The sequence below is a fragment of the Maridesulfovibrio ferrireducens genome (genome assembly GCF_900101105.1).
GTDB lineage: Bacteria > Desulfobacterota > Desulfovibrionia > Desulfovibrionales > Desulfovibrionaceae > Maridesulfovibrio > Maridesulfovibrio ferrireducens.
This window is the reverse complement of sequence record NZ_FNGA01000002.1, coordinates 846,506-904,176: the sequence shown is the minus strand read 5'-3', so window position 1 is coordinate 904,176 and position 57,671 is coordinate 846,506. Positions and strand designations below refer to the sequence as shown.

Below are 57,671 nucleotides of genomic sequence, written 5' to 3'. Positions count from 1 at the left end.
ATGCAACTCTTGAAGTTGACGGAAAAGTTCTGCCTGTCGGGCAGGATCTCCGTAATCCGAACGGGCGGGCTTTGATTGATCGTGATGTTCTGGGTGAATACGTCAATCGTTGTAAATTCCCTGAAGTTTTGTGCTGGCTTATGAAGGACACATGTCTGCCTCCGGTTATTCGTTTCACAGATACATATCTCGCAGTTGCAATGGGCGCAGCCCTTATGACAAAGCGTAATCTTGCTGAAAACGTTTCCGAAGAAGAATTGAAAAAGCTGGTTTTTGTTCCTTATGCCAACCCGTTCAGGGTCTATGAGCTTTGGAAAGATGTTGAAGCTTTTGCAGGTGTTTTTGAATGCGGTGCAACTGGATACAGTTTCAACTCAATAGGGTTCTGGAACTCTTCCGATTCCGATCTTCATGCGATTCCATTACAGACATCACTTACTTTGCAGTCTTCAATCCTTCTGGATAAACTGGAATGGGAAGATTGGGATCTTCTGCCCGGTGCACAGCTGCCTAAGCGTAATTGTATGGAAAGAATTCTTCCCGGATTTTATGACACATATAATCCTAAGAATGCTGAAAATCATGATGATTATATTCAGACTCTCAAAGATAGATTTGCTCAGCGCAGACACTTCCTTGAGCAGACTGCTGATCTTAACTGTAAGCCTGAAATTCTTGCAAAACTTACCAAGGTTCTCAGAATCAAAGAGTAATCGTAAGTCTAGTTTTGAAGTGCTTGCCGGAATAGTTAATAGTAAAGCCCCGATGAAGAATTCTTCATCGGGGCTTTTTTTGTTTGGTCAGGTCGAAGATTTGAAGCTTGGTAAAAAGGTTAGAAGCGCTGGAAATCTGAATCCGAATTCTTTTCAGTTTTTAACTCGAGAGAAAGGGTTGGTGAAACCGATCCTGTGTTTCCTGACAGCCGAAAAAATCCGACTGCGTTTGTTAAACTTTCAGCCTGTATCAGTAGTTCTTCTGAGGATGCGCTTACTTCCTCTGATGTAGATGCGCTATTTTGGACAGCGACATCGAATTGCTGAAGGGCGCTATTGATTTGTTCAGCTCCTGAATTCTGTTCAGCGCTTGAAGCCGTAATTTCTTGAACCAGTTCTGCTGTTTTCTGAATGTCCGGTACAATTGCTTTAAGCATGTTACCCGCAGTTTCAGCTATTTCAACACTGGAAGTGGATAGCTCACTTATTTCTCCAGCAGCCTGACCGCTTCTTTCAGCTAATTTGCGAACTTCCGCAGCAACGACTGCAAACCCTTTGCCATGCTCTCCGGCTCGCGCTGCTTCAATAGCCGCATTCAAAGCTAACAGGTTCGTTTGTCGTGCAATTTCTTCTACAACGGAAATTCGTGTGGCTATTTTATGCATTGCCTCAACAGTCTGGATGACAGCCTCGCCACTTTTTTCCGCTTCCAATGCGGCTTTACGAGACATCTCGTCGGTCTTTTTTGCATTCTCTGCGTTATGAGCAATACCGGATACCATTTCTTCCATGGATGCAGATATTTCTTCCATAGAAGAAGCTTGTTCCGATGCATCTTGAGACATGATTTGTGAAGTAGAGCTTAATTCATTACTGCCGGATTCCACGTATGACGAGGCCATCTGAACTTCACGAACAACATCTGAAATTCGTTTAACCATGTCATTAGTAGCCGATGAAAGTTCAGCTATTTCATCCTGCCCTTTAACTTCAGCACTGATGGAAAGATCCCCTCCGGCAATTTTTTTGAAGAGTGCAAGCAAATTTGAAAGCGGGTATATAATGATTCTGTCAGTTACTAATATGATGATTATGGATAAGACTAATATCGAACCAAGTCCGAGCCATAATAGAGTCCATGCCATGGTTGTGCTGGCCTGAAAAATGTCATTATGAGTCACAGTTGCGATTATATACCAGCCGGTTTTAGAATCTTTCTGCCAACTCATACGTTTTTCAATTCCTTCATAAGAATAGTCAATTGAACCCGTTGTATTCGCTAGTATCTCTTTACCCCAGCTAAAATCTTTTATGCTGGATTTCATAAGTATTTTGTTATTTGGATGGCCTATTATAAGGCCGTCGGAGTTTGTTAAAAACAGGTAACCCTGTTCTCCTATTCTGGCCCCTTTCAGATATTGATTGTTGTAAACTGAAATTTTGAGAGTCATACCGATAATTCCGATCAATTTACCTGACTTCATAACGGGGAAGGTCAGCAGGCATATTGGGCTTTTGTTCTCGCCTTCATACGCATCTCCCATGAAAATTTGATTTTGTTCGGCCTTTTCAATGTTCACGCGACCATCATTGATTGATTTTATATTGGAGCCTACGGATGTACTTTGCCCTCCATCAGCTTTAATTGTTCCGTCAGGAGTCATAAGGAATACGTTTTCGTAGAAAGGGGACTCTTTTAAGTAATGATGTAGAGATGTGGTTACATCTTCGAAGTTTTCTGTAGTTAAAGCATCATCAATTTCAGGGAGTGTCTTTAAAATTTTACCATCTCTAATCCTGTCATTGTACCAGAAATCTAGAGTTGATGCCGCTTTATCGCGTGTGTTCATCATAGCTGCGGTGAGTTCTTTTTCAAGACTTCCTGCCCCGGAGGAGTAAGCCACCCACGATAATATCCCGATTGTCAGAGCTACCATCGGGATAATGGTAAAAATAAATTTTGCTTTTAAGTTAAGTCTCATACTCTTACTTCCTTATCAGTTGGGAGGGTTAGTGAAGGCTTATTAACTTGTATGATCACTGTTGAAACGAGTTTGTCCACTGTAAGGGATATTGCAAATTACACCAATCCTTTTAACTTGGGCACGCTCTACTGTTACTTAAATTCTATTGACCTGTAACATATATCTTATAATTGTCGCAGGTCAAAAATAATTCTTTAGTTATTTATATTATTGCTATTTCATAAATAGATTAGTGAGTGATTGCTGATTTAAGCACAGTCAAAATAAATAAATATTTGTAATATTTAAATTGTAATAAATTCAGGAGAGTGAAGTAAAGGAGGTGTTAGTTTTTAGCTGCTTGCAGGTATACTTGTTTAAGGAGTGGATCGGAAATGGCTTCAGCCCAGTGCAGGTAAATACTTTTCATGAAATTTTTTCTAATTATGGGATTTGCCGCTAATCGAGTGGACACTGCTTTATTTACATCCATGCCTGAGATTACAGCTTGAAGGGTTTCAGCTCTGTGAATAATGCGGTGGGAGGATTCAATAAGTTCATTTCCTTGTCTGGCTATTTTCTCACGCAATTCTTTATTTGCCAATAATTGCTCAAGTTTATTTACAAGATCTGCCGCATTGCCCGCTTCATATGTAGTAAGGTGAACCCCGTCGGTAAATATATCGTTTAGACCATGTTCAATATAAGGGGTAAGCAGGCAGGAGCCACACGCCAGTGCTTCAAATACTCTGAAATTGAGATCGCCACGCTCGGCAATATTCAGCACCACTCTGGCTTTGGGGAAAAGTTTGCGATATTCGCCCTGTGTAATGTGAAGTCCAGGAACAAGCTTTGCCACTTCATCCAGAAATTTCATGCGTTCAGGAGTCAAGTCCGGATCTACTTTACCCACAAAGAGCAAATCCCATTCTTTCTCCATTGTGAGCGGAACGTCATTATTCATCACAACCGGGGGAAACCATAAAAGACGGGAGTCGGGCAGGCGGGGTGTGAATCTATTCAGATGATCTTTCAAGCTGACAAGGCAGATATCAAACCCTTGTGCGTAAAGTGGGTACCAGCTGTGAATATGGGTATCGATGCAGTAGAATATTGTCAGGCATGGGAAAGATTCAACTCCGGCTAAAGGCGGAGCTATGCTTCGGTCTGCGTAAACCACCATGTCTGGGATGCATCCAGATTTTTCGACAATGTCTTTCCATGTAAAGACCTGCTGTCCGCGGATTGGGATGTGGATTGTTTTATAACCTAGCTGATCCATTCCCGTGCGGAAAAATGTGTTGCCGATCCACGCGATTATTTTGGTGTTTTCTTTGTTCACAAGTGGAAACGTATCAATTTATGGGAGTATGATAAAGCAGGTACTTTCGTTTTTTTTAATTTGATAATTGAGAGGACTGCAAAGGGACTAGTTGTTTTTCATCATTTTGCGAAGGGCCGGCTCGTCAAAATCTAACTCAGGCGTAAAACGCAGTCCTACAAGAGATTCTTCTTTCCAAACCGCGACAGCCTTTTGACTGCTCAGGAATCCTATGCGGTCATTAAATATGCACCCGCGGATAAAAACTTCAGCATTCAAGTCCAGCTTGGTGAGGTCTTCTTTTGAATTAAGTTTGAGCTTCATGCCGCATGGTGAAATGTTTAAAATGGTGATGTCCAGATCAGAGTTGCATGATGATGTTGCAATATCACATTGCCTGAAAAAACCATCAATATTATTAAGGTCTATTCGAGTTGAGTCGCGTCTTTCTTGAAAATTATTCATTTTGATTCTCCTCCCTGAGCCCAAATCTATTGTTATTAATCTTTGAAGTGTATTATTTTTTAATTTCACATGGTAAAGCTCTTTCAATCCTTGGCTAAAGAAGATAAAGCAGGTAAGTAGTCATAATAAAGTTAACATTGCGTGTGTTTATAATGCAGCTAAGCCGAGATTGCAAGGTTGCTTAATTTTTATTTTTCTCTAGGAGTCCGGGGTGCAGAAGTTATTGGCGGTTTTTATTTTGATTGGGTTGATGCTTTCAGGTTGTGTCTATGTCGACATGAATGTGGTGAATAAGCCTGAACCGGGCTTTGATATGAGTACAGTCCACACGTTTGCGTATAAAAAGTCCAATGATTCCAAGAGTGATCTTGAAGCTGTCTTGCTAAAAGCTGCACGAGTCGAGTTAGAAGCAAAGGGATTTGTTTATGACGTGAATTCTCCTGAATTTCTTGTGATTGTTAATTTTAGTTCCAAAGCTGTGATGGAGAGAGGAGTTACATATAAACGTGACTCATATAACTACGATTACCTAAGCAATTCATACACTGATATCGGTGTTGTTAAGGCAAGTGACGCCGATAGAAATGATAATATTGTGCGATTATATATGGTTACTCCTGAAAATGAAGGTCTGAAAACTTTTCTCTGGCGCGGTAGCGCATCCAGTCAGGGGCAGGAAGGTGTTGATGTCTTCGGTAAGTGTCTTGTTAAAGGGGCTTTGCTGAAGTTTCCTGCGGCAAACGGATCTTTTCGTGAGAAGCTTCGCTTCGGCACATGTGAATAGAATTTAAGTTTTCATTATTGGTTATATAGCCCTCGAAGCAATACTTTCGAGGGCTTTTTTATGCGCTGTTTTTGATATGTTGTTATGAATTTCATCAACAAATTTAAAATCAAGCTTGACTTAATCGAAAAGTATGGGCACTTTTTTGTTTCTATATAACAATATGTTTATATAGCGAATTAGGAATGTATGTTCTGAGGGGAACGGAAGGCGGTGAAATTTCGCCGCAGATGGGAAGAAGTTGAGCCTTCTCTTGTTAATATGGTTCAGGCTGCTAAAAGGGTGCGTCGGAAAATTTAGTAAAGCAATGTCTCCCCGGGTTGGATCTATATTTTTTGATCCGGAGAGGCTTTAATTATAGGAGATAATACAATGAATGTGGCAAGCAGCATAAAAGAGTCCAACCAGTTTTTTTCTTTTGAATTTTTTCCTCCCAAAGAAAAACAGGCATGGGGTAACTTTACTGAAAAAGCGGAAAGACTGGCTAATTTAAAACCTCTTTTTGCATCGGTCACTTATGGAGCAGGGGGATCAAGCCATGATAATTCCCTTGATGTTTGCGGAGTCATTAAAAAAGAAATGGGGGTCGATATTCTTGCTCATTTGACCTGTGTGGGAGCAAGCGAAACGTCAATTGATGACTTTGTAGGCAGACTAAATGATGCGGGAGTTTCAGATATTCTGGCACTAGGCGGTGATGGGCGAAAAGATGATGTGAATAATGAAAGCCGATTTTTTCATGCCGCAGATCTCGTTGAATATGTTGATGATAAATTTTCAGATGTGGGAATAGCTGTTGCCGGATATCCGGGCGGGCATCCTGATGCGTCAACTATTGCGCAGGATATAAGATATCATTGTGATAAACTTTCCAGAGGATCGGATTTTACTATTACTCAACTGTTTTTTGATAATCGCCAATACTTTGATTATGTCAGTAGACTTGAAATTTCGGGGTTTGAGCAACCGGTAATACCCGGAGTTTTACCTATTCAATCATTAGGGTCATTGCGGAGAATTATGGGGCTTTGCGGGGCATCTATTCCGGGAGATTTATATTGCGGGGTTGAAAAAGCTTTTGAGGCCGGCGGTGACAAGGCTGTAATGGAGTTCGGATTTAATTTTGCGCAGCAACAAATAGCAGGTCTTCTCGACGGCGGCGCTCCCGGTGTTCACATTTATACACTTAATCGAGCTTCGATGTGTGAGCGTTTGATCGGAAGTTTAAAATCTGATGGCTATTTTATTTAAATTATACATTATGTCCCCGCCTACCGAGTCTTACGGTAAACGGGGACGTTTTTTGTCTAGAGAAAACCTTTAAATACATTTGCAAGATTTGCGGCTGTTTTAACCTGTTCAGGGCCGTTTTCAATTATGAAAGGCAGAATTTTATCAGAATAGTCTCCAAGACTGGAAAGCATTGAGCTGCTTAAACTTTTTGAAGACGGAGCTGCCATGAACTGTTTGATCTCTGTATAAAGAGTTTTTGCTTCGGCTACAGATTGTTTGCCGGAACTGTAAGCTCCGGAAGCGTCTGTGTAGATAGACTTTGCTTTATCAAGACTTGCGGGGTTGTTAAGAAGCTGTTTCAGTCTGCCGGTCAGGTCCATACCGCCCATTTCTGATTTAAGACTTTGAGAATATGAGTTCATTTCCATCAGTTTCGTGAGTCCGGTTGCAGAGTCAAAGGAGCTTATCTGTTCAACAGCTCCTGCGTGCTGAGTTGGATTGATGAGACTCATGGTTGCGGTCTGCGCGCTTATGAGACTTTCAGTCGAGTCTGAAAATCCTGAATATACATTTTTAGCGCGATTTAGCAGGGTTGCACCATCGGTAGCGGTTTGGGCTGAATCAGTCGCCGTCTTAGCGGTTTCAGCTGTGGATGAAAGGTCATTCATACTGAAGGCCTTTGCTGTTGAGATCTGAACAAGTAAGAAAGATAAGGCTATGAAAGATATAAATAAAGTTTTTGATGCAGAAAAATAAGTTCTCATAATAAACGCTCCTTTTTTTTGTAGATTATTACCATACTTAAAAGAGAGAATTTTTGCCATGTTTTTTCATACCTGCACGATAGAAAACTTATCTTCATGATTTTATTTTCGTCTAAGCATATATACACCAGCAAAAATTAATGCCGTTGCGAAGTAATCCACTAATTCAATTGGTTCTCCGACGATAGCTGATCCAATCACAAGAGCGACAAGGGGAGGAATGTAGCTAACAGAAGATGCGGTGACAGCCCCCATCTTTGAAGCGATGTAATAGTAAATTATGTAAGCTAAGCCTGTGCCGAGAAGGCCCAGTCCTACTATTAATCCAATTGACGCATTGTAGCTGGTCCATATGGCTGACATTCCGTCATAGCTGGTTGTAAGTGACAGCAGGATCATAGCGAAGCCAAGTTGATAAGTTGTAATGGCTGATGCAGGAATGTTCAGAGGTGTTATGAATTTTCTTGCGTAAACGAATGAAGATCCGACACTTAATGAGCCTGCGACCATGTAGAATACTCCCTCAAAATTCGAAGAAAGCAAACTGTCGCCGGAAGGGCGGGCGATGATGACAACACCTATAAAACCTATGGCGATGCCGACAATTTTCATAAGAGAAGGCTTTTCTTCTGGAATGAAAAGAATAGCAAGTATGAATGTGAAAAGGGGAATAGAACCACTAAGTGCGCCAGCTACGCCGGTAAGTAATAATGATGTTCCTTTGACAAAACAATAATAGTTTAGGGAGGTTGCAAGTAAGGCCATCACCAAAAAATGGGCAGAGTGTTTTAGGTGATCTAAACATAGTGATTTTTTGACAAGAGCATAAATTAGAACTGGGAAAAAGCCGAAAATAGTCCTGAATAATACAATTTGAGCGGGACTGATTAGTTCGGAAGCAAGCTTCATGCATATGAAATTACTCCCCCATATTACGCCGAGCAGTACAAATGCTATAATGGGAAGATGCTTAGAATTGCTTGTCATTGACTACCTATATTAAAATTATGGCTGATGATCATGGTGGGTTTTGAAAATAAAAAAGGGTTGTAGCTAGCTGCTACAACCCTTAATTTTTTGAGTGGTGCCGAAGAGAAGACTCGAACTTCCACGGAGTAACCCCCACTAGACCCTGAACCTAGCGTGTCTACCAATTCCACCACTTCGGCACTCAGAAGCACTGTATATATTGATTAAAGAACTCTTTGGCAAGCGTTTTTTAGAGGTAATCATTTCGCACGAATAGAAAATATATTGCCCAGTGTAAAACTTGGAAAGTATGTGTCATTGTGAACTCAATTAAAATTCTAATTGTTTGTAGCTAATAGTCTTGTTATACCTTTATAAATCAGGAAAATATTCAGGGGGAATATACATGATCCCATCTTCACTTATTCCGGCGATAAATACTCTCGCAGTTGCGCCTATCTGGCTGGAAACTCTTTTGGTAACTACTTTTGCGATACACCTTTTACTCATGAATATTGCACTTGGCGGAACAGTTCTTGTTGCTTGCCATAGCTTGAGTGGTGGAAGCAAAATTTCGCGCGACCTTTCCGGTAAACTGCCGACTATACTTGCTTTAGTCATTAATGCCGGAGTGCCGCCGCTTCTGTTTGTAAAAGCGATTTACGCTCAGTTTAATTACACTTCATCGGTGTTGATGGCGGTATACTGGCTTGTGGCAGTTGTTGCTCTGCTTGTCGGTTATTATGGCCTCTATTGGCATTACTACCGCTACGAAAGTATGAAAGACGGCGGGCGCAAGGGGTTAATCTTCATGGTGCTGTGCATACTTTTATATGTAGGGTTCATGCTTTCTAATAATATGACGCTTATGCTCAGACCTGATCACTGGCTAGCGTACTTTGATAATCCTAACGGGTTGGTGCTCAATCTTAATGATACGGCATTGATGCCGCGTTATCTGCATTTTATGGTTTCCGCGCTGGCTATCGGCGGTTTGTTTGTGGCGATTCTGGGCAAAAGGAAATCTGATCAGGATTACGTTGCAACAGGTTTCAAGTGGTTCGTGTGGGCTACCGTTGTTAATATTGGTGTCGGATTATGGTTCCTGATGGTGCTTCCCAGAGAAATTATGCTGATTTTTATGGGAAAGGATATGCTTGCAACTTCGCTGCTTGGAATAGGACTGGTGGGAACTGTAGCCCTGATATATGCCGGAATGAAGCAAAAAGTGGTACTGTCATCTGTTCTTACCGTGATTATGGTCTATGTGATGGTAGTCATGAGGCATTTGCTGAGAGATGCGTACCTTGCTCCTTATTTTAAAGTCGAAGACATTCCAGTCACAGGTCAATATTCTCCTTTTTATTTATTTCTCATATCGCTGGTAATTGGAATCATCTCGATAATCTACATGCTTAAGCTTATGTGCAAGTCGGGGAGGAGTTAATTATGGAATATCCAATTTGGCACCTCACCACTTTCGGCGGCGGCTTCTGGATTGCTTTTATCGCAACCATCCATGTTTTTGTGGCTCAGTTTGCTGTAGGCGGAGGTTTGTTTCTGGTTTTAAGTGAGCAGATGGCTTATCGCACCGGTTCGGATGAACTGCTGGACTATGTAAAAAAACATTCAAAATTTTTCTTGCTCCTGACCATGGTATTCGGAGGAGTCAGCGGTGTTGCCCTCTGGTTCAGCATGGCTCTTTTAAGTCCGCAGGGGGCGCTTATTCTTGTCCGCGAATTTCTATTTGCGTGGGCAACTGAGTGGGTCTGGTTTGTGGGCGAAATTGTGGCCCTGCTGATTTATTTTTATTCATGGGACAAAATGAGCCGTTCTGATCATATAAAGATAGGCTGGTTCTATTTTATTTTTGCGTGGCTTTCACTTTTCACTATCAACGGTGTTGTCGGCTTTATGCTTACTCCCGGAGAATGGTTGCAAACCCACGATTTCTGGGATGGAATATTTAATCCTACTTTTTGGCCGCAATTGTTTTTCCGTTCTTTTCTATCGGTTATGCTGGCTGGTCTTTTTGGTTTTGTAACAGCGGCGTGGCTTAAAGATCCAGTTATCCGCTGTAAGATGGTTCGTCTTTGCAGCATCTGGACTTTGCTCGGGCTTATTCTGTTATTGCCGTGCGGATATTGGTATCTGATGGCTTTGCCTCCTGAACAGGCCGAGATGATTTTAAATAAATCACACCGGGTTGCATATTTCTTGAAGATGTATCAGATCACCGCTCCGATTATTCTTGTGGGTGGACTGATCATGGCAATCTGTATGCCTCGTAAAGTAAAGTTCCCGTCAGCTTTGATTTTACTTTTGATCGCATTGGTTTTTTACGGCTCATTTGAATTTATCCGCGAAGCCGGAAGAAAGCCTTATGTGTTGTGGGGAGTTGTATATTCCAACTCGGTCATGGTTGATAAAGCTGCCGAGATGGAAGGCAAATCTCTTTTGCAGGAAGCTAAATGGGTGCCGGATAATTTAAGAAAAATTACTGATGAGAATAAACTTAAGGCCGGAGCATGGCTGTATCAGATGGAATGTGTTTCGTGTCATGCCATTAACGGACCTATGAACGATATTGTGCCTAGGACTGCTAAGTACAGCGCTGCCGGACTGGATGCGTTTATTTCAGGAATGGGTAAGCTCAGTAAATATATGTCTCCTTTCTTAGGTGACGAAACTGAACGGATGGCTCTTGCCGAATACATCGACAGCCTCAGTCCGCAGGTTAAAACTGTGCTTGCAGACGTGAAAGAAGCAAAGGTTGAACCTGCTCCGTTCGTAGCGGATCAAGAGTATGTTTTAATGGCATGGCCTCTGGAAGGATTGCGCTTGATTGTAGAAAGTGAAGGGCGGGTTTCGGTTTCCGAAAGTGGAAGCAAGGTACGCGCACAATTGCTTCTGCGTGGCGATCCTCCTGAAGTTGTAACCGATGATGTGAAGATAATCTGTGAGCTTAAAAATGCTCATCAGCCTTATAAAATGAAGGTTAAAGACGGATTCTTTGAGTCTCCTTCTATAAATGCGCTTCCATATTCGGATGACGGATATCAGCCGTTGCCGCTGGTGGAAGTCAGCGCGGTTGATGGTGCCGGAGAGATACTTGCAACTACAACGATTGTTCTTCCGGTTTCAACGCGGGCTAGTTGCAATAATTGTCATGGCGGCGATTGGGCTGTTAAAGATCAGGGGGGACTTGCTGCGCAAACTGCGGACGATTTCCTGAAAATTCATGATCGTGATAACTATACGGATTTTGTAGCGCGAGTAGAGTCTGATGCCTGCGATACGATTGACTGCTTAAGCTGTCACGACGGCGACACTCAGCTTGATTTGTCGACGGCATTGCACGGTTTCCATGCAGTTTACCTTTCCGGTAAAGATAATGAAGCCTGCACCATGTGTCATCCGCAGGAGAGTTTGCGCGGATTGCATCGTACTGTGGGGATGGAGTGTGTGAATTGTCATGGCGTGATGGAAAATCATGCTCTGGCATTGCTCAAGGCGGAAGAAGATAAACCCGTTGCAAAAGATTTGATTGGTCTGCTGATGCCCGTTGACATGGAGATGGAAGAGATTAATCCGCGCACGCCTTGGACGCAGGAGCCTGACTGTCTCACCTGTCATGTGGACTTTGCCGGACCTGATACTGATTCTGCTTTTAATGTCTGGAACGAGGATAAGTCTGAACTGTTCCGTAATCGCAAGGATGAAATGGACGCGGTTATGTGCGCAGCATGTCACAATGCACCGCATGCCGTTTTCCCTGCCGAGGATGAACGCGATAATCTGCGCGCGCTTCAGTATATGGGGGAAGCAAAGCCGATAGGCTCAGGCGGAACCTGCACAGTCTGCCATGAAAATGATATGGACTATGCTGCACATCATCCCGGAATGGGGCTTGAATAGCAAAATCATATTCATAATAAATTAGGCAAAAAAAAGCCCGTCCAAGTAACCTTGGACGGGCTTTTTTAAATGTCTGAATATTTACTAAGCACGTCTCAAAAGAGGCTTGCCGTTGTTTGAAGATTTGTTAACTGAGCTCATTACGCGATCAGAGTCATCACCGGGAACGGAGAAAGTGGACTGCTGACCGTTAATCTTAACATGCTGAATGCGGACAGGATTGATTTTGGATCTGAGGCAGATCATATCAACCAGTTTGCGAGGAGTCATGCCGTGGGCGCGACCAACACAAGCTGTGAATCTAACTCTACCGCGAGCGCTGCCGCTAGCTCCATTACGTCCGCCTTCGTCGATTCTGCGGTAAGTTTTCTTATCCAGAACGTTACCCTGTGAATGTTTGAGAAGCGCTGCGATTATTTCGACAGCTTCGCTTGATTCGAGCAGTTCACTTGCAAGCGGCAGGTAGGACAAATGCTTGCCGTTGGTGACGATATCGGTAAGCTCAGCACCCATGTGTGCTTTTTTTGCTTCGATGACCTGGTCAATAGTAGGCAGAGCTTTCTTTTCTATTTTTGCGCCGGTTACTTTGGAGATATATCTGAGTTTACCGAATTCATGAGGGTTGATCAAAGTAACAGCGATACCGCTCTTACCTGCACGACCGGTGCGGCCGATGCGATGAACGTAACTCTGCGGGTCCTGTGGAAGAGCAAAGTTGACAACATGAGTCAGGTCAGGAACGTCAATGCCTCGTGCTGCAACGTCAGTGGCAACAAGAATTTTACATTTACGGTTTCTGAATTTACGGAGAATTTCTTCACGGCGAGACTGTGAAAGGTCACCATGAATTGGTTCAGCTGGATATTTTCTTTCATTGAGAGCAGCGGCTACGCGGTCAGCGTCTGCACGTGTTCTACAGAAAACCAGTCCGTAAAAGTCGTTCTGGGAATCGATAACACGGCAAAGAGCTTCCAGACGGTCGCGTTCAGGCATTTCGTGGTAAACCTGTTCGGTGAGAGGAATCTCATTCTTTTCAGGTTTAACAGAAACGACATCATAATCACCCATGAATTTACGGGCAATACGCATAACAGCCTGAGGCATGGTTGCGGAGAAAAGCAGTGTGCGGTGTTTGCCACTGGCGTTTTCCATGATTTCGCTTACGTCTTCAAGAAAGCCCATGTTACACATTTCATCTGCTTCATCCAAAACAAAGAAGGAAATGTCTGCAAGTTTTAAAGTTTTTCTTTTGATGTGATCGAGAACACGTCCGGGAGTACCGACAACTATGTCCGCGCCGCTCTTGAGAGCTCTAAGCTGAGGAAGCATAGCCTGTCCGCCGTAAACGGTAGCAATGCGAACTCTTCTATTTCCACGGAATGAGCTGATTTCGTCAGCAACCTGCATAGCAAGTTCACGTGTAGGAGTGAGGACGATTGCCTGAACATGTCCAGCGCCTTCACGAACGTTTTCAAGGATAGGCAGACCGAATGCAGCGGTTTTACCTGTTCCGGTCTGAGCCTGACCAACGATATCTTTTTCACCGGAAAGGAGCATAGGAATTGTCTGTGCTTGAATAGGAGTAGGTTCGGTGAAACCTTTTTTTGAAAGTGCGTCGATAATTGCATCTGAAAGGCCGAGATTTCTAAATTTTTCCATATTATTTATTTTCTTTTATGTGTGTTGAAGTGGTTGATTATATAAGTTGAGTAATGAAAACAGGGCAATAAACATCATAAAGGGGCCATTTAATAAATAGTCCCATGTTTAATTCCCGTTATTCAGCTAATCCGGATTTTTTATAAACCATCAGTCGGTTATCTAAAACTTTTGCATAAGCAAAAATAATAAAAACACGATCAACTCTTCGTGATCGAAGGTTCCGGGTCGGCGGAAATTGCGGGGTGCAAACAAAAGAAAAGCCCACCCCAAGAAAATATGGGGAAGTCTTTCTACCGTAATTAATGTCCGGTAATTGAGGGGACCGTCCGGTTATCGCGATCTACAAACAGCAAGCGGGTAGCAAGCCAGTCAAAGGCAGATCGTACTTATCCTTAGAACAGCCAAGCGGGGTGCTTAGCGTTATGGTCCCTGTAATTTAAAAGGAGTTCTAAGGTCTATCGTCTATTAGGTAGGACGGAGTACGAAACAGGTACACTGCCCTTGCATGATTCGATTCTGAAAAACACAGAATCAACACAACCGGATTTGGACGGACGATGACCCTTTAAGCATCAAATTGAAAGTGGGTCAAGTGTTTTCTTTGGGGGAGGGGGGGTGTTTATATTGTGGAATATCTTACTTGATATCGCATATTGCAGGTGACACTTGACAGTGTACTTAGAAATAACAATGATGTTGTTATTGTTAATATTTCATTCTCGTAAAGGGATAGTTTTAAAGCAAGGAGGAGTCTTTATGAATTTTTCAATACCTGTACTAAATCGGGTTTCTAAAGATGATTTTGTTGGTTTTTGGTCAAGTTTTTACGGGGATTCTGATGCTGATAGAGTCTATCTAGATAATATTGATCAACCATTGACTCAAGAGCGGATTTTGGAATTATTCAAATGGAAATATGGCGGCAGAAAAATGCCAGCAAAAATTGTAGAATCTGTTAAAAAAAAATATCAACCTGATTCTTTTGTGCCACACAGCCCTTCGGATTACGATAAAGTTATTGAGTTCCTTAAAAAACATACAACTGTTATTTGGCCTATTTTTTGGCTTCATTGTAATAACCGTGATAAATTTCCTATTTTTGATCGCCACGTATATTGTGCTATGAGGTATTTGCAAAATGGAAAGATTTGTAACATTGATGAACTGTCATATTCAGCCCAAAGAGAAGTTTACTTGAAGGAATATATTCCATTTTTTGATGAGTTCGAGAACGACAGGGATTTTCGCAAAGTAGATAGGGCTCTCGTTACATTTGGTGCTTGGCTGACAACCAATAAGGAAAAGCTAATTACAACGTTAAAGTGATTCGTGGGAAAGATAAAAAACGAAGATGAAATTCATTTAACTGATGAATTAGCTCTTTTGGTTAAATTTAATTGAACACATAAATAATATATTAAAATATTTCTCTACCAATATAGTTCCTCGCTGAAGTATGCAGAAAAGTATAACCATGAGTCATATAAATTAGGTCTTTTATAGTTGAAGGCATGCCCCTTTTTTTCAATCATTGCTAATAAATCATAATTAGGTATCGTATTGAAAAAATGGAGGAAATTGCTTTGAAAAAAAGACTTGTAAGTTTACTGTGTGCCTTGTTCATTCTTTCCATCTGTAGCATCTCTTATGCATCTGATGGTCACGAACTCTCTTGGGGAAAAGACTTTTCAACATTCAAGAATTTGACCTTCTCGCACGAAAGCAATGACATTAAATACTATGTAGTGAAAGGCGAAAAGGTTTGTGAAGTCACTAAGGTTGCTGCTGCTAAGGTTACTTATGCTTTCAAAGGTGGAAAGTTGTATGCCCGAATAGTAAATATCTTTGATTCTTCTGATCTTGATAAGCTTTACAAGCATTTCAGTGATAGTTTTGGCAAATCAAAAGTCTCCACTCAAGATGGCTGGACTGTCAACAAGTGGACTAAAGGTGATATTAAAATCAAACTGAAAGAAGATATTGAAGGAACAGTACATAAGCTCACAATGTACTATATGCCTCTTGCCAGCTAATTTAGTCTTTTAATAAAACCATAAAAAAGCCGCAACTTACGTTGCGGCTTTTTTTATGAAAGATGGTGCCGAAGAGAAGTGAGCGAGAGCCTACGTATGTAGTTCTTCCATTCTTGTTTGAACAGGAAAACGATGATCGTAAGCTAGGTTGAACATATAGCTGTAAATCAAAAAGAAAAGAGCTATACCTGCATCGAAGATCAAAGCCTGCAAGGCTCCCATTTGGAACCAGTACATAAAAAATGGGACCATAAGACCAATAAGTCCCACTTCAAAGAAAAGAGCATGACAGATACGCATATGGGCAGGACGAGGCATGAGAGGTTTCTTCATTTTGATTAATATTTTATCGAATCCTAAATTGTATATATAATTCCAACTCATGGCGATTATGCTTACGATAATCGACATGGCTCCTATTTCATGAGGGGGGCGGCCTGTGATAATTGAAGTGCCGGGGATGACAATAATTAGGGCTATTCCTTCAAATAATATGGTGTGGCGGATACGGTCAGAGATGGTTCGCATGTTAATTCCTTCTAATGTGTAAAAAATTTAAGCTATGCAGGTAAATTTGTTATTGGCTCACGCTTGGAGGCAATAATATATCTAGCAATTCGTGGGCATACTTCAGGGTGATAATCTTTTGGTCTTGAATATCTTGTTGATTAACCTGTTCCAAAATCCACGTAGTGTGAAATGGAATATGAAAGGCGTGTGATCCTATGTTTATCACGGGGAGAATGTCGGACTTGATTGAATTTCCGACCATGAGAAACTGATCGTGCGCTATGCCATGTTTTGTGAGCAGCTTTTCATAAAGAGTTTCATTTTTTTCACTTACTATTTCCACATAATTAAAATAGTTCAATAATCCTGACTGATGGAGCTTGCGTTCTTGTTCAATTAAGTCGCCTTTTGTTATAAGCATGAGTTTGAAATGGCTCTGTAGTTGCTGCAAGGTGTTTTCTATGCCGTGAAGCAGTTTGACGGGGTGGGTTTGCATTTCTTTGCCCATGCCTATGATCTTTTTAAGAATGTCTCCATCTATTTGACCTTGGGAAACTTCTAGGGCCGTTTCCATCATGGAAATAATAAATCCTTTGATTCCATATCCAAATATTTGCAAATTGCGGCTTTGAATTTCTTCAAGTTGCTTGCCAACGTTCTCGGGAGTCCTATAGTCTGACAGCATCGCGCACAGGTTGGTTGTTGCCTTTTGGAAAAAGGGTTCATTCACCCATAGAGTGTCGTCTGCATCGAATGCAATAACATTGATTTTTTTTTTATACATTGTTTCTCCAATTGTTTTGATTGAAGGAATACATAAAAGTATTTTGTGTTAAAAGGACATTTGTCCTGAGGGTGTTCATATGGAAGCATTGCACAATAAATTAGCTTTGGATTTGCTGAAAGCTTATGAGGTAAGGTCTCTATCCTTGGCACACCAAGGCCTTGAGGTTTTCTTGCGGGCAGGAGAAAATGTAATTTTACAAGGTTCTGCGCCGAAAAATGTTTTTATTATATTGGAAGGGGCTGTTAAAATTTTCCATAGTACGCTGAAAAGTAGCGATTATCTTATTGCCATAGAAGGCCCGGGCGAGATATTGGGAGAGGTCGAGATTTTAACTGGAGAATTATATAGTTGTTCTGTGGAAGCTATTGAAAATGTTCGGATGGCTGCACTTACGAAAGAGGATTATCTGCAGTGGTTGGAATCCGACCACGACTTTACTTTGTTGATAAACAAAATAATTTGTGATCGGCTGCAAAAAATCACTAAACGTGCGGCAACCCATTTATCATATCCTTTGGAGTATTCGGTGTTGAAGCTTTTAAAATTGTTGTCAAATGATAGCAATTCTAGAGTATTGTTTGTCTCCAAAGGAGAAATTGCCGATTACTTGGGAACAAGCTTCAGAAGCGTTAGCAGGGTCTTATCCATCCTGTATGAACGGGAAATTCTTAAAAGTGGAAACGGGACAATAGAGATAGTATCAATAGACACATTGAATAACGTTTTGTCAGCTTACGAAGAATAAAAGAGCGAGAATAAAGTATTTGCTGTTTGGTCTCTAACTGTTTGTGGCTATCTTGTCGGTTTTATATTGTTTCACGCCGAAAAGAAAAAAGGGTTACAGCTATTAAGCTGTAACCCTTTTTCTTTGAAAGATGGTGCCGAAGAGAAGACTCGAACTTCCACGGAGTAACTCCACTAGACCCTGAACCTAGCGTGTCTACCAATTCCACCACTTCGGCACGACGGTGGATATAAATTGAAGTTACGGTGAATGCAAGTGTTTTCTGCTCGGTGCATATTAATAAAAAAGTCCAAGACTACGCATTATTATATGATGTAATCTTGGACTTAGTTTTTAGCTTATTTTCTGAAATCGATAGGGATGTAATTTCTCTGAGTCTGCCCGGTGTAAATCTGTCTTGGGCGGTTGATCCTTGTGGTTGGATTTTCGAAATCCTCATACCAGTGAGCAATCCAGCCGGGAAGTCTGCCTATGGCGAACATTACAGTGAACATTGCAACCGGAATGCCCAGTGCCCGCAAAATTATTCCAGAGTAGAAGTCAACATTTGGATACAGTTTGCGTTCGGTGAAGTAATCATCTGCAATTGCTTTTTCTTCAAGTTCCAGCGCGATATCCAGAAGCTGGTCGTTGAAACCGTTCTGGAGCAGATTGTCCGCGGCCTTTTTAAGGATGCGCGCGCGGGGGTCAAAGCTCTTGTATATGCGATGACCGAATCCCATGAGTCGGCATTCTTTCTTTTTCACTTTTTCCAGATATTCATCAATGGTGATGTCACCGTCTTTGATCTGCTCGAGCATATCGATAACCGCAGCGTTTGCTCCGCCGTGTAGTTTGCCCCACAAAGCGCAGATTCCGGCTGATACGGATGCAAAAATATTTGCCTGAGTAGATCCGACCATACGCACTGTGGAAGTGGAACAGTTCTGCTCATGGTCGGCATGGAGCATGAACACTAATGAAAGAGCTTTTACTGCTTCAATCGGTGGATCATAATGTTTGTTCGGAATGGAAAACATCATGTGCAGAAAGTTATGGCAGTAGCTAAGATCCGGGTCTGGGTACATGAAAGGTCTGCCGATGGATTTTCTGTATGAAAATGCGGCAATGGTTCTGACCTTGGAGATCATTTTACCCACAGCAAGGAAAAATTCAGACTTATTGTGAATGTCGTAAAGGTCAGTATGATAACTGCCGAGCGCATTGATTACAGCTGAAAGAATAGCCATAGGCTGACTCTTGTGTGAAGGGAAGCCGTTGAAATGATGCAGCAGATCTTCGTGAATCAGTTCTTCGGCGCAAAGCAGCGCTCTGAATCTGGCAAGATCTTCTTTCAGAGGCAGTTCTCCGAAAATCAAAAGCCATGCTGTTTCAATGAAATTCCCGTGTTCTGCCAGTTCCTCGATGGGATAGCCTCTGTAATGCAGAATGCCGTTTTCGCCATCAACAAATGTGATGTCACTTTTGCAGGAACCGGTATTTCCGAAACCGGGGTCGAAGGTGATTAATCCGCTTTGTGATCGCAGATTTGAAATATCCAGACCAACTTCGCCTTCTGATCCTGTGATGATAGGTAAGTCATATTTTTTACCTTTGTAATTAAGAGTAGCTTTTTCTTCATTGCTCATTGGTGGGGTCTCCTGAAAAGAACTGAATTTTACTTGATGCCGGGGTATTGCGGTGTCCGGTTTCAGGGGGTTTTTGTGAACCTTGAAAAAATCCGGATGGCTGAGCGGGCAATCTTGTTGCTTTGTCACTGGGATCAAGTCAGCTGCGGCTTGATTAATGTCGCCAGTGTATAAGTTATACGGCTGAAAAAGCGGGGTTGAAGACTGGTGCTTCCTTCCCTGATGTTCTAAGACCACTACGTAATTTGTCAGAAAATGTCCAGTGTTAACAACTCTCGCCTTCTCTTCTTGAAAGGGTGAGCCCGGCTGAATAATTATTATAAATGAGGTGGATTAAACCTCAATTATTCGTAAATTCGGTACTCTATGCCATGTTTGCGAATCCGGTTATGAATGGTTCCCCGACTAACTTTCAGGATACGGGCCGCTTCGCTTTTGTTTCCTGCGGATTTTTTAAGTGCGTATATAAGTTGATCTTTTTCGTTTAACTCGCTTGGCAGTGTATCATCTGTGGCTATATGCTGAATTTCAGGGCAGGCACAATATTTTTCTGAAAATGCACCGATTTGCGGTGGTAGATGTTCGGGCTGCATGGGGCCTGCTTCTTTTACCACTGCGGCATATTCCAACGCACTTTTCAATTCACGCACATTTCCGGGCCAGTCGTATTCAATAAGTTTTCGCATTGTTTCAGGCGTGGGGCATTCCGTCTTATCCAGATTCGGATTAATATTGATGAAATGTTCAACCAGCAGGTGCAGGTCTTCCTTCCGATCTCGTAGGGGAGGCAGGTGTACAGGGATTACGTTGATGCGGAAAAAGAAATCTTCGCGGAATTTTTTGTTCAGCACCAGTTCCTGCAAATTTTGATTTGTTGCGGTGATGAGTCTGGCGTTCATGGAAAGTGACAGGCTGTCGCCCACCCTTTCGAAGGTGCGTGTTTCAAGCACTCGTAGTAGTTTGACCTGAATAGGGAGCGGCACATCTCCTATTTCATCCAGAAAAATATCCCCGTCTCCGGCTTCTTCAAATCTTCCGGCTCTGTGTCTGTAAGCTCCGGTGAAAGCTCCTTTTACATGTCCGAATAGTTCACTCTCAAGTAATGCGTCGTTCAGGGCCGCACAATTGAGTTGTACAAAGGGTTTTTCGCTTCTCGGACTGAGTTCATGGATGGCCTGTGCGGCAAGTTCTTTTCCCGTTCCTGATTCTCCGAAAATTATTACAGGGGCATCTGATTGTGCGGCCTTTTTGATGAGTGCATATACTTTCTGCATGGACGAAGATTTGCCGACAAGCCCGCAAAAGCGTTCATCCTCATGATGTAATTTTAGTGACAGTTCTTGTATTTTAAGTTCCTTGCGATCTAGTTCCGATATGTCAGTAAATGTTTCAACCGCGCCAATTATTTCTCCATTTTCATTTTTAAGCAGGGAAGCGTTTTTCAGCACATGCAGATATGAACCGTTCTTGCTGATAATGTGGCAGTTCTTGCGGTTTTCTTTGTGGGTATTGAATAATTTGCACCAGTGTTGCTTGCCTAGTTTTCTTGAACGCTCGCAAGCATCACAGCCAAGTACTGAACATGGTTTATCGAGCAACTCTTCTCGTTCAAATCCGGTCATTCTTAGTAATGCGTCATTAACCAGCATGATGGTTCCGTCCGGTCGGATAAGAAAAAGGCCTTCGTTCATGGTGTCGATTACTTTACGAAGATATAAATTAATTTCCTGATCTTTCATGCTTTTTAGTCTTCCCGTTTACTTTAATGCCACGATTATGTGTGGCTGTTTTACACGTGTCCAATTGTGTTCAATTTGTCAGTGTATATGTATATATTTGAACATATGTTTAAACATATGTCTAATTTGATAGTTTCCCTTGTGAAGCCTGTTTTTAAGAGAAAAAGCAAAAGTTGGCCTTTTTACACTGTTTTGTGGTACTTATTTATAAAATACACCTTTCGGGCACGAATTCTGCTTTGTTTATATAAAAAACAGGCAGCAAATCTATGAATATTAGCATTTGAATTTGAATTTGAACTCGGAATTAGGAAAAAATATATATGACAATAAAAAACAAAGGTGTATCAAGACGCAATTTTTTAAAAGGGCTTGGTGCCGGAAGTGCTGCTATGCTTCTGCCATCAGCTTTGCCTGCTGTCGCGGCTTCTTCGGACACAGAAGAACTTGCGACTTTGCTTGATATTTCCAAATGTATCGGTTGCGGTGAATGCGTAAGAGGATGCTCTGAAGTTAACGAATCTAAATATCCTGAACCGAAAAAACCTTTCCCGGTAATGTATCCGACATCCCGTGTTAAGGTTGAAGACTGGTCGGATAAACGGGATGTGGATGATCGGCTGACACCGTATAACTGGCTTTTCATTCAGAGTGCGGAAGTTGAGTACAACGGTACTCTTCATGAAATTAATATTCCACGCCGTTGTCTGCATTGTCAGAATCCGCCATGCGCCAATCTTTGTCCGTGGGGCGCGGCTGCTAAGCAGAAGAACGGCATCACAAGAATTTTTGATAATGTATGTCTGGGCGGTGCAAAGTGCCGGACGGTATGTCCTTGGCATATTCCGCAGCGTCAAACCGGAGTTGGACTGTATATGCGATTGCTTCCGAAGTTCGGTGGTAATGGCGTGATGTATAAGTGTGATCGTTGTTACAATCGCATTGCCGATGGTCAGCAGCCGGCTTGCATTGAAGTTTGTCCCGAGAATGTTCAAACCATAGGTCCGCGCAGTGAAATTTTAGCCAAGGCGCATGAGCTTGCAGATAAAAACGGCTGGTTCATTTACGGTGAAGAAGAGAACGGCGGAACCAATACAATTTATGTATCCCCTGTTCCTTTTGATCTTTTGAACGGAGCAATTGATAAGGGAGCTGGAAAGCCCGGTTTGCAGCCGGTAGCTGATTCAATGGCTGATGAGGAAACTCTTGCAACAGCGATTGCTATTGCTCCGTTAGCCGGTATTGCCGCCGGAATTATCAAGGTAGGGAATTACCTGTCCTCCTCCGCAAAGGGGAAGAACAATGAGTAACATTATATTCACTCGTTTATTTAAAATAATAGTATTTTTCATGGCTCTTACCGGAGCCGCCCAGATGCCTATTTTTAAAAGATATTACATCTCGGATCTTCCCGGTCTGGGCTGGCTTGCCGATTTTTATCTCACTAATAAACTTCATTACGCTTTGGGCGCAGTGTTAATCTTTATGGTCATGTATTTGGCTACGGTTTATATTTTGAGCAAACGGAATACTTTGCAGTTATCGCGCTGCGGTGTCGTGCGTGCTTCGCTTTTTGCTGCCGTAATTTTTACGGGTGTTTTCCGTGTAATTAAGAATCTTCCATACGTAACCATGGACCCGTTTACGGTTATGATGATTGATTGGACACATTTAAGTTTTGCGATTCTTCTCGGGATTACTGCGTTGACAGCCCTTATTCGGGGGCGTTCATCATACTTTGAAGGTGGTAAGGTTTTTTAACTTTTCCGGGCTTACAAAAGATGGAGGGTGGTAATGAGGTTCATAAGAAGATCAGTCTTAGCACTGGTGGCAGTTGTGTTTTTATGTGGTCCGGCTTTTGGAGCCGGTGATGATGCTCCGGGCATAGAAATGGCTCGTCAGGCGACAAAGGGTAAAGAACTTTGGATTACTGCGGACCATTCGAAATTTGATGCCCTTAAGCAGCCATTTAAAAGCGGTCCTGAAGTTACAAAGGCTTGTCTGACCTGTCATACAGAGGCCGGACATCAGTTTCACAAAACTATTCACTGGACATGGCTCGACCCCAAGGCTGAAAAAGAAATGGGTATAGGCAAGGGGGGGCTTGTTGTTAATAATTTTTGTATCAGCATTCAATCCAATGAACCTCGCTGTACTTCCTGCCATGCCGGATATGGCTGGAAAAATAAGGATTTTGATTTTAAGTCGGAAGAAAAGATCGACTGTCTGGTTTGTCACGAACAGACCGGAACTTATAAGAAGTTTCCAGCCGGAGCGGGTAATCCTGCCCCAGCGCCGGGGAAGTTGTTTAAGGGGAACGGTAAATTTTATAAGTCACCAGAATGGAACAAGGTTGCACAGTCTGTCAGTCGTCCGACCCGTGCTAATTGTGGAACGTGTCATTTCTACGGTGGCGGTGGTGACGGCGTAAAGCATGGTGATCTTGATTCATCCATGCGTATGCCGAGCAAGAATCTTGATGTTCACATGAGCACGAAGGGGCAGAATTTTGAATGTTCCCGTTGTCATACAACTGTGAAGCATCAGATTGCGGGCCGTATTTATTCAAATCCGGCGGCTGTGGATCGTAAGTCTCTGCTCGAAGATGACCTTGGTGCAAAGATTATGTGTGAGTCCTGCCACAGCGCAACTCCGCATAAGTCCGAGATTGGTATGAAGCTTAATGATCATACTGACAAGGTCGCCTGTCAGAGTTGCCATATCCCTACTTTTGCACGGGAACTGCCAACCAAAATGTGGTGGGACTGGTCGCAGGCCGGTAAGATGAAGGACGGCAAGCCTTATGTGGTCAAGGGTGAGTGGGGCAAGCCTACGTATATGAGCAAGAAAGGCGACATGCGCTGGGAAAAGAATGTTATCCCTGAATATTACTGGTTTAACGGCACAATAGAATCCATTACCGCCAAGACTATTATTGATCCCGGAGCTTCTGTGAAGGTCAGCAGACCTATCGGAAGCAGTAAGGATCATAAGTCGCGTATTATGCCTTTCAAGGTGCATCGCGGAAAGACTCCTTACGACGTGGTTAATAAGAATATGGTAATTCCGCACTTGTTCGGTAAGGACAAGGCTGCATATTGGAAGGGATATGACTGGACTAAGGCAACCGCTGCCGGAATGGCTTATGCGGGGCTTCCTTTCAGCGGAGATGTCGGTTTTGTAGATACTGAATATGTTTATCCTATCACACATATGGTTGCTCCTAAGGATAACGTTCTTGCCTGTGAAGCGTGTCACAGCAAGCAAAGTCGTTTGAGCAGTCTAACTTCGTTTTATATGCCGGGACGTGATGCGAATCGTGTTGTGGATGCGGGCGGCTGGTTCATCGTAATAGCTTCCGTTGTGGGAGTTGTTCTGCATGCACTCGGGCGAATCTTCATAAAGGGACGCAAGGAGGACTAGTCATGGCTGCAACACATAATAATATGAAAAAGATATATCTGTATTCACGGTTCGAGCGTTTCTGGCACTGGACTCAGTCCATACTGATCATCATGCTTATGATCACAGGGATGGAAGTTCACGGAGTTTTCAAGCTCTTTGGTTTTGAAAGAGCAGTAGATCTGCATAATACCTTGGGATTAAGCTGGCTGGTACTATTTGTGTTTATTATCTTCTGGCTGCTCACAACCGGTGAATGGAAGCAGTATATTCCTACTTCCAAGAAGCTTTTTGCGGTGGCAAGATATTACGCAGTAGGTATCTTCAAAGGTGAAGAGCATCCTGTTCACAAGAGCGCTGGTGCTAAACACAATCCATTGCAGAGGCTTGTCTATCTCGGCCTGTCCGCGATTCTTCTTCCTTTGCAGATGGTAACTGGGTTGCTGTACTGGACCTATAATGACTGGGCCGCTTATGGGCTTAATTTTGTAAGTCTGGAAACTGTTGCGAATGTGCATATGGGATGTGCCTACGCACTGCTGGCTTTCCTGATTGTGCATATTTATATGACTACAACAGGACATTCTTTAACGGCTCATATCGGCGCCATGTTCAGCGGCTGGGAAGAAGTGCCGGAAGATTACAAGGCCGAAGACTGGGAAGTTCATGAAAAGAGTTAGAACTATTTAGTTTATGGAAAACAAAAGTCCCGCTGAGTTTAAATTCAGCGGGACTTATTTTTTTGTCTTTCAGGCAAATCCTACAAGTTCAACTTGCTTTTCAATATACAGAAAAAATTCAGACCCTCGTCATCTTTCATCCATTCCACTTTGCCAATTTTTATTGGTAGATGTTCCATAAAAAACGGGGTCATGGTTGCATTCATTAATTTTTCAAGATTGGCCGGCATTTTGTCAAAGTAGAAGTTGAATTCATGCATCGCGAAGTTTTCATTTTCTTCAAACTCAGCAGAATTGCGCAGAGCGGTAAGTAGCCCTTTTTTCATAATCGGGTCGAATTTAAGGTGTGACAAACGATTATGAATATCGCTGTCAGTCTTTAAATTGTCGGAATCGAATATGAAGGTCAGGACAAGATTTTCCCCGTTGTCTTCTTTGAACTTGCCGATGTTCAGCAACCCTTCTCTTACGGCGCTGCCTTTACTGAATTTGTATCTGAACGGAGCAAAGCCGATGACGTTTTCACGGCACTTCTGCTTTATAAGATGTTCTTTGTCTCTGTTCATAAATCCCCTTCGCTTGATTCTCTAGCCGAGGCCCATACCCGGTTTCATTATTTTTCCTGTCAGAGGAGTGTCGTAACCACCGAGTTCACTTACAGCTTTTTTAATTTCATCTGATTTAAGAAGGTTAATCAGTGATATGATTCTTTTATCCTGCATATATTTATCAGGTATTATGAGGTCATATCTTTCATGAGCCAGAGGGACAAAGCCCAGATCTAGAGCTTTGGCAGCAGCGTATATTCCAAGTCCGCAATCGGCGGAACCTGTCAGCACGTTGGCCGCAACGGCCATGTGGGTATATTCTTCTCTATCATATCCCTTGACGAATGTCGGTAAAATTTCGGCATTATCAAGGTGGTAATCAAACAGGATTCTTGTTCCTGCTCCTCTCTGTCTGTTGATGAAGCTCACTTTACCATCGCGGAGACTTTCAATTCCTGTGATATTCAGAGGATTTCCTTTGGGAACAATAAACCCTTGATGACGGATAGCCAGATTGATGACAGTTACATCTACATCGGGCAGGTATTTTTCAAGGAACGGAAAATTGAAATCACCGCTTTCAGGATCGAAAAGATGCACTCCGGCGAACAGAGCTACATCTGTTTTGAGAGCCGCCAGTCCGCCCATTGACCCCGCATGAGTAGATACCAGTCGTATGGGAGTGTCGCCGCCCATGAGGATGTCACCCAGCAGGTCAAGAGTGTTGTCGTGGCTTCCGACGTGCATGAGTATGGCTTCTAAGGTCTGCTTGCCTGAGAATAGTTCAACTTCAACGGACTCATTCAGTTCAATACCTTCGCTTTCAGCTGGAACACGGGTGAATCCTTGCGCTTTGGTAAGCGTGGTTATCATTCCTGCTCCGCGAGCAAGGGGAACTCCTGCGTAACCTTCGCCGACTTTTCCAACCGCAAGTCTGACAATTTCTTCCATACCCGGTTTGGAGGGGGTACGTCTGGCAAGTCTGACTTGAACTTTTTCTCTTTCCGGTGTCGGTTTGCCTGAAAGCCATGAAATTATAGGAGTCAGAACATCTTCAAAACAGACAACTGCGCTTACAGGATATCCGGGAGCGCCGACGAGCAGTTTGTTTTGAGCAGTTCCGAGCACTGTCGGTTTGCCCGGCATTACTGCGATACCATGAACGAGCAGGGTGCCGAGTTGAGCGATAGTTTTGCTCGTAAAATCTTTGCTTCCGGCTGAAGAGCCTGCACCTATTACTACAATGTGAGAATTTTGCAGAGCAGTTTCAACGGCTTTAGCCAGCAGATCTTCACGGTCACGAACCGGTAATGTTGCTTTAAATTCTACGTCCAGCCCCAGAGCCAGAGAACGAAACACCTGTGAGTTTGATTCAATCACTTCACCCGGTTTCGGTGTGGGGCGGTCTGCGAAAGGAAGAATTTCGTCCCCTGTGGGAATAAAGGTCATGCGTATTTTTTCATGAACTTTTATCTCGTAGATACCGGCGGAAAGCAGCGCTCCGAGATCAAATGCGGAAATAGTATGATTGCGGGGCAGAAGCATTTCTGTTGCGACAATATCTTCACCGATTCTGCGCACATGCTGCCATGGAAATGCCGGAGCCTCTATGCTGACAGAATCACCGTTATCGACGATATTTTCTATCATTATAACAGCATCCATGCCGTCTGGAAGGGCATTACCCGTATTGACCGGGATACATGTCTTGTTTTTGATCAGATCAAGAGGTTGTCCTTCTCGTGCGGGAAAAGTTGTGTCACTTTTTACAGCATATCCGTCCATAGCGGCGGAGTGATATGTGGGGGAAGAACAACGGGCATGTACTGCCTCGGAGGTAACTCTGTTCAACGCTTCGTGAACAGCAATACTTTCCGGTTTAACGAGAGTTTCGCGGTCAAGTGCAGCAATGGCGGTAGCTACGGCTTCATGAACAGGAATTGTTTTCAGATATATATTGCGTTTAGACATAATGATTCTCCGTAAATGAAGTAAACTAAATCAACCAGACCTGAATCTGATCTCCGGCATATAAGCCTTCCGTATCAGCAGGAATGATCATAAGCCCGTCAGCCTTAATCAGAGTTTTAAGAAGTCCTGATTTACCATAAACAGGATGGGCAATAGGAAGCTTTCCTTCTCTGTGTTTCAGGCTGACTCTGACATAATCCTCACGCCCTTGTTTGGAAGGGGTGTTGCGGCCGAGTTCTGCCAAACGAATGGGGCGGTCAAGACATGCAAACGCGTCTTTTTGTCCCATAATATGCCTGATAAACGGCATTACGATTGAAAGCATAACGACCTGAACGGACGTTACCTGACCCGGCAGGCCAAGTACAGGTTTGGAACCTACTTTGCCTAAAATTGTCGGCTTGCCGGGGCTGATTGCGACTCCGTGAGCGAGTATTTTTGACTCCGGCATGGATTCGATGGCTCGAACCGTCAAGTCGCGCATTCCGACCGAGCTTCCACCTGAGAGGAGAACTATGTCGTTTTCAGCAATAGCCTTAGCAAGGGTGGCTTCGAGTTTTTCAATTTCATCACGAACTATACCGTAATTTACGGGAATCCCTCCGGCTTTGGATACGAGGCAGCGCAGAGTGTGTGAGTTTACGTCTCGAATAGACCCGGCACGGGACGGTGATTCGATTTCAACAAGCTCATCTCCGGTGGAGATTATGCCGATGCGCGGTTTTTTGTGGACCGAAACATTACCGATACCAAGGGCTGCCAGTAAGCCTACGTCCTGAAAACGGACGGTATGTCCGGCTTCATATATGTTTTCGCCTTTGGCTGTATCTTCACCCTTAAGCATGATGTTTTCGCCGGGAGCAGATGATTTGCGGATTTCAATGGTTCCAGACCCCAGTTCGTGGGTATGTTCAACCATTACTACAGCATCAGCACCGTCCGGCAATGTGCCACCGGTCGGAATGGCTGCGCAGTCGCCGGGTTTCAGTGTGAAATCCGGGGCTTCATCAACTCGTAATTCAGCGCAGCATTCGAGGTATGCAGGGTTTCCTTCTGTTGCTCCGAAAGCGTTGCGGGCATTTACAGCATAACCGTCCATGCAGGAGCGGTTTGCTGGTGGAAGGTCTTCAGGCGAAAGAATATCCTCGCCAAGTACAAGGCCGTATGCGTCAGCGATGGAACTTTTTTCAATGCCGGTAGGAGCAAAAGAAAGGAGCAGAGATTCAAATTCTTCTCGGCTTATGATGTTGAAAAAATCATGATGCATTTATTTAGCTACCGGTTTTAATAGTTATTTTGAGGTCTCCGGGAACATACCCTTTTAACTGGGATAACATTCCTGAAATTCCTGCTGAAAGCATATCGGCAACGAAGGGATTAAGAGCCAGAGGCATGTCGTTGCAGGTAACATCCATTTTGCCGAATGTAGATTTGCAACCATTAAGTGTTGCTTTTCCTGCATTAATATCTGCGGCAAAATCTCTGCAGAATTCTCTTCCGCATGCTCCGCAATTAAGTCCGGGTAACAAAAATCCTTTTTCCATAACAAGCTTAGCCAACCGTTCAATTTCTTCTGAGCTTGGAGGATTGTCTTTGGTGCAAGCCGGAATCTGGGCGAGCGCAAGTTCAGGGAAAAACTCTTTGTCGTCATCGTCTTCGCGGACAGTGATAATGCGAGGCATCCAGCCGATTTTATTCCCGCCTTCCATAACGATAACATCCGCATCAAGCAGAGGGATAAGATCTTGAAGAGGCTTCTCCTTACTCCATGAGACAAAAGATTGTGAAGGAGAATAAGCCGCCACAGAAGTCGCTATCTGCTTGTACTGCTGCGTGTCGGTTCCTTCTTCTTCGTCAAAGCCGTGATGAGAATGTTTAATCACTCCGACTTTTAACCCTTTATCAGTAAAATATTGTACAAGAGCCAGTCCAAGAGTCGTCTTTCCGCTTTTCTTTTTTCCTACTATTGCAACAGCTTTCATATTAATCTCCAGATTATATTAACCAACTATTTCAGTGCCGATACCTGTCTTGGTGAAAAGCTCAAGCAGGACACAATTTTCAACCCTTCCATCAATTATGTGAGCCTTTTCGACTCCGCCATGAACTGCTTCAATACAGCAGGTAAGCTTAGGAATCATACCGCCTGTGGCAACACCGGAAGAGATGGATTCCGCAGCTTGCTGGCAGGTCATTGATGAAATGAGTTTTTTATCTCTATCCAGCAATCCTGTGACATCTGTGAGCAGGTGGAGCCTTTTGGCATTCATAGCCTTCGCAACGGCTCCGGCAACAGAATCAGCATTGATATTGTAGGTGGACCCTTTGTCATCAACTCCGACAGGTGCAATGACGGGGATGAATCCGTCTCTCTGTAATGAATTGATCAGGGTTGTATTAACTTCAGTAACTTCGCCTACTTTTCCTAGATCAATGATTTCAGGAGCTTTAGCTTCTGATTCAATAACCATTTCTTTTTTTTCGGCTTTAATGAGCATCCCGTCTTTTCCTGAAAGTCCGACAGCTTTTCCGCCGTTAAGGTTGATCAGGTTGACAATCTGTTTGTTCACCTGTCCGACGAGGACCATTTCCACAACATCCATAGTTGCTTCATCGGTTACGCGGTATCCGCTTTTGAAATGACTGTCGATGTTCAGTGCGCTTAACATCTTCTGAATTTGCGGCCCGCCCCCGTGTACAACAACAGGATTTACCCCGATATATTTCAGCAAAATTATATTAAGGGCAAAGGCTCGTTTAAGGTTTTCGTCTATCATGGCATTTCCGCCATATTTGATAACAACGGTTTCCCCGAAAAACTCTTTAATGTATGGTAGTGATTCAATTAGAAGTTTTGCTCTCATTATATCTCTTTCCATGATCTTAACTCTCCTTAATATCTAACTTAGAACCTGTAATTTATATGTAAATACTTTTTTAAGTTGTGCAGTAAAATTAAATAACTGAATCTACAAAGCTTGTATAATTTAAAAAAGTGCCGAGGGAAACCCTGTCTTTCTTGAGTTAGAAATTGAACAAGGGAATTTTTGATTGATTTACTTTTTAAATATTAACTTTTGATTTAAAATAGTAAGCTCGGTGGCTCTCAAAGTACAAGAGTTATAATTTGTAGTGAATTGTTTATAAAGGTAAAAAAATGACCTCTTCAGCACTTACATTAATCACGCTGGGCCTTCTATTTTTACTGGGCCTCGTTGCCGAGTTTCTCGGTCGGACTACGCTTGTCCCCAGAGTTTCTATTCTTATTGTTTTTGGATTTTGTATCGGCCCTTCCGGATTTAATGTGCTTCCCGAGGAAGCAGGTAAATGGCTGCCGATTGTTTCGGATATGGCACTGGTTCTTATCGGGGTAGTCTTGGGAAGTTCCTTAAAATGGTCTGCCCTTAAAAACTCTGGACGGTTGGTTCTGGGCATGGTTTTTTCAGTTGTGATAATTACACTTTTAATTATGAGTGTCGGTATTTGGGTAGCAGGATTTTCAATACAGCTGGCTCTTCTTTATGCCGGAATTGCTCTTGCAACCGCTCCTGCTACGACTCTTGATGTTATCCATGAATCCAAGGCTCATGGATCTTTTACAGATAGTCTTCTTAAAATTGTAGCGACTGCTGATGCTCTCGGGTTGATTGTTTTTAGTATAATGGTCGCTGTCACACAAATGATGATAAATAGTGGCGGCGGTTTAGACATTATTTTTGTTGGGGGACGCGACATTTTTCTTGCTGTGCTTGTGGGAGTTTTACTTGGACTTCCTATGAGTTATCTCGCAGGGCGGGTTAAGCCCGGGGAACCGACACTTCTTGAAGTTCTTGGATTGGTTTTTATTTGCGGTGGAGTCTCCTTGTGGCTCGATGTTTCATTTCTTTTAGCGGCAATGACCATGGGGGTTGTTGTCGCAAACATGGCTAGGCATCATAACTGTCCTCTCTGCGCTATCGAAACAATAAAAACTATTAAGTGGCCGATTCTTGCACTGTTTTTTATTTTTGCAGGAGTCAGCATTGAACTTGAAGATGTTTCAAAGAATGCTCTGCTTATAATTTTATACATCGTTTTCAGGATTGCCGGGCGTCTTATCGGTTCTATGGCGGGCGCGAAGGTGGTGGGTGTTGATAAATCCTACGGTCAGTGGATGGGAATGGCTTTGATGCCGCAAGCCGGGATAGCGCTGGGAATGGCTTTAACCGCTGCTCATCGATTTCCAGAATTGGGATCAATTGTAACTGTGATCGCTACAGCCACAGTTTTTTTTGAAATTGTAGGACCTGTATTTACCCGTATAGCTTTGCACAGGATGGGAGATGTTTTATGAAGTTAAAAATTGTTATAATTCTATAAAATTGTGTGTTTTCTTACTGCATTCTCAAATTAAGAATAAGGTAAAAAATGGTTTCATCAGCACTTTCATTAATCACGCTGGGCCTTTTGTTTCTTGTGGGTCTTGTTGCGGATTTTATCGGGCGTAGAACTCCCTTACCCCGCGTGTCAGCTCTTTTGGTTTTCGGGTTTTGCATAGGGCCTTCCGGGTTTGACGTGTTACCGGTAACAACGAACCACTGGATGCCCCTTGTGTCTGATATGGCGCTGGCAATGATCGGATTTCTCTTGGGCAACTCTTTAAAGTTTTCAGAAATAAAAGAATCCGGCCGCGCTGTTATCTCTATTTCAATTGCCGTTGTGGTGATAACCGCTGTGATGGTGAGCTTCGGTTTATGGATGGTAGGCATCCCTTTGCAGCTTGCACTTCTTTATGGAGGGCTCGCTCCCGCAACAGACCCTGCTTCTACGGCGGATGTTATAAATGAATCAAAGGCAAAAGGTCGTTTTACAAAGACTCTTTTAGGAATAACTGCAATAGATGATGCATGGGGGTTGATTCTGTTCAGCTTTATGCTTGCCGCAGCACAGATGATAATGCTTGGCGGTGGAAGTATGAATATTCTTATGACAGGCGGTCGGGATCTCTTCCTTGCGATACTTGTGGGAGTGACTCTGGGAGTGCCTATGAGTTTTCTTACCGGGCGTATCCAGCGGGGAGAGCCTACTCTCGTTGAAGCTCTTGGGATGGTTTTTATATGCAGTGGTGTTGCATTATGGCTCGATGTGTCGTTTCTGCTTTCTTCTATGACAATGGGAGCTGTTGTTGCAAATCTTGCCAAACATCATACCCGTCCATTTTCAGCCATCGAAGGGGTGGAATGGCCCGTTATAGTTTTGTTTTTTATTTTTGCAGGAGTCAGTATTGAGCTTAAGGATATTTCGGCTAACGCATTAGTGATCGTAGCTTATATCTTTTTGCGCATAGTAAGTCGTATAATAGGGGTGATACTTGGAGCAGGGGTAGCGGGGGAAGGAAAAACTTTCGGCAGGTGGATGGGGTTGGCGCTTATGCCGCAGGCAGGAGTTGCACTGGGTATGGCTCTTGCCGCAGCTCACAGGTTCTCGCAGTTTGAATCAATTGTCACCGTTGTAGCTACGGCAACAGTTTTTTTTGAGATTGCCGGTCCTATCTGCACTCGTATTGCTCTTAATAAAGTAGGTGATATCCCGGGAAGCGTGCATAGGCGTATTTAGACTTCTAATTACATAAATTTTAACATATATTAAATTGTCTATTTTACAGATAGCGGGTATTTATTCTTTTAAATAAATTAAGCAATAAGCCGTTTTTTTAAATTAATAAGCTCGGATGGAGTTGGTGATGGAACAGAATAAAAGGCGCAGAACTCGTATTGATGTAGAATTTACCGTTCAGTTAAATAAAAATGGTTTCAGTGCGATTGCTGAAACTCAGAATTTAAGTTTGAAAGGGATTCTCTGCACTGGAGTGGAAGGGTTCGCTGTCGGGGAGAAGTGTGAAGTTTTAATTACTCTTTCAGAAGAGGTAGTTATCCGCATTGAGGGGAAGGTTGTAAGGTCTGATGATTCCGGTCTGGCTGTAGATTTTATCTTGCTGGATGAGGAAAGCTTTACACACTTACATAGAGTGATTCAGTATAATTCAACAGATGCTGACGTTATTGATGGCGAGCTTACTTTGCCTGCTTTTGATGCTTGATAGCAGGAATGCAAAAAGCAGTGGGCTTAAATATAAACAGTTCATAAATTCGGGCTACTTTTTTTGCTGTGCGGGATGAAAGGCCGCAGTCAATGAGCCTGCAATAAATGTGGAGCGGATTAAATATATGCTCCATAAATTCTTTGATTCCGATTTTCATGTTAGTTTCTAGCTGGTTAACTGTTTATCCTGAAAGGGCTTATTTATTGTCATTCATTGATATAAGAAAGTGGCTCTAAATTGAATTTTAGTCAATTATTGATGTTTCCATATCTATTCATGCAACTCTTCAGCTTTAAATCCTTTTAAAGTAGTGATTGCAATAACAAAGACTATTGCTGATATTACTACTCCTGCATAAAAAATAGATTCCAGTCCAAATCCTGAATAAATAAGCCCCATAAGTATCGGGGCGATGGTTTGTCCTACTCTGAGCAGCATTCCGTTCATGGACATAAAAATAGCCCGTTGTTCCATGGGAGCAATTGTGGTCAGCATGGACATTGAATTCGGAATATTCAGTCCCTGTCCCAGGCCGAAAAAGCAGACGGGGATTATACACCAAAGCGCAGATCCTGATTCCGGAATTAAAATCATTGCAGTAGCATATGCGAAAGCTGAGACTGCAATCATCCTCGGTTGTGAAATCACTTTTGCTAGTCTTCCTAACTGCGAAGCTGCTAATGCTGTAACAAATGAGGCACTTGAAATAACAAATCCTATCATCATTGGAGAAGCTTCAAAACGTGAGTTTAGAAGTATGGGCAGATAGGTTATGATGGGGCCGTATAGAATAATAAAGGTCAGCATGGAAATTGCGAAAAGTCCCAGCACCTGCTTGTTTTTCATGCCGCTTACTGCCGCGCTTAGGTATTTTATGAATGCGCCGTTTGATGAAGGCTCGGGGTTCTCAAGCTTGAAGGCGACGACCCATGCAAGTGGTAGAGCCACAACTGCTAGCAGGAATGGTGTTTGCCAGCTTATTTGAGCCAGTATTCCTCCCACTGCCGGAAATATTGCGGTGCCGATGCTAAGAACACTTGCATTCAGTCCCATAGCTTTGATTCGGTCCTGACCTGTGAAAAGGTCACCTATTATGGTAAGGTTTATCACTCCGATAGCTGCGGCTCCAATTCCTTGAAAAAGCCGTAAAGCAAGCAGCCATTTGTAGTCGGGGGCAAAATAGCAGGCTATTCCGGCTATTCCGAAAAGAATCAGCGAGGGAACAAGAATCTTTTTCCTGCCGATTCTGTCAGCAAAAATTCCTGCAAGAGGAGCAAAAATGATTCCCGGCAGAGTGAAAACAGTAAAGACTAAACCTATTGATGAAGGAGAAATATTGAGTTCCCTGATCATTAGCGGTAAAGACGGGATAATACTTGAGACTCCCATGATGGCCATGAGGGTAACCGCGAATAAAATGCGGAGATTTTTATTTTTACAGAGATCTTTCATCAGATAGCAATCCTTTCCGAAGATGTAGATGAAGTGGCAAGCTACTCGCAAATTGTGGACACCGCAACATGAACGCCGCTCACTTTTATAATAAGTAATCTGTATACGATAAATTAATAGAGTTTATTATTCTTATCAGTTAATTAAGAGCAACTATGTTTAGATTACACAAAATATTCAGATACAGTCCTTCCAAATTTACAGTGCTTCTGGGGTTTATGATTTCGCAGATTTTTTTAACCCCGATTGCTGGAAATTCTATTTATCTTCAGCAGATTTTATATTTTTACACATACTTAGTTCTTCTTTCAGCGGTTACAGCTATAATCGAAAGTCGAGCCAAAGTTGTTATTTTTATATCACTCTATGTAACGTCTTTTGTAAGTTCTGTTTTGTTTTTTAAACTGCATTCCATCTACTGGCTTGGCGTAAGTGAAGCCTCTGATATGATGATGCTCGGGATCGCGATCTGGGGAATTCTGATCTTCATGCGCAAGCAGAAAAAAGTTACTCGCGACTTAGTATCGGGGGCAATTTGCGTGTATATGCTTTGCGCGTTGCTTTGGGCCAACGGGTATAGTTTGTGCGTGCTTTATGACCGCAGCGCAGTTTCCGGTATTGATTTAAGTGAATCCGTTTTTGCTGTGCGTAATATTCTTGTATATTTCAGCTATGTAACAATGATGACAATAGGGTATGGAGAAATGATTCCCGTTACCAATATGGCTAGGTCTTTAGTTATGTTGCAGGGTCTTTTCGGACAAATGTATCTGGCGGTTTTTGTCGCCGGAACTATAGGAATGTTTTTGGCTCAGCGGGATAGGGGGAGTGTTGATTAAAGTGCTGCGTCTAATAGCAGATTATCTCTGTGTATTGCTTCGGGGAAAGGGCATTTGCCCAGGATGGATTCTATTTGATCTGATTTATGACCGAGAATCTTGTTCATGTCTTCGGAACCGTAACAGGCTAGTCCTACAGCAACAGGTTTACCGGATTTGCTGACAACTCGTACAAGTTCGCCCGCTTTAAAATCACCTTCAACCGCAGTTATACCTGCGGGAAGCAGGCTTTTACCTCCGGCCATCAGTGCCTTTTGCGCACCTTCGTCGATGATCAGGTCACCGGCCGGGTCACAGTTGTATGCAAGCCAGAATTTACGGCCTGATACGCACTTTTCATCAGGAACAATCCATGTACCGCAGTCTTCACCGTTAAATACCCGTTCAATTACCATGCGGTCTTTACCGGATAATATCAGTGTTGGAACGCCGAGTTGGGCCGCTCTGTGAGCTGCTCTCATTTTAGAGAACATGCCGCCTGAGCCTACTGCTGTTTTTCCGTCGCACATGGCGTCGAGGTCAAGCGACCCTATATTTTCAACATGGGAAAGTTTTTTTGCGTCGGGATTTTGGTCGGGATTTTTATCAAAGACCCCGTCAGCGGAAGTGAGGTTAATGAAAAGATCTGCTTCCACAACATTCAGAATCAAACTTGCCAGAGTGTCGTTGTCTCCGAACTCGAGTTCCTGAACTGCAACAGTATCGTTTTCATTAATGATAGGAATTACCCGCCATTCAAGAAGTCTTGAGAGGGTATTGCGGACATTGAGAAAGCGGTCACGGTGTCTTAAATCATCGCGAGTGAGCAAAATCTGTGAAGAAACCAGTCCGAATCTGCGGAAGGTTTCATCATATTCGTGCATAAGCCTGCTTTGTCCGATGGATGAAGCAGCCTGTCTGGCCGGAAGATCTCTCAGCTTCTGCCCTGAAGGAATAGATTTACGTCCGGCAGCAACAGCGCCGGAAGAAACCAGAACAATATCAACACCCCGTTCATGCAGAGTTGCCAGCTGATCTGCCAGTCTGCATATAAGGCCGAGGTTGATGCCTTCTGACGTGGTCAGAACGGCACTGCCGATTTTTACAACAATTCTTTTAGCTTCGCGAAGAGTCTCAAGCCTGTTGCTCATCTTGCTCATCTTTTTCCTCTTGATTCATGGTGTTGAATCTGTCCCACATGTCTTTTAAAAGCAGGTCAACTCCGTCTTTGTGCAGAGCGGATATAAAGTAGATGTTGTCGTTTGCTTCCTTAGCTTTTTCTTTCAAAGTCGCAAGGTCTTCTTCGGAAAGCAAATCGATTTTGTTGATTACACGGAGCTGAGTTTTTTCTGCAAGCTCTTTATCATATATGCGGAGTTCTTCGTCCAGCATATTGAACCCTTCAAAAGGATCGTCAAGGCTGAGGTCTGCTGCGCTCAAAATATGAACAAGAAATCTGGTGCGTTCAACATGTTTCAGGAATCTGTGTCCCAGTCCCAGCCCTGTGCTGGCTCCTTCAATCAGTCCGGGAATGTCGGCAATAATGAGCTTGTTGCCCATGTAATCCTCAATAACTCCAAGATTAGGAACGAGGGTGGTAAACGGGTATGCTGCGATTTTAGGTTTCGCAGCAGAAATTTTAGAAATAAAGGTCGATTTTCCGGCGTTAGGAAGTCCAAGTAAACCAATATCTGCAATAATTTTAAGTTGCAGACGAAGTCTTTTTTCTTCACCGGGGAAGCCGTCTTCCGATTGTCTGGGAGTCTGGTTTACGGAGGACTTGAAGTGAATATTACCACGTCCGCCATCGCCTCCCTTACATATAACAACCTGCTTACCTTCTTTTGTCAGGTCAGCAAGCAGTTTTTCGGAGCCGTCTTCATATACTTCATATACGAGAGTTCCGATAGGCAGGTCGAGAATTGTGTCGTCGGCAGCTTTACCGTACTTATCACTGCCCTGTCCCTGCATTCCGTTTTTAGCGTCATAGACTCTTTTTAGTCTGAAGTCGTAAAGAGACAACAGATCGGAGCTTCCCCGAAGGATTAAATCTCCGCCTTTACCGCCGTCTCCGCCGCAAGGGCCACCTTTTGGGATGTACCTTTCACGTCTGAAGGCTACGCATCCGTTGCCGCCTTTTCCCGACCGCACTGTGATTGTTGCTTCATCAAAAAATTTCATTGAATTCCTTCCTTGAATGACCTGAGAAGGGCCTAGCCTTTTCTCAGGCAGGAATATTCTCGGATAAAATATAGATAAAGCTGTGAGTATACCTTTCGAGTGCCTTTTGAATAATCAGGCATGCACTCTAGGGGGCTGTCACAGCGGGATAAGGGAGATCCATGTATGTATTCCAGACAAGAAAAGGCAGAGGACGCATTTATCAATGCGACCTCTGCCCGAAAAACTTTCGGCCTGAAATAATTAGGCTTCGGCAGGAACGATGAGAACTCTGGTTTTGCTACGGTTGTTGCGGATATACTTTTCGTATTTCACAACGCCGTCAACCAGTGCAAACAAAGTCCAGTCTCTACCAGTACCTACATTTTTGCCGGGGTGAATTTTAGTTCCAACCTGACGAACTAGGATACTTCCAGCCAGAACTTCCTGACCAGCATAACGCTTAACACCGCGGTGTTTCGCATTACTATCGCGACCGTTTTTCGAGCTACCGCCCGCTTTCTTATGTGCCATTTTAAATCTCCTTAGTTAGGACTTGTCGTCAAGTTAAGCTTGTATAGCTTCAACTTTGATTCTTGTATAATCCTGACGATGACCCTGTTTGGTCTGAGAGTCTTTCCTGCGTCTTTTCTTGAAAACGATGATTTTTTTATCACGGCCGTGTTCAAGGATTGTGCAGGCAACTTTCGCGCCTTCAACGTAAGGAGCTCCGATTTTAATATCTTCGCCCTGACCGATGAGAAGAATTTTATCAAGATCGACCTTGGTGCCTGCTTCAACGTCCATTTTCTGGATATTGAGTTCCAAGCCTTCTTCAACGCGGAACTGCTTGCCGCCAGTCTCTATTATTGCGTACATTTGTAACTAACCTCCATCATGTATAAGAGAGGGGAAAGTATCCGTAACTCGATGTAAAAGTCAAGCGCGTAATTAACTTTTTTTAGCATAATTAACGCTTAAGTCCAACACCGGAGAAATAAAGATATTCTTCCCTTTATTGTTGCGGATTACAGGGCAGTTTCGGCCCATGCACTCCAGATTGGTATCCATTTGGTTGCACACCATATGCTTGTCTGCAGTAATACGCAAGCCCATAATTTCTTCTGATATTTTTGCGAAGGCTTTAAGGGCAAGCCACGAGTCTCTCTGACAGCATCTTGCAGCTTCAATGTCAGCAATTAATTGAAGCGCGGCAAGAGTTCCCTTTTGAGCGGTGGATCTTAGGTCGGGTGTCAACGGAGTGGCTTCAAGAATAGCACTTATTGCTACTCCTACACCTATCGCTGCGCCGCAGACTCCCATAAATCCGCAGAATCCACCGGCAATTTTAGCTCCGCGTGAAATTGCGGTTTCAATTACTTTGTTGTCTATTTTCCCACCGCTGTTGCGGTAGGCGGCAACTATAATTCCCGGAACCAGGGCGTGATGCTCGGGGCCGTGCATGGGTATTGCCGGATGGTTTCTTATTTTCATAAGAAGGTCAATCATATCTGTTTCAGTGCTGCTTGTAAGCAGATGCGGCAAAACTTCAATTCCGTCTTCTCTGTGGCAATTATCGCAGACAAAGTGTTTGTTTACGCAGTAAGCATTGGCCTCATGTTCTTCTCCACAGTATGCGCAGATTCTTTTTTCATATCTGGTCAGATAGTTCAGTTCAGCACCGCAGACCATGCAGCCACTCTTATTTTTCATGCTGACAGTGTGACCAGATAAAAGGGGAGCTGTAGGCCCGTCAAAAGAATCAGGAGTCGGACAGCAGCAGGACTCACCTACCATCATATTAGATATGACACCTTCATCATTAAGAATGAAGATTTGCTCTCCCATTTGTTCGGCTTCTTTTTCGGAAATTTCAGTGATGGTTCCCGGGACAAGCAGTTTTCCCTGCGCGGTCTGTCCTGTTGAAAACGGACCTCTGAACATGATTTTGGTCATATTCTCAGTAGACGGTTTCAGTGCTGAAAATGTCAGAGAGTAAAAATCGTGCCCGCCGACAACTCTGTACGGAAAACGCTTGATCATACAAATTGATTTGAATCCGGCTTCCTCGAGTAACCCCACAAGGTTTTTAAGAGTTTGCGCTCCGGCGATACATTCTCCGTGCAGCTTGTCATCATTACGGATTTCAGGGCCGGGTTCAGTTTCGCAGACAACATCCGAAATTGTCAGCCTGCCGTCCGGTGCTAGAATCCTGAACATTTCAGAAAAAGTTTTGCGCTTATCGGTGGATAAATTCAGAACACAGTTGGAAAGCAACAGGTTTGCACAATTATCTTCAAGAGGGAGAGATTCAAGATATCCTTTGCGGAAATCCATATTGTCATAGCCCAGATTGGAGGCTACGGCCTGCTGTCCTTTACGCGAATGGGCGAGCATGGGATCAAGCATATCTATTCCGGTAACTTTGCCCGAAGATCCCACCATTTTAGATGCAATAAAGCATTCTATTCCGCGCCCGCTGCCGAGGTCTACAACGTGTTCTCCAGACTTAATTTTTGCGTCCATAACCGGAGAACCGCATCCGTATCCTCTGAATCTGAATTCATTGGGAATGTGGACCATAAGCTCAGAATCATAGCATGCCGGGTTTAAAATATCTTCTTTGGCCGTGTCAGCCGCAGCTGTGTAAAAGTCTTTTACAACTGTAAGGCTGTCCTTGCCTGCGACAGCTAAGAGGCAGTTGGTGTGAGTCAACGCAACCTTGCCGTGTCCTGAGCATTTGTCGAGTTTGTCACCCATTTTAAGGAGTAGTTTTGGAGAGTCGTGGGCAGAACTTTGCGCGGCTTTATCTGTGATCAGTTTCAGAGCTGTTTTTTCATATAGTTTGGTGTAGGGGTCGTTACCGGTAAATTCTCCGCTGTGCATCCAGCTGTGATCGGTGTCGCCACCGCCCAGAATAAGCTTGAAGGGGGTAGACAGAATTTTGCCAGTGGTTTTACGCATCTCCGTTAGAATACGACTTTCTTTCCAGCTATCTTCAAGGGTTTTATCAAGAGGAGTAGCAAGCTTTTCAATGCCGACTGTGGCGGGAGAAGGGTACAGCTTATTGTCCGGTCCAATTGCCAGAGATTCCCATCCGGCGGTAGACCCGTCGTGAATAGTTCCGCAAGGCGCAAAAATCATGCTTTTTATGGCTTCGATATTGTCGATTGTTACCCCGGTGCGTTCTCCTGCCTCTATTGCTTCAAGCAAATGAATGTAAATAATGTCCGGATCAACAAAACGCTGCGCTTTTCCTCTTCCGCGCACAAAATACCACATGAAATGAACGTTTGAAGCCCCGGTCTTAGCCGCTAATTCAACTACATCCTTCATTTGAGTTACGTTTGATTTCGTAACACACATGGAGATTGTAAAGGGAATGGTTTCGGATGAAAGCCATTTCAGAGATTTTTCAAGGGCGGTAAACATGCCCGGTCCTCTGATCTCGTCATGTGTATCTTTTATGCCGTCAACACTGATTTGCAGGTGGCAGCGTTCAAAGTCATAGCGGTGTTTTGAAAAGAAATTTTTAGCATTAAGGCCGTTGGAAAGAATTGCAACGTGGCTTGATTCAATTTCCAGCATTCTGCTGATGATTTTGTCAGCACCCGGATGGATTAATGGTTCTCCGCCAGTCAGGGCAAAAAGTTTACAGCCCAGTTTTTCAGCCTGATCGGTCAAATCAAGAACTCTTTTGGTTGCTAGCTCCGGCTGTGCTTCGGAGGAAAGTGATGAGGCTGCGGAAGGTGATGAAGCGAATAGGCAGTGATTACAGCTCATGTTGCAATTGTTGGTCAGGTGAAACCAAAGTTCGCGGAGTGTTTCAAGCTTAAGGAGTTCTTTTCTGCCCGGGTAAATACAGGTTGCTTCATCCGGTAAGCGCATAAGAAATTTTTCATCGGCAATGGATAAACAACTGTTTTCATCTTCGGATAATCTTTGGAGCAGGGCATCGCCTGCCGGAGTGGGGACAAACCAGTCTGGAGATTCCGGTCTGATATAAACAGGAGTATTGTCGTGTGAGATTCTAGTCCACTCGGTAAGTTTAAAAGGCAAAGGGATTTCTCCGTTTGAAAGATTGTTTTTTAGTTTTTAAATGAAAGGCAGGAGGACGATCTTAGTCTATTTATGACGGTTAAATCAAGGTCTTTGCCAGAACCAGAACTTCCACTCTTTCGGCTCCGGCGCTATATAATGTACCGGCACATTCCTGAACAGTTGATCCGGTTGTATAGACGTCATCGATCAGCAGAATTTTTTTTCCGGCGACGGTTGTCGAATTCGCAGTAAAAGCGTTCTTGATATTTTCGGTACGCATCTCTTTGGAAAGCGTGCTTTGCGGAGTAGTTTTACGATTTCTTACAAGAGCGCGATCAGAAATTTTAGCGCCTAATACCGAGGCCGCACTGCGTCCTATTATCCGGCTTTGATTAAATCCTCTTTTGCGTAGCCGTGAAGGGTGAAGGGGAACGGGAATAATAATGTCAGGGCGGGAGGACTCGGGAATTGATTCGGCAACACCGGCGGCGAACTGTGAAAGGAGTGCGCTGTAACCGAAGTTGTTATTGAATTTCCAATCTAATATTAAATCACGAAGCAGGCCGCGGTATGGTCCGTAAAAGTAGACTTCTTTATGAGATCCCTCTTCTTCGTTATGAACAGAACCTTCAATAAGTTCAGAATAACAGTCAGAGCAGAGAAGTTTTTTATTTGAATGCGGTGTACGACAGACCGGGCACCTTTTTTCCGTAAAGATTGATCTTAATCTGTCAAATGCGGCAATCGGTGAAAAGTATGAAATAAAGCCGGAGATCATAAAATAAGCTTTAATCAGTGAATCTGGAAATTATTTTAGCCAGTTCAGTTTTAACAATCGGTTTAAGCAGGAAACTGTTATATCCACAGTCCAGACATTCTGTGAGCAGGTCTGCATTGTCCCCTGTGGTCATGGCAAAAACAGGTGTAGTTATTCCTTCGTTTCGTATTCTTGATACGACTTCTGTCCCGTTCATTTCGGGCATGTGAACGTCCATCAGGGCCATGTCGAATTCTTCATTGTTGAGCTGTTCGAGAGCTTCACTGCCGTTTACTGCAAAAACAGGCTTAATTCCGAGCTGGGCCAGATATGTTTTGAGCACAAGACGGACCGGACGGGAATCCTCCGCAACTAGAATTTTGAATTTTGATAGATCTTTACAGCTCATGCCTGAAGGCTCCTTTCCCATGCGTTTATTCCAGCCTGAATTAACAGCTCACATTTATCCGGCTGACTTTTAAGGTCCTGCGGAGAATCGATTCCCTTGAAAGTAATGGGGGGCTCAAGGGATGCTTTGAAAAATTTCAAAAAAAATTTTAACGAAAGTTCAGCGCCTTCAAACAGTTTTTCACCTTTGGGTCTGCCGGCAATAAAACATGCGTAAGAAGGTCTCTCGGGTAAAGTGCAAAGTTGCGGAGCCGACTGATTCATAGCCTCAAAAGCCCATTGGCCACGGTCTATAAAAGTTTTCAGACGGGAAGGGAGATGATAAAAATATATAGGGGAGGCAAAGAAGGTGAACGGCGCATGGATAATTTTTAAATAAAGTTCCTGCGCTTCGTCTTTGGCGGCAAAGATACAGAGGTTGTTCTCTGATGTCCGGCATTTCATGCAGCCGATGCAATGATGAAAATCCAAATTACCGAGAGTAACTATTTCTGCGTCTCCTCCGGCCCTTTGAATTCCTTCAAGAAAAAGATCAGCAGCGAGATCGCTGTTGCCTTTTCTATGATGGCTGCAAGCAAAAATGACCGGAGGTTGTTTCATATATTCAAGTCTGTTTTTAAGATTTTTTTTTACCCCTTGGCTGACTGCATGTAAAAATCGCTTTTACATGGTCGTCTTCATCTTGAATTTCAAGTGACCATTCGGGTAAAATTTCCAGCTGATGATGCAGCTGGGGTTCCGTGCCCTTATCTGTAAGAGCTATTACTTCCTGAGTTCTGGCAAAACGGAGATACCAACCTACCTCCAGTCCTACTCCTCAGCATTTGTTACGGATATCTACTGTCCGTGAGTTGTTATCCATCTGTATTCCTTCCGAAATTAATACTAGGAGGTATATGCAACTTTTTTTTAAAGTGAAGCAAAAGAGATTAGTTATTCTTAGTATATTTTCAACTAAAGGGGAAGAGTCTAAAACTGCATGCTGCTAAAAAAAGGATTATGATTGATTTCATCGCCGACAGACGTTGCAGGGCCGTGTCCTGATAGGAGAGTGGTCTTTTCGGGTAAAGTGAAAATGTTTTCCTGTACGGACTTTTTCAACAGTTCAAGATCACCGCCGGGGAAATCAGTTCTGCCGATGGAGCGCTGGAAAATGAGATCTCCCACAAAAGCCGTTTCAAGAGCTGGAAAATAAAAAGTCAGACTGCCCGGAGCATGGCCCGGAGTAGACAGGACATTGCATTCAAGACCTATTATTTGGGTTTTACCTATTTTGATGTGTTCTGACTCGAAGGGGGCAACCTTTACACCTATCATGCTGCCGTCGCCTAATCCTGTCTCCATAAGAGAAAGTCCGGACTCGGCGGCATATATAGTCTTGCCGGTAGCTTCAACCAATGCTGCATTTCCAATTATGTGATCGAAGTGAAGATGTGTATTTAGAATACAGTCCAGCTCGACTCCGGTTTTTTTGAAAAAATTAAGCAGGGAAGTAGGATCGCCGCCTGGATCAATTACAACAGCTTTATTGTCATTAGTGATCACGTAGCAATTAGTTTCAAGCGGACCGAGAGGAAAAACTTTAATATCCATTAATAGGTCTCCAACATTATTTCAGAAAGTTCTTTGCGACTGGACCCGCCCTTCTGGGCTGGGTGTCCTGCGGCTACAACAGCCTGTAGTTCATATTTTTCGAGCGGAAGATTCAGTACTTCGAGCACCTGTGCTTCCTGATTGAGAATTTCTCCGAGCCAGACCGTTCCGATATCTAAAGAATGGGCGGCGAGCATCATGTTTTGCAGACATGCACCGACAGCCTGATGGTCTTTCATTTCATTATAGATACATTCGCGTTCAAGGAATACACAGATCAGGACTTTTGCCGCTTGCGCAATTTTAGAATATTTTGTGCACTGTGCAACTTTTGCGGCACGCGGGTCGTCTTTGTGTATCACCAGAAAACGCCACGGCTGATTATTTAATCCGCTGGGTGCCCACCTGCCGGCTTCAAGTATTGCAGTCAGGTCTTCACGGGAAATGGGGCCGTCCGTGTATTTTCGTATGGCGCGTCTATTCGCCAGAGCTTCAAGAACGGGATTGTTATCAATCATGGTATCGTATTCTCCTTTTTAGAAGGGAACGCCTCTGAAAATATTGAACTTGTTGACCGCATTGTCGAATTCACTTGGATTAAGCTCATTGTTGAGGTCAGAGTCAAAATCTTTAAAGTTAGCTTTCAGCTGAATTGCTTCTGCTTCTTCTTCATCGATTTTACCATCTTTGTTGAGGTCGGCTTCTTCAAAGGTGGGAAGAGGTTTTTTGATTTCATAGTCTTTAACAATTTCACACTTAATATGGCGCCCGTCAGCAGCAAGCGTTACATCAATATTTGTTCCGGGAGCGATGTAAAGTTTAACGCATGTATCGCCGGACCAGAGGTCTACGCCGTTTTTGTCTTCACGGGCCAGTTTTATTTTGGCTTTGCCGCCTTTTTTGTCAAAGCAGTCTTTATTGTAAAGAGCATTGCAGGAACAGTCTGTAATCGTACTGGCTTTTACTCTTCCGAATTCAAAATCATTACTTTTACCCCATACCCGGACAACGCTGCCTGTATGGTTAATGATGGTGAAACTTTTTTCCTGCGCCATTGCAGAAGGTGCAGCGCAAAGAATAAGTCCTGCGAAAATCATGAAAAATATTGAAAGTCTGCGTAGCGTCATAATATTTCCCCTCTTAATATGAACGTAGTGTACGTTGTACAGGTCTTAACCATACATGCGATCAAAAGCAACGTAGGATTATTTAAACATAAAAAAGCCCTTCCTGCTCCATTCTATGTAGAGCAGGAAGGGTTTAATATAAAATGTTTTCTGTATTCGTTCCGGTTTAGACAACTTTACCAAAGGACAGGATTAAGTTTTTACGGAATGTACGGTTATCCCAGACATCTTTGGCTCCGTTTGTGGTTACTTCTTTATTAAGAATTTCCCGGAGTTCTTTTTTCTGAGTGGTATCGAGGTTCAAAATTTTAATATCACCAAGAAGAGCCAGAGGATCACTGTAATCTTGAGGCAGCGGTTCACAAGCGTTGTCTTTGCATAAAAACTGAATAACTCCGGCGGACCGGTTGCATGATGCTTTTTTGACGATGTTTGTCATGTTAAAAAATCTCCGTGTTTGCGGTTTGCTCCCTTGAATGCCCTGGAGCAGTTCGCATAATAAAATCCTGTAGGCCCTCTTTAAAGGGTAACGGGATTCTTTCCGTTAGCATGGGCATTTTAGCGGCATCTGTTTTTAAGGTGGGCGCGCAAGTATCATAAATCTTCCCACCTGTGGGCGGCCTGATAACTAAGTTGCTCAGGCACTTAAAACAAAAAAAGGCATTTCCTTCTGGAAATGCCTTTATTGAAAATTCTATTGTAAATCTTCGCTCATGGTCCCGAATGGGAGGCATTGGCACCTTGCTGTATAACAGCAGGTTGCCGGGTGGTCGACAGGCCAGATCCCTCGCACCCTCTTCATGAGTAATATTGTACAAAATTCCATCGATTACTTTGTTAAGTTTTCGCTGTTTTTTGAACAATCTTTTTTTTATTTGTAAATCAAAGAACGTGGAAACAAATTATTCTTGCTTTGTAGCTGCGTCAACAAGTTTTTACGGAAATTCTAAAATAATTGGATTTGTCCTTTTATTCCTTACCCTTCATACGTGAAAGTTCAGCGGCTACTTCCGCTTCATTAAGCTGTCTGCATGTTGTGAATGTTTCCTTGTTCACCACACCTTTATGAATCAGGAAGTGCCTGTCCGCGAGAGTTGCGAGCTGAGGCCAATGGGTGATTAGTATCATTTGCTGGCGCTTAGCAAGCTCCTGCATCTTTTCGCCGACTCTGTTCAGCGTGGTTCCGCCTATTCCTGAATCAATTTCATCAAAGATGAGTGTCGGTTTATCTGTCTCACCCTGCAATCCCGTAATGGCGAGCAGGAAGCGTGAAAGCTCACCGCCGGATGCAATTTTTTCAAGAGGTTGCGGAGCTTGGCCGGGGTTAGGAACCCACATAAGTCTGCCGCGCATTTCATATAAATCCGGATAAAGTTCATGGGGTTCAAATTCGAATTCCACGTGAACATGATCGGAAAAACCCAGTCCTTTCAGTTCAGCTTCAATGCGGGACGTAAGTTTCGTTGCAGCAACTTTTCTGGCTTCGAAAAGAGTTTCCAAAGCCGCTCTAAGCTTGTCGACAAGTTCTTTTTCTTTCCGTTCAAGCTGGGTAAGTTCAATGGCGCAGGAATCAAGGAAGTTGAGATTGTCCTCAATTTCTTTCTGCATACCCACAATTTGATCCAGTGTGCGGCCCAGTTTACGCTTAAGTTTTGAAAGATCATAAAGACGGCTTTCGATATCATCGATAGACTCTTCCATTTCAAAATCCAGCGGCTGCGAACGGAGACGTGTTCCCAGTTCATCAAGAAAATGTTTAAATTCAACTACTGTTTCCTGATCTTTTTCGTAATCGGGGAAGAGGTCACAGACTCGTTCCATTTCAGCTGTAAGGGCGGATAGTCCCCCTGACAGGTCATGTTCACCGCGTATAATATCCATGGTATTCTGGATACATTTTCCAGCATCTTCATGTTGACGAAGCAGGTTCTTTTTACTGAGCAGTTCCTCTTCTTCACCGAGGTAGGGATCAACTTTTTCAATCTCAGTGCGTTGAAATTCGAGAAAATCTTTTTTTTCAAGCAAATTTGCTGAACGGTTTTTCAGAGCTTCTTTCTTTGCAAGAAGTTCACGTAATGAGTTTAAAATATTTTCTTTTATTTTGGGCAGAGATTTATCTTTTAGAAAAGTATCAAGAATCATACATTGATATGATGGTTGTAAGAGCCTTTGCTGAGCATGCTGACTGGTGTGCAGAATCATTGTCGCGCCCATGTCACGGATGATTCCCTGTGAACTGAGCTTGTCATTGACGTAAACTTTACTACGTCCAGTTTCAGCGGAAAGAACTCTGCGGACGATTGATTCCTGTCCGTCAGGATGTACAAACATAGCTTCAACTAAAGCCTGTTTTTTACCGGGGCGAACCATATCGGGAGCCATGCGCTGCCCTGTTAAAAAATCAATGGCGCGCAAAATGAAAGATTTACCTGCTCCTGTTTCGCCTGTCAGGGCATTCATGCCGGGGGCGAATTCGATTTCAGCATCTTCAATCAGGGCAAGGTCACGTATTCTAAGCAGTTCCAGCATTTATTATCCCGTTTACTGTTTCAGTCTGGGGTCAAGAATATCACGCAATGCTTCACCAAGTAGATTATAGCCCAGAACGGTTAGAAGTATCGCCATTCCGGGGAAAATAGAGAGCCACGGAGCAATTTCGAGAACCTCTTTTCCATCCATGAGCAGGTTGCCCCAAGATGGATCAGGCGGCTGAACTCCGAGACCGAGAAAGCTGAGAGATGATTCCACAAGTATTGCGCCCGCCACGCCGAGAGTAGCCGAAACGAGCACCGGTGTTATGGCGTTTGGCAGAATATGAGTTGCCATGATGCGTATTGGTCCAGCGCCTGCCAGCTTTGATGCTTGCACAAAATCACGCTTCCGAAGCGACAACGTTTCCGCTCGCACCAGTCTTGCCACGCCCATCCATGAGGTGAATCCTATCACAATCATAATGTTCATGAGGCCCGGCTCAAGGAAGGCAATAACCGCCAGAATTAGGAAAAATGACGGAAAGCAGAGCATTACGTCAACACCGCGCATAATTATTTCATCAACCAGACCTCCGAAATACCCTGCTGTCAGCCCGAGCACAAGTCCTATAGCTGTCGAAATTCCAACTGCGACAAATCCGACCCAGAGCGAGACGCGTCCGCCGTACAGAATACGGGAGAAAACGTCGCGGCCCAGCGCGTCTGTTCCGAACAGGTGCGTTAAGTTCGGAGCTTGCAGAAGGTTATCCACATTAAGTGCAAAAGGGTCATAGGACGTCAGCAGAGGCGCGCAGATTGCCGCAATTGAAATGGTTCCCACGAGTGTCAGCCCTAGAATAAGCAAGCCGTATCTTTCAAAGCGGGTGGGGGGAGTAAGTGGTTTTTTGTTCAGCATCAGTCCTTACCTCCGGCCCGAATGCGGGGATCGGCAAAACCGTAAGCCGCATCTGCCAGTAAGTTTCCGGCAAGGGTGAGCAGTGCTCCGAGTACAAGGCTACCCATAATTAATGAATAGTCACGCGACATAACCGCATTATAAAAAAGCTGTCCCAGTCCGGGCAGGGCGAAAATTGATTCAATGATAACACTGCCGCCGATAAGGCCGGGAATGGAAAGGCCCAGCAGAGTAATGACAGGAAGCAGTCCGTTGCGCAGGGCATGTTTGAACAGCACCGTCCGCATGGGAAGCCCTTTAGCTTTGGCGGTGGTGATGTAATCCTGCCGGAGAACTTCCAGCATTGATGAACGCATGAAACGGGACATTCCCGCCAGACTGCCGAATGTGTATATAAAAATGGGAAGGGCCAGATGGCGCGAAACATCAATAAATTTACCCATCGGTGAGAGCATCTCATAATCCAGTGATGTCAGGCCGGATATGGGCAGAATCGGGTAATAGATGCCCAGCCAGAGCATGAGCAGAAGTGCCAGCCAGAAGCCCGGCACAGCAAAGCCTATGAAAACAAAGACCGTCATTCCCCGGTCGAACCAGCCTCCTTGTTTCCACGCGGAGTACACACCTATAGGTACGGCTATCAAAAGTGTCAGCAACAGCGAGGCTACATTCATGCCGAAGGTGAGAGGCAGTCTTTCTTTTATGCGTTCCCACACAGGACGGTTATCGCCGGACATTGAGCGTCCGAAATCGAAACGGACCATACGTGAAATCCACTTGCCGTATTGAACGTGCAGGGGTTTATCCAGCCCGTAAAGTTTTTCAAGTTTCTGGCGGGTTTCGATTGTAGCGGTCGGGTTCATGGTGGTCTGCATATCTGTAGGCGAGCCGGGGGCAAGGTGAATTACCCAGAAGCTGATAACAGTGATGCCTATGAAGACAACACCGACCCAAGCTATTTTTGAAGCTATTTTAAAGGCAATATCCAGCATGATACCTCGTGAAAAAGTAGAGAGTTAGACTCTTATCAAAACTTTACTAAGATAGTCTAAGTCTGCTGGCTAATCAACAGCTGAATCGATGAGTAATTAAGTATAGTAAGTTAAAAATATTCAATGAAAGGGTGAAAGCCAAGGCTGATCAGCAAAAAAGTGATGTTTTAGCAGTATGTTCAGAATAAAATTGAAATAAAACAAAAGAGAGTATTGACAGGTTGCATAGTAATCTGTAGATACTTTTTCACAACGAGTGGGGCTGTAGCTCAGTTGGGAGAGCGCTTGAATGGCATTCAAGAGGCCAAGAGTTCAATTCTCTTCAGCTCCACCATATATTTCAAGGGTTTACGGGTAAAACTGTAAACCTTTTTTTTGTTTTTACGTACAGGCTTTACGTACAGAGCCTTTAAAAATCGAGAAAACCCGCTTCAATTGAGGCGGGTTTTCTGTGTTTGTATGACTTGCGAAGTTTTGCTGAAGAAGACTTGCGGCACTGTAGGAAAGTTTTTAAGGTCACTTGGCTTAATAAAAGTATTGTTGCCGGTTAAGTTTAATTGGAGGTCTAATGAGTTTGCCAAGTTTTTCTTCAAGCAATTTTTATTCATTTTGTTGTACGTTAGGAGCTGTAATTCTTTTTTATGCGATTATTTTCCCATATAATATTTCGCGTGAAATCGAGCATCGAAAAGTCGAGACTGAAAAACAATCGGATATGCTAGATGTGGAGATTCGATGCCTTAGAAAAAGTGGAGACGTTTTAGACGGAAGGATCAAGGATCGGGAAGTAGAGTTAGAAAGGATTAGGAAAAATTACATAACGAAAGAGGTGAAGGGGCTTTGGGATAACGAGGTAGATAAATTGTTTGATTTAGTTTCTGCAAATTCAGATAAAATCCGAGATTTCAACTTAAAATGCATAGAGTTAAGGTATGCAAGTAAGTCTATTTCAACTTTATCAAAAGAATTGAATGAAGTGCTCGTAAAATTATGGTTAGTTTTATTTTTAGGAATATCTATTTTTTCATATGGTGTTATTAACTGGCGTCGTTTACAAAAAATTTCAGATCAACATATGAAGAGTTGCATTGAAAATAGCTTGCGAGAGAGCAGCAAAAAACGCTGCAATGATGTCTATTTAGGAAGGTAAAGGTTAGATTCGTAAGAAGTTTTAATTAACTTTGGTCAATATGATTCATTAATAAATTGGAGATTCAAATGGTTATAAGAAGTAAGCCTGCAACTGTATCTGAAAAGTCTTTTAATTGTCCTTGCTGCGGAGCATATACCAGTCAGAGTTGGAAGAAATTATATATAGAGCCAGTAGGTGAGGATGGAACACCATTTTTTCCAGCTAAAGACTTTCGTGCAATTATTGAGGCTGCTAGTGATGTGGAAGAAGATCAAAAAAATGCGACAATAGATTACTGTGAAAAGGTTAATTCAGGTATTCCTTTTTTAGAGAAACAGAAAAATTCTCATTATAGTCGATTTTTAGCGGGTAACATTCACCTTAGTGAATGTTACGCGTGTAAAAAAATAGCTGTGTGGGTTTACGATAAACTCATTTACCCTGCACAAAAATATCAGGTAGATCCGAACTCTGATATGCCTGATGATGTTCGTTGTGATTTTGAAGAAGCGGCCTTGATAGTCAATGATTCACCAAGAGGCGCAGCCGCTTTATTGCGTCTTGCAATTCAAAAGTTGTGTAAGCATCTGGGAAAACCAGGTAAAAATATTAATGCTGATATTGCCAGCTTAGTACAAGATGGTTTGGATCCTATGATTCAGAAAGCTTTGGATGTTGTGCGCATAGTTGGAAATGCAGCTGTCCATCCGGCTGAGATAAATCTAAATGACAATAAGGATATAGCTTACCAACTTTTTAGCTTCGTTAATATAATTGTAAAGGAAATGATTTCACGACCTAAAGAAATTCAAGAATCTTTCTATGGGCAATCTAGTACCATGCTTGAAGCCATAGAAAAGCGAGATAATGGAAAAAAGAAATAGCTCTTTATTTTCTACAACTGAGGCAAAACCTCAGAAGCCCGCGCCAGATCCGCTGAATGGGGTTCATAATAGTTTTTCATAATCATACGGACGCTAGTTCCGGCCAAATAAGCTATGGTTGACATCTCTATTCCCTGATTAAGCATCGTTGTGATCCAAAGGTGTCGGATATCGTATAGGCAAGCGGGGTACGCTAGATCGGTGCCTTTCGGGTCTGCAGTTCTGGCCAGTGCGCGGCGTATGTGTGTAATAGGCTTGCCTCACCAGCCTTCCGTAAAATATTCCCCGAAACCTCGCCTTGCAGGGCAAAATAATTCCCTGATTTCTTCACTCGCGTATCAATCCCGCTTATAGCCTACTGGGTATGCTGTATACCTACTATGTACCCAATAGGTCACCTTGTGGGTATGAAATAAATCTGTTTTACTTCAAATCCAAACAGGCTCTTGTTGTTTATTATTACATATCTGCGCACATAATGAACTCTGAATCAATATTAATAGTAAGCTTAGGCGATGCAGTGTTGATATTGTGTTCTCAATAGTTACATTGATTTGTTTTTTGAATTCTACTTTGTGCATTGTATTTAAATCCAAAATTTCATTTTTAAGATTAATATGATGCGCTATAAAAGCGTTTACCCATAAATTACTTTATATATTTAGGATAAAATATAAGATGTTTTGCCGTCTTATACCTTGTGGTGTCCTTTTATGAGTGTGTGTTGTAAAGTATTGTTATTTTGAACTTTTTTTGAAATATCCCATTCTGAAAATGTGCAATTCAGGTGAGGGACGCTTCAATTTGAATAAGTCTGTAATAAAACGTTTTTGTTTAAAGGAGATAAGATGTTTAAAAGAATTATACCTTTTGTCCTGCTGATTGTATTTCTATCTACAAATGCATTTGCGGACAGACCGAAGATTAAGCTTGTGACTACGCCTTATGCATGTGCGATTACTTCTACCAATCTGGCGGCTGCTGTTCTTGATCGTGCGGGCTACGACGCTGAGATAACGATGGTTTCAGTAGCTACCATGTGGAAAGCTCTTGAGATAGGTGAAGCTGATGCGTCAGTCGGGGCCTGGCTTCCGCAGACACATGGTACCTATTATGCCGAGGTTAAAGACAAGGTCGAAAACTATGGAGCCAACACCAAAGGGGCCCGTCTGGGGTGGGTTGTTCCCAAATATGTGACCATTGATTCAATAACCGAACTCAATGCCAATAAAGATAAGTTTGGTAATGAAATTGTAGGTATAGCTCCTAGCGCGGGGCTGATGTTGCTCTCTGAAACGGCCATAAAAGAATATGATCTTGATTTAGAACTCAAGGAAAGCAGCGGGGCGGCAATGACTGCTATGCTTGGTGATGCGATCCGTCAAAAAAAATGGATTGTGGTAACCGGATGGTCGCCGCATTGGAAATTCGGACGTTGGGAACTCAAATATCTTGAAGACCCCAAAGGTATTTTGGGAGGTCCAGAAGAAATCGTAACTATCGTGCGCAAAGGATTCTCCAAAGATTACCCAGAAGCCGCTGCAATTTTGGATCGTATCTATTGGGATATTGATGTGATGCAGACAGAGATGTTTAAAAATGAGGAAGAAGGGGCTGTCCCGTTGAAAAACGCAAATGTTTTTCTGGATAACCATCCTGAGTTGTTGAAAAAATGGCTCGGTAAGTAATTAAAAAAGAAGCCTCCGGCAAATTTTGCAAGAGGCCAAGTTTTTATGTCATTTAGGTTCTAATAATAGAAACCCCGCTTCAATTGAGGCGGGGTTTCTTTTTGCAATATCTCAGAAGCCCGCGTCCGATTAGTTAATCTAATAAAAACAAGGAATGACAAATACCCGATTCATTTGATTTTGATGAAGTGGGAAAAGGCTGGATACGACTTAATTGTGCGTTTTTTTATTCTATTGATGCATTGCTTTTCAAATATCATAGACTATTTTCTAATGCGCTGATACACAACGATTATCGTGGGTCTTATATTTTCCGTATGATATTTTGTTTAAGATATTTATTAAGGGATGGTGACTAAATATAATGAGTGAGAAGCAGGTTGAGCAGGACGTGGTTTCCAGTGGAGCAAGTGATAATTTGGGATTGCAGCATGGTGGTAATGCCAATGTTGAGCTGTTTTCCACAGGTGAAAGATTGTGGGGAGAAGTTGTCGGGATTAGGCCCGGCTATTTTCTTAGTATCTGGCTTCCTGCTTTGCGGGAAGGTAATTACAAACGAATATTGATTGAGGATTCAGCTGTAACTGTCAGAGCAAAGTGTGACGGGTGTTATCTCTGTGGATTCAGGGCAACTGTCACCCGCGTTATGACTTATCCCTATCCACTTCTTTATTTAGCTTATCCAAGTAAATTTGAAAAAGTTAACCTCAGAAATAATAAGCGAGTGGAATGTTTTCAGTCTGTAATTCTTACCTATAAAGACAAAGAATATAAGGGAGTATTCAGGGATATTTCTGAAGGGGGCGGTAGGATTTCTTTTGTTTTTCGTAAAGGTGAGACAATGGAGGAGATTAAGGAAAATGAGTTCGTCAATTTCAAGTTTCAATATGAAGAAGGCGCTGCAATGTTGTTCGGAGTAGGAGTCGTACGTAATTTTATTAGCTGTGGAAATAAAATTTCAATGGGTTTTAAATTTGTCAGTTTTGAAGATGACTCACACACCTTGCTGAAAAAAGTCATTGAGTCTTTCGATATATAGTTTTTTTATCTGAGCTTATGTTTTATCTGTAACATTTGGTCGTGTATTGGTTGTCATCTTCGTCGAAGAATGTCCTGAAAGAACACTTACACTACTCAAATCTGCACAGTGGAATGAACTATTCACTGTAACCAGCTTTAATACACTCCTTTTTCCGTCACCCCCCACTTATTTTGTCATAATTATTGCTATTAATTTACTTCAAGTGCTATATTAATAACTATCATAAAAGAATAAAATTCTTTGCGGAAACCAGCCGCAATAGGCATTGCCGCTGGCTAACCGTAATTCTATGCAAAGGAAATCGGAGTTTCGGATGTTGTCCGGCAATCGGGATTCCTCCCGAAACAAGGAGTGCTATGAATTCCACTTTATTTTTCGTCTCAAAACGACATCGATGGATAGTGGCCTTCGTCTTATGGTTACTCTGTCTGGTCGTATCTTTACCTTCATCCGCAGCCGAAGCCATCTCTACCCCCCTGACCGTCAAGGTGGGGGCATACGATAATTATCCCAAAATTTTTCTTGATAACACGGGGAAATATGCAGGTATCTTTCCGGACATACTCAGCGCTGTGGCTAAGCGGCAGGGCTGGAAACTCGAATACGTGAGTGGAACATGGCCCGAATGCATGAAGCGGCTAGAATCGGGCAAAATCGACATAATGGTTGATGTCGCATATTCCAAAAAGAGAGCCGCGAAGTTCGATTTCAATGATGAAAGCGTGTTCATGAACTGGGGAGCCATCTACACCCGCGCGGATCTGGATGTAGCGACCCTTACGGAACTGCAAGGACTGCGCATAGCGGTTATGAAAGGTAGCATTCACACTTCGGGCAAGGGAGGAATCAAGGGATTACTCAAGCGATTCGATGTTAAGCCGGCAAAGTTCATAGAGGTAGCCTCATATAAAGATGTCTTCCAAATGCTGGACATGGAACAAGCAGACGCAGGCGTCGTAAATCGTATTTACGGGGTCGTTTTCGAAGGCCACTACAACGTGGGCAAGACCTCGATCATATTCAATCCCATTAATCTACATTTTGCTTTTCCTAAAAAAGGCAAACTGACCAAGGAGCTCAAGTCCGCCATAGACAAGGACCTTATTGAGCTAAAAAGAGAAAAGAACTCCTCATATTACAGGTCTTTGGAAAAATATTTGACCATAGGTCCTCCCATGACCCCCATAGTCTCAACCAAGGACGGCACCGAGCGCATCGCCCTCACGGAAGAAGAGGAAGCTTGGGTCCGGGCGCATCCAGTAGTGCGTTTCGCTGTGGACCCTGAATTCGTTCCCTATGAATTTTTGGGAGCCAACGGTGAGTTTGGCGGCATAGCCTCTGATTACGTACGGCTGGTATCAAAGCGTTTAGGTATCAAGTTTGAACGCGTCACCGACCTTTCATGGGACGATGCTGTGAAAGAAGCACGGGAAAAGAATATTGATGCCTTTCCCTGTGTGGGAAAGACTGGCAAGAGAATGGAGTTCCTTCGTTATTCCAGACCCTATACGCAGTACAACAGAATCGTGGTCACCCGGACAAATGCCCCGTTCATCACAGGTTTGAGCGACATCGCCGACTTGAAGATAGCTGTGCAGGAGAACACTTCCCATGAAGGATACCTGCTAGAAAATACTGCCATACGCCCTGTAGGGTACAAGACTCTCAGAGATGCCTTGGAAAGCGTGTCACGGGGAGACACTGACGCTATGGTAGGCAACCTCGCTGCTGTGGCTTACTGGATTCGCACACTCGACTTAACCAACCTGAAGGTTGCCGCACCCGCCGGAGAGAGCCAATCGAACCTATATTTCGCAGTCCGTAAAGACTGGCCGGAATTGGTCCTTATGATCAACAAAGCTCTCCTGTCCATCACGCCGGAGGAGGGACAGGCCATCATGCAACGCTGGGTTGGCCTAGAGTTCAAGACGGGTTTAGATCCAATCGTAGTTAAGAAATATGCCATCAATATCGCAATCGGAGGCAGCCTTCTCCTTCTGATCATTTTCGCATGGACTTACAATCTCAAAAAGGAAGTAGCCAAACGACGAGAAGTTGAGGCCCGACTGCGGTACAGCAATGAATTGAAGGGAATGCTTACCAAGATTTCCACCGACTTCGTCAGCCTTCCGTACCAACGCATCAACACCGCCATGCAAGGGGCAATGCAACGGATAGGACAGGTACTTCAGGCCAATACAGTCTACCTCCTGCGCGTAGATAGCTCCGGGGTATTGTACTGCGCAGAGATGTGGAAGGAAGGGACCAAAGG

Annotated in this window: 52 protein-coding genes, 3 tRNA genes and 1 riboswitch (2 of these 56 running past the window's edge); of the genes, 22 read left to right on the top strand and 33 right to left on the bottom strand. The window is 43.3% G+C overall.

Annotated features, from left to right (window positions below):
• Positions 1-713 carry the end of a phosphoenolpyruvate carboxykinase (ATP) gene (locus BLT41_RS08865; protein ID WP_092160228.1) on the top strand. Its footprint begins 1,024 nt before the window's first position, so 713 of the gene's 1,737 nt are visible here — the last part of the coding sequence; its start codon lies off the left edge, out of view; the stop codon is at positions 711-713.
• A 119-nt stretch (positions 714-832) separates the two neighbouring features.
• Here the strand turns inward: BLT41_RS08865 and BLT41_RS17650 are convergent, their stop codons facing one another.
• The 3 genes from BLT41_RS17650 to BLT41_RS08850 all read right to left on the bottom strand — a co-directional run bounded on the left by BLT41_RS17650 (position 833) and on the right by BLT41_RS08850 (position 4,463).
• Positions 833-2,695, bottom strand: a complete 1,863-nt coding sequence (locus BLT41_RS17650; RefSeq protein WP_092160226.1) for a methyl-accepting chemotaxis protein — start codon at positions 2,693-2,695, stop codon at positions 833-835.
• 328 nt (positions 2,696-3,023) lie between these two features.
• The gene (locus BLT41_RS08855) at positions 3,024-4,019 is read right to left on the bottom strand and encodes a glycosyltransferase family protein (protein ID WP_244512233.1); all 996 of its coding nucleotides are present in this window, start codon (positions 4,017-4,019) and stop codon (positions 3,024-3,026) included.
• Positions 4,020-4,106: 87 nt separating this feature from the next.
• Positions 4,107-4,463, bottom strand: coding sequence for a pilus assembly protein PilZ (locus BLT41_RS08850; protein ID WP_092160225.1), 357 nt, complete (start codon positions 4,461-4,463; stop codon positions 4,107-4,109).
• A 211-nt stretch (positions 4,464-4,674) separates the two neighbouring features.
• On the opposite strand from BLT41_RS08850, the gene BLT41_RS08845 reads away from it, so the two are divergent.
• Together BLT41_RS08845 and BLT41_RS08840 are read left to right on the top strand one after the other, a co-directional pair.
• Positions 4,675-5,247, top strand: coding sequence for a DUF4136 domain-containing protein (locus tag BLT41_RS08845; protein WP_092160223.1), 573 nt, complete (start codon positions 4,675-4,677; stop codon positions 5,245-5,247).
• A gap of 372 nt (positions 5,248-5,619) precedes the next feature.
• Positions 5,620-6,498, top strand: coding sequence for a methylenetetrahydrofolate reductase (locus BLT41_RS08840; protein WP_092160221.1), 879 nt, complete (start codon positions 5,620-5,622; stop codon positions 6,496-6,498).
• Positions 6,499-6,554: 56 nt separating this feature from the next.
• On the opposite strand, the gene BLT41_RS08835 is transcribed toward BLT41_RS08840, so the two are convergent.
• The 3 genes from BLT41_RS08835 to BLT41_RS08825 all read right to left on the bottom strand — a co-directional run bounded on the left by BLT41_RS08835 (position 6,555) and on the right by BLT41_RS08825 (position 8,413).
• Positions 6,555-7,244, bottom strand: coding sequence for a hypothetical protein (locus BLT41_RS08835; RefSeq protein ID WP_092160220.1), 690 nt, complete (start codon positions 7,242-7,244; stop codon positions 6,555-6,557).
• 102 nt (positions 7,245-7,346) lie between these two features.
• On the bottom strand, positions 7,347-8,231 hold the full coding sequence (locus BLT41_RS08830) for a DMT family transporter (protein ID WP_092160218.1): 885 nt from the start codon (positions 8,229-8,231) through the stop codon (positions 7,347-7,349).
• 95 nt (positions 8,232-8,326) lie between these two features.
• Positions 8,327-8,413 (bottom strand) — tRNA-Leu (locus BLT41_RS08825).
• 206 nt (positions 8,414-8,619) lie between these two features.
• Here BLT41_RS08825 and BLT41_RS08820 point away from each other — a divergent pair.
• Positions 8,620-9,660: a hypothetical protein gene (locus tag BLT41_RS08820; RefSeq protein ID WP_092160216.1), complete on the top strand. Its 1,041-nt coding sequence runs from the start codon at positions 8,620-8,622 to the stop codon at positions 9,658-9,660.
• A 2-nt stretch (positions 9,661-9,662) separates the two neighbouring features.
• Entirely contained in the window at positions 9,663-12,131 is a 2,469-nt protein-coding gene (locus BLT41_RS08815; protein WP_092160214.1) for a cytochrome ubiquinol oxidase subunit I, read from the top strand.
• A gap of 84 nt (positions 12,132-12,215) precedes the next feature.
• Here BLT41_RS08815 and BLT41_RS08810 read toward each other — a convergent pair whose 3' ends face one another.
• Positions 12,216-13,790 (bottom strand): DEAD/DEAH box helicase, encoded by a 1,575-nt coding sequence (locus BLT41_RS08810; RefSeq protein WP_092160213.1) that lies wholly within the window; start codon positions 13,788-13,790, stop codon positions 12,216-12,218.
• Between the two features lie 759 nt (positions 13,791-14,549).
• Between BLT41_RS08810 and BLT41_RS08805 the strand changes: the two genes are divergently transcribed.
• Together BLT41_RS08805 and BLT41_RS08800 are read left to right on the top strand one after the other, a co-directional pair.
• Positions 14,550-15,119, top strand: coding sequence for a hypothetical protein (locus BLT41_RS08805; protein ID WP_092160211.1), 570 nt, complete (start codon positions 14,550-14,552; stop codon positions 15,117-15,119).
• A 257-nt stretch (positions 15,120-15,376) separates the two neighbouring features.
• A complete protein-coding gene (locus BLT41_RS08800; protein ID WP_139167342.1) occupies positions 15,377-15,826 on the top strand; it encodes a hypothetical protein in 450 nt (149 codons plus the stop codon).
• Positions 15,827-15,916: 90 nt separating this feature from the next.
• Here BLT41_RS08800 and BLT41_RS08795 read toward each other — a convergent pair whose 3' ends face one another.
• Positions 15,917-16,354 (bottom strand): PACE efflux transporter, encoded by a 438-nt coding sequence (locus BLT41_RS08795; RefSeq protein ID WP_092160207.1) that lies wholly within the window; start codon positions 16,352-16,354, stop codon positions 15,917-15,919.
• A gap of 49 nt (positions 16,355-16,403) precedes the next feature.
• Positions 16,404-17,120 carry an HAD family hydrolase gene (locus BLT41_RS08790; protein WP_092160205.1) on the bottom strand — a complete coding sequence of 239 codons (717 nt, stop codon included), beginning with the start codon at positions 17,118-17,120 and terminating at the stop codon, positions 16,404-16,406.
• Positions 17,121-17,199: 79 nt separating this feature from the next.
• On the opposite strand from BLT41_RS08790, the gene BLT41_RS08785 reads away from it, so the two are divergent.
• Positions 17,200-17,868 carry a Crp/Fnr family transcriptional regulator gene (locus BLT41_RS08785; RefSeq protein WP_092160204.1) on the top strand — a complete coding sequence of 223 codons (669 nt, stop codon included), beginning with the start codon at positions 17,200-17,202 and terminating at the stop codon, positions 17,866-17,868.
• Positions 17,869-17,999: 131 nt separating this feature from the next.
• On the opposite strand, the gene BLT41_RS08780 is transcribed toward BLT41_RS08785, so the two are convergent.
• The 3 genes from BLT41_RS08780 to BLT41_RS08770 all read right to left on the bottom strand — a co-directional run bounded on the left by BLT41_RS08780 (position 18,000) and on the right by BLT41_RS08770 (position 21,235).
• A tRNA-Leu gene (locus tag BLT41_RS08780) sits at positions 18,000-18,085 on the bottom strand.
• 121 nt (positions 18,086-18,206) lie between these two features.
• Positions 18,207-19,496: a citrate synthase gene (locus BLT41_RS08775; protein ID WP_092160202.1), complete on the bottom strand. Its 1,290-nt coding sequence runs from the start codon at positions 19,494-19,496 to the stop codon at positions 18,207-18,209.
• A gap of 344 nt (positions 19,497-19,840) precedes the next feature.
• Positions 19,841-21,235: a sigma-54 interaction domain-containing protein gene (locus tag BLT41_RS08770; RefSeq protein ID WP_092160201.1), complete on the bottom strand. Its 1,395-nt coding sequence runs from the start codon at positions 21,233-21,235 to the stop codon at positions 19,841-19,843.
• A gap of 323 nt (positions 21,236-21,558) precedes the next feature.
• Here BLT41_RS08770 and BLT41_RS08765 point away from each other — a divergent pair, with 323 nt between their 5' ends.
• The 4 genes from BLT41_RS08765 to BLT41_RS08750 are packed head-to-tail and all read left to right on the top strand — an operon-like array spanning position 21,559 to position 25,317.
• A complete protein-coding gene (locus BLT41_RS08765) occupies positions 21,559-22,545 on the top strand; it encodes a 4Fe-4S dicluster domain-containing protein (protein WP_092160199.1) in 987 nt (328 codons plus the stop codon).
• On the top strand, positions 22,538-22,996 hold the full coding sequence (locus tag BLT41_RS08760; protein ID WP_092160198.1) for an iron-sulfur cluster-binding protein: 459 nt from the start codon (positions 22,538-22,540) through the stop codon (positions 22,994-22,996). Before BLT41_RS08765 ends, BLT41_RS08760 begins: the two co-directional genes overlap by 8 nt.
• 33 nt (positions 22,997-23,029) lie before the next feature.
• Positions 23,030-24,658: a tetrathionate reductase family octaheme c-type cytochrome gene (locus BLT41_RS08755; protein ID WP_092160196.1), complete on the top strand. Its 1,629-nt coding sequence runs from the start codon at positions 23,030-23,032 to the stop codon at positions 24,656-24,658.
• Positions 24,659-24,660: 2 nt separating this feature from the next.
• Entirely contained in the window at positions 24,661-25,317 is a 657-nt protein-coding gene (locus BLT41_RS08750; RefSeq protein WP_092160194.1) for a cytochrome b/b6 domain-containing protein, read from the top strand.
• Positions 25,318-25,397: 80 nt separating this feature from the next.
• On the opposite strand, the gene BLT41_RS08745 is transcribed toward BLT41_RS08750, so the two are convergent.
• Genes BLT41_RS08745 through argB form a run of 5 tightly spaced genes read right to left on the bottom strand, consistent with a single transcriptional unit; the run spans position 25,398 to position 30,715 of the window.
• Complete coding sequence (locus BLT41_RS08745; RefSeq protein ID WP_092160193.1) at positions 25,398-25,883, bottom strand: hypothetical protein; 486 nt, start codon at positions 25,881-25,883, stop codon at positions 25,398-25,400.
• Between the two features lie 21 nt (positions 25,884-25,904).
• A complete protein-coding gene (locus BLT41_RS08740) occupies positions 25,905-27,836 on the bottom strand; it encodes a molybdopterin biosynthesis protein (protein WP_092160191.1) in 1,932 nt (643 codons plus the stop codon).
• A gap of 25 nt (positions 27,837-27,861) precedes the next feature.
• On the bottom strand, positions 27,862-29,103 hold the full coding sequence (locus BLT41_RS08735; protein WP_092160190.1) for a molybdopterin molybdotransferase MoeA: 1,242 nt from the start codon (positions 29,101-29,103) through the stop codon (positions 27,862-27,864).
• Positions 29,104-29,107: 4 nt separating this feature from the next.
• The gene (locus tag BLT41_RS08730; protein WP_092160188.1) at positions 29,108-29,818 is read right to left on the bottom strand and encodes a molybdopterin-guanine dinucleotide biosynthesis protein MobB; all 711 of its coding nucleotides are present in this window, start codon (positions 29,816-29,818) and stop codon (positions 29,108-29,110) included.
• Between the two features lie 18 nt (positions 29,819-29,836).
• Positions 29,837-30,715, bottom strand: a complete 879-nt coding sequence (argB, locus tag BLT41_RS08725) for an acetylglutamate kinase (protein ID WP_092160186.1) — start codon at positions 30,713-30,715, stop codon at positions 29,837-29,839.
• A gap of 278 nt (positions 30,716-30,993) precedes the next feature.
• Between argB and BLT41_RS08720 the strand changes: the two genes are divergently transcribed.
• From BLT41_RS08720 to BLT41_RS08710, 3 genes are all read left to right on the top strand, one after another.
• A complete protein-coding gene (locus BLT41_RS08720; RefSeq protein WP_092160184.1) occupies positions 30,994-32,169 on the top strand; it encodes a cation:proton antiporter in 1,176 nt (391 codons plus the stop codon).
• A 74-nt stretch (positions 32,170-32,243) separates the two neighbouring features.
• Complete coding sequence (locus tag BLT41_RS08715; RefSeq protein ID WP_092160183.1) at positions 32,244-33,431, top strand: cation:proton antiporter; 1,188 nt, start codon at positions 32,244-32,246, stop codon at positions 33,429-33,431.
• 127 nt (positions 33,432-33,558) lie between these two features.
• On the top strand, positions 33,559-33,915 hold the full coding sequence (locus tag BLT41_RS08710) for a PilZ domain-containing protein (RefSeq protein WP_092160181.1): 357 nt from the start codon (positions 33,559-33,561) through the stop codon (positions 33,913-33,915).
• Positions 33,916-34,188: 273 nt separating this feature from the next.
• Here the strand turns inward: BLT41_RS08710 and BLT41_RS08700 are convergent, their stop codons facing one another.
• Positions 34,189-35,370, bottom strand: coding sequence for an MFS transporter (locus tag BLT41_RS08700; RefSeq protein ID WP_092160178.1), 1,182 nt, complete (start codon positions 35,368-35,370; stop codon positions 34,189-34,191).
• 155 nt (positions 35,371-35,525) lie between these two features.
• On the opposite strand from BLT41_RS08700, the gene BLT41_RS08695 reads away from it, so the two are divergent.
• A complete protein-coding gene (locus BLT41_RS08695) occupies positions 35,526-36,209 on the top strand; it encodes a potassium channel family protein (protein ID WP_244512232.1) in 684 nt (227 codons plus the stop codon).
• Here the strand turns inward: BLT41_RS08695 and proB are convergent.
• The 15 genes from proB to BLT41_RS08615 form a co-directional block, all read right to left on the bottom strand.
• Positions 36,206-37,348 carry a glutamate 5-kinase gene (gene proB, locus BLT41_RS08690; protein WP_244512231.1) on the bottom strand — a complete coding sequence of 381 codons (1,143 nt, stop codon included), beginning with the start codon at positions 37,346-37,348 and terminating at the stop codon, positions 36,206-36,208. The genes BLT41_RS08695 and proB overlap by 4 nt on opposite strands.
• Positions 37,323-38,369 carry a GTPase ObgE gene (gene obgE, locus BLT41_RS08685; RefSeq protein WP_092160176.1) on the bottom strand — a complete coding sequence of 349 codons (1,047 nt, stop codon included), beginning with the start codon at positions 38,367-38,369 and terminating at the stop codon, positions 37,323-37,325. The genes proB and obgE overlap by 26 nt, the downstream gene beginning before the upstream one ends.
• 243 nt (positions 38,370-38,612) lie before the next feature.
• Positions 38,613-38,882, bottom strand: a complete 270-nt coding sequence (rpmA, locus tag BLT41_RS08680) for a 50S ribosomal protein L27 (RefSeq protein WP_092160174.1) — start codon at positions 38,880-38,882, stop codon at positions 38,613-38,615.
• 33 nt (positions 38,883-38,915) lie between these two features.
• Positions 38,916-39,227: a 50S ribosomal protein L21 gene (rplU, locus tag BLT41_RS08675; RefSeq protein WP_092160172.1), complete on the bottom strand. Its 312-nt coding sequence runs from the start codon at positions 39,225-39,227 to the stop codon at positions 38,916-38,918.
• A 72-nt stretch (positions 39,228-39,299) separates the two neighbouring features.
• A complete protein-coding gene (locus BLT41_RS08670; protein ID WP_092160170.1) occupies positions 39,300-42,407 on the bottom strand; it encodes a DUF5714 domain-containing protein in 3,108 nt (1,035 codons plus the stop codon).
• A 79-nt stretch (positions 42,408-42,486) separates the two neighbouring features.
• On the bottom strand, positions 42,487-43,167 hold the full coding sequence (locus BLT41_RS08665) for a ComF family protein (protein WP_092160168.1): 681 nt from the start codon (positions 43,165-43,167) through the stop codon (positions 42,487-42,489).
• Between the two features lie 10 nt (positions 43,168-43,177).
• The gene (locus tag BLT41_RS08660) at positions 43,178-43,555 is read right to left on the bottom strand and encodes a response regulator (protein ID WP_092160166.1); all 378 of its coding nucleotides are present in this window, start codon (positions 43,553-43,555) and stop codon (positions 43,178-43,180) included.
• Complete coding sequence (locus BLT41_RS08655; RefSeq protein ID WP_092160164.1) at positions 43,552-44,154, bottom strand: flavodoxin family protein; 603 nt, start codon at positions 44,152-44,154, stop codon at positions 43,552-43,554. The genes BLT41_RS08660 and BLT41_RS08655 overlap by 4 nt, the downstream gene beginning before the upstream one ends.
• Positions 44,155-44,523: 369 nt before the next feature.
• Entirely contained in the window at positions 44,524-45,147 is a 624-nt protein-coding gene (locus BLT41_RS08645; protein ID WP_092160162.1) for an MBL fold metallo-hydrolase, read from the bottom strand.
• Positions 45,147-45,665: a nitroreductase family protein gene (locus tag BLT41_RS08640; protein ID WP_092160160.1), complete on the bottom strand. Its 519-nt coding sequence runs from the start codon at positions 45,663-45,665 to the stop codon at positions 45,147-45,149. The genes BLT41_RS08645 and BLT41_RS08640 overlap by 1 nt, the downstream gene beginning before the upstream one ends.
• 18 nt (positions 45,666-45,683) lie before the next feature.
• Entirely contained in the window at positions 45,684-46,274 is a 591-nt protein-coding gene (locus BLT41_RS08635) for an EF-hand domain-containing protein (RefSeq protein ID WP_092160158.1), read from the bottom strand.
• A gap of 166 nt (positions 46,275-46,440) precedes the next feature.
• Entirely contained in the window at positions 46,441-46,713 is a 273-nt protein-coding gene (locus BLT41_RS08630; protein ID WP_092160156.1) for a hypothetical protein, read from the bottom strand.
• A 269-nt stretch (positions 46,714-46,982) separates the two neighbouring features.
• Positions 46,983-47,081, bottom strand: a riboswitch (SAM riboswitch).
• Between the two features lie 162 nt (positions 47,082-47,243).
• Positions 47,244-48,803 carry a DNA repair protein RecN gene (locus BLT41_RS08625; RefSeq protein WP_092160154.1) on the bottom strand — a complete coding sequence of 520 codons (1,560 nt, stop codon included), beginning with the start codon at positions 48,801-48,803 and terminating at the stop codon, positions 47,244-47,246.
• Positions 48,804-48,815: 12 nt separating this feature from the next.
• Entirely contained in the window at positions 48,816-49,661 is an 846-nt protein-coding gene (locus BLT41_RS08620; protein ID WP_170830343.1) for an ABC transporter permease, read from the bottom strand.
• On the bottom strand, positions 49,661-50,653 hold the full coding sequence (locus BLT41_RS08615; protein ID WP_092160152.1) for an ABC transporter permease: 993 nt from the start codon (positions 50,651-50,653) through the stop codon (positions 49,661-49,663). Before BLT41_RS08615 ends, BLT41_RS08620 begins: the two co-directional genes overlap by 1 nt.
• 258 nt (positions 50,654-50,911) lie before the next feature.
• Here BLT41_RS08615 and BLT41_RS08610 point away from each other — a divergent pair.
• From BLT41_RS08610 to BLT41_RS08585, 6 genes are all read left to right on the top strand, one after another.
• Positions 50,912-50,987 (top strand) — tRNA-Ala (locus BLT41_RS08610).
• A 234-nt stretch (positions 50,988-51,221) separates the two neighbouring features.
• Positions 51,222-51,803 carry a hypothetical protein gene (locus tag BLT41_RS08605; RefSeq protein WP_092160150.1) on the top strand — a complete coding sequence of 194 codons (582 nt, stop codon included), beginning with the start codon at positions 51,222-51,224 and terminating at the stop codon, positions 51,801-51,803.
• A gap of 68 nt (positions 51,804-51,871) precedes the next feature.
• On the top strand, positions 51,872-52,669 hold the full coding sequence (locus BLT41_RS17555) for a DUF4145 domain-containing protein (RefSeq protein ID WP_211477656.1): 798 nt from the start codon (positions 51,872-51,874) through the stop codon (positions 52,667-52,669).
• A gap of 848 nt (positions 52,670-53,517) precedes the next feature.
• The gene (locus BLT41_RS08595) at positions 53,518-54,357 is read left to right on the top strand and encodes a glycine betaine ABC transporter substrate-binding protein (protein WP_092160149.1); all 840 of its coding nucleotides are present in this window, start codon (positions 53,518-53,520) and stop codon (positions 54,355-54,357) included.
• Positions 54,358-54,721: 364 nt separating this feature from the next.
• Positions 54,722-55,396: a PilZ domain-containing protein gene (locus BLT41_RS08590; protein ID WP_092160148.1), complete on the top strand. Its 675-nt coding sequence runs from the start codon at positions 54,722-54,724 to the stop codon at positions 55,394-55,396.
• 359 nt (positions 55,397-55,755) lie between these two features.
• Positions 55,756-57,671: the 5' portion of a transporter substrate-binding domain-containing protein gene (locus tag BLT41_RS08585; RefSeq protein WP_092160147.1), read on the top strand. It continues 1,111 nt past the right edge of the window; only the first 1,916 of its 3,027 coding nucleotides appear in the window; the start codon lies at positions 55,756-55,758; its stop codon lies beyond the right edge, outside the window.

Excerpts from the sequence above, each read along its gene's own strand:
- BLT41_RS08740 (WP_092160191.1), bottom strand. The coding sequence starts at position 27,836 with ATGTCTAAACGCAATATATATCTGAAAACAATTCCTGTTCATGAAGCC.
- BLT41_RS08775 (WP_092160202.1), bottom strand. The coding sequence starts at position 19,496 with ATGAGCAATGAAGAAAAAGCTACTCTTAATTACAAAGGTAAAAAATAT.
- BLT41_RS08785 (WP_092160204.1), top strand. The coding sequence starts at position 17,200 with ATGGAAGCATTGCACAATAAATTAGCTTTGGATTTGCTGAAAGCTTAT.
- argB (WP_092160186.1), bottom strand. The coding sequence starts at position 30,715 with ATGGAAAGAGATATAATGAGAGCAAAACTTCTAATTGAATCACTACCA.
- BLT41_RS08790 (WP_092160205.1), bottom strand. The coding sequence starts at position 17,120 with ATGTATAAAAAAAAAATCAATGTTATTGCATTCGATGCAGACGACACT.
- BLT41_RS08715 (WP_092160183.1), top strand. The coding sequence starts at position 32,244 with ATGGTTTCATCAGCACTTTCATTAATCACGCTGGGCCTTTTGTTTCTT.
- BLT41_RS08830 (WP_092160218.1), bottom strand. The coding sequence starts at position 8,231 with ATGACAAGCAATTCTAAGCATCTTCCCATTATAGCATTTGTACTGCTC.
- BLT41_RS08605 (WP_092160150.1), top strand. The coding sequence starts at position 51,222 with ATGAGTTTGCCAAGTTTTTCTTCAAGCAATTTTTATTCATTTTGTTGT.
- BLT41_RS08720 (WP_092160184.1), top strand. The coding sequence starts at position 30,994 with ATGACCTCTTCAGCACTTACATTAATCACGCTGGGCCTTCTATTTTTA.
- BLT41_RS08615 (WP_092160152.1), bottom strand. The coding sequence starts at position 50,653 with ATGCTGGATATTGCCTTTAAAATAGCTTCAAAAATAGCTTGGGTCGGT.
- BLT41_RS08770 (WP_092160201.1), bottom strand. The coding sequence starts at position 21,235 with ATGAAAGATCAGGAAATTAATTTATATCTTCGTAAAGTAATCGACACC.
- BLT41_RS08640 (WP_092160160.1), bottom strand. The coding sequence starts at position 45,665 with ATGATTGATAACAATCCCGTTCTTGAAGCTCTGGCGAATAGACGCGCC.
- BLT41_RS08655 (WP_092160164.1), bottom strand. The coding sequence starts at position 44,154 with ATGAAACAACCTCCGGTCATTTTTGCTTGCAGCCATCATAGAAAAGGC.
- BLT41_RS17650 (WP_092160226.1), bottom strand. The coding sequence starts at position 2,695 with ATGAGACTTAACTTAAAAGCAAAATTTATTTTTACCATTATCCCGATG.
- BLT41_RS08815 (WP_092160214.1), top strand. The coding sequence starts at position 9,663 with ATGGAATATCCAATTTGGCACCTCACCACTTTCGGCGGCGGCTTCTGG.
- BLT41_RS08840 (WP_092160221.1), top strand. The coding sequence starts at position 5,620 with ATGAATGTGGCAAGCAGCATAAAAGAGTCCAACCAGTTTTTTTCTTTT.
- BLT41_RS08745 (WP_092160193.1), bottom strand. The coding sequence starts at position 25,883 with ATGAACAGAGACAAAGAACATCTTATAAAGCAGAAGTGCCGTGAAAAC.
- rpmA (WP_092160174.1), bottom strand. The coding sequence starts at position 38,882 with ATGGCACATAAGAAAGCGGGCGGTAGCTCGAAAAACGGTCGCGATAGT.
- BLT41_RS08695 (WP_244512232.1), top strand. The coding sequence starts at position 35,526 with ATGTTTAGATTACACAAAATATTCAGATACAGTCCTTCCAAATTTACA.
- BLT41_RS17555 (WP_211477656.1), top strand. The coding sequence starts at position 51,872 with ATGGTTATAAGAAGTAAGCCTGCAACTGTATCTGAAAAGTCTTTTAAT.
- BLT41_RS08625 (WP_092160154.1), bottom strand. The coding sequence starts at position 48,803 with ATGCTGGAACTGCTTAGAATACGTGACCTTGCCCTGATTGAAGATGCT.
- BLT41_RS08750 (WP_092160194.1), top strand. The coding sequence starts at position 24,661 with ATGGCTGCAACACATAATAATATGAAAAAGATATATCTGTATTCACGG.
- BLT41_RS08835 (WP_092160220.1), bottom strand. The coding sequence starts at position 7,244 with ATGAGAACTTATTTTTCTGCATCAAAAACTTTATTTATATCTTTCATA.
- BLT41_RS08590 (WP_092160148.1), top strand. The coding sequence starts at position 54,722 with ATGAGTGAGAAGCAGGTTGAGCAGGACGTGGTTTCCAGTGGAGCAAGT.
- BLT41_RS08595 (WP_092160149.1), top strand. The coding sequence starts at position 53,518 with ATGTTTAAAAGAATTATACCTTTTGTCCTGCTGATTGTATTTCTATCT.
- BLT41_RS08755 (WP_092160196.1), top strand. The coding sequence starts at position 23,030 with ATGAGGTTCATAAGAAGATCAGTCTTAGCACTGGTGGCAGTTGTGTTT.
- BLT41_RS08665 (WP_092160168.1), bottom strand. The coding sequence starts at position 43,167 with ATGATCTCCGGCTTTATTTCATACTTTTCACCGATTGCCGCATTTGAC.
- BLT41_RS08795 (WP_092160207.1), bottom strand. The coding sequence starts at position 16,354 with ATGCGAACCATCTCTGACCGTATCCGCCACACCATATTATTTGAAGGA.
- proB (WP_244512231.1), bottom strand. The coding sequence starts at position 37,348 with ATGAGCAAGATGAGCAACAGGCTTGAGACTCTTCGCGAAGCTAAAAGA.
- BLT41_RS08635 (WP_092160158.1), bottom strand. The coding sequence starts at position 46,274 with ATGACGCTACGCAGACTTTCAATATTTTTCATGATTTTCGCAGGACTT.
- BLT41_RS08730 (WP_092160188.1), bottom strand. The coding sequence starts at position 29,818 with ATGAAAGCTGTTGCAATAGTAGGAAAAAAGAAAAGCGGAAAGACGACT.
- BLT41_RS08810 (WP_092160213.1), bottom strand. The coding sequence starts at position 13,790 with ATGGAAAAATTTAGAAATCTCGGCCTTTCAGATGCAATTATCGACGCA.
- BLT41_RS08710 (WP_092160181.1), top strand. The coding sequence starts at position 33,559 with ATGGAACAGAATAAAAGGCGCAGAACTCGTATTGATGTAGAATTTACC.
- BLT41_RS08660 (WP_092160166.1), bottom strand. The coding sequence starts at position 43,555 with ATGAGCTGTAAAGATCTATCAAAATTCAAAATTCTAGTTGCGGAGGAT.
- obgE (WP_092160176.1), bottom strand. The coding sequence starts at position 38,369 with ATGAAATTTTTTGATGAAGCAACAATCACAGTGCGGTCGGGAAAAGGC.
- BLT41_RS08850 (WP_092160225.1), bottom strand. The coding sequence starts at position 4,463 with ATGAATAATTTTCAAGAAAGACGCGACTCAACTCGAATAGACCTTAAT.
- BLT41_RS08760 (WP_092160198.1), top strand. The coding sequence starts at position 22,538 with ATGAGTAACATTATATTCACTCGTTTATTTAAAATAATAGTATTTTTC.
- BLT41_RS08765 (WP_092160199.1), top strand. The coding sequence starts at position 21,559 with ATGACAATAAAAAACAAAGGTGTATCAAGACGCAATTTTTTAAAAGGG.
- BLT41_RS08645 (WP_092160162.1), bottom strand. The coding sequence starts at position 45,147 with ATGGATATTAAAGTTTTTCCTCTCGGTCCGCTTGAAACTAATTGCTAC.
- BLT41_RS08700 (WP_092160178.1), bottom strand. The coding sequence starts at position 35,370 with ATGAAAGATCTCTGTAAAAATAAAAATCTCCGCATTTTATTCGCGGTT.
- BLT41_RS08735 (WP_092160190.1), bottom strand. The coding sequence starts at position 29,103 with ATGCATCATGATTTTTTCAACATCATAAGCCGAGAAGAATTTGAATCT.
- BLT41_RS08620 (WP_170830343.1), bottom strand. The coding sequence starts at position 49,661 with ATGCTGAACAAAAAACCACTTACTCCCCCCACCCGCTTTGAAAGATAC.
- BLT41_RS08805 (WP_092160211.1), top strand. The coding sequence starts at position 14,550 with ATGAATTTTTCAATACCTGTACTAAATCGGGTTTCTAAAGATGATTTT.
- BLT41_RS08630 (WP_092160156.1), bottom strand. The coding sequence starts at position 46,713 with ATGACAAACATCGTCAAAAAAGCATCATGCAACCGGTCCGCCGGAGTT.
- BLT41_RS08820 (WP_092160216.1), top strand. The coding sequence starts at position 8,620 with ATGATCCCATCTTCACTTATTCCGGCGATAAATACTCTCGCAGTTGCG.
- rplU (WP_092160172.1), bottom strand. The coding sequence starts at position 39,227 with ATGTACGCAATAATAGAGACTGGCGGCAAGCAGTTCCGCGTTGAAGAA.